This is a genomic window from Dinoroseobacter sp. S124A (genome assembly GCF_049801015.1).
Taxonomy (GTDB): Bacteria; Pseudomonadota; Alphaproteobacteria; order Rhodobacterales; family Rhodobacteraceae; genus Dinoroseobacter.
This window is the reverse complement of record NZ_JBNAGD010000007.1, coordinates 156,538-211,930: the sequence shown is the minus strand read 5'-3', so window position 1 is coordinate 211,930 and position 55,393 is coordinate 156,538. Positions and strand designations below refer to the sequence as shown.

Below are 55,393 nucleotides of genomic sequence, written 5' to 3'. Positions count from 1 at the left end.
GGGGCGCCCCCAACTTGTGGGGCGCGCCACGTCCCGCACAACCCGCCTGCCAAACCCTGCGTGACGCCAAGCAGGTCCGTGGTCTAGGCTGCCGGGACACCCACCCCCAATTGTGAGCCCCCCATGACCGACCCCCACCAGACAGCCATGATGGAAAACCTCTACTGGTGGGGCATCCCGACCATGTTCCGCTGCCCCAACGAACCACCCGAAGGCGCGGATATCGCGCTGGTGGGGGTCCCCCATTCCAGCGGCAACGGCACGACCGAGCGCGACCAGCATCTGGGCCCGCGCGCCGTGCGCAACGTCTCCAGCGTTGCGCGGCGGATGCATGGCGGGTTCAACCTTGACCCCTGGAGCGCCGCTCGGATCGTGGATATCGGCGATGTCCCCCTGCCCCGGGCCAATGACAACGAAGCCTGCATCGCCGACATCACCACCTTCTACAAAGGCATCGACGCGGCCGGCGCGCGCCCGGTCTCGGTGGGCGGCGACCATTCGATCACCGGCGGGATCGTCCAGGCCCTTGGAAACGGACATCTGGCGGGCGGCGAGAAGGTCTGCTTCCTCCATCTGGACGCCCATACGGATGTCTTCACCAAGGTCGATCACTTCCTCGGCGCGAAGAAATCGGCGGCCCATTGGGGGGCCTATCTCGCAGATCAGGGCCAGGTGGACCCGACCCACTCGATGCAGATCGGATTGCGCGGCCATGCCCGCACGCTCGACTGGCTGCAGCCCTCCTACGAGTACGGCTACAACGTGGTCACCATGAAGGAGTTCCGCCGCCGTGGCCTCGCCGAGGTGGTGGCCCAGACCCGCGAGACGCTGGCCGGACGCCCGGTCTATATCACCTTCGATCTCGACTGCCTCGACCCGACCATCGCGCCTGCGGTCTCCAATCTCGAACCGGGCGAGAAGGGTTTTGACATCGACGAGGCCGTGGGCCTTCTCCACGCGGTGCGCGGGCTCAACATCATCGGCGGGGACGTGGTCTGCATGATGCCCACCAAGGACGCCCCGAACCAGATCACGGCCCTGACCGCCTCGGCCATCCTGTTTGAAATGATCTCGATGATCGCGGAAAATACCGCGAAATCTTAACGAATGGCCGTGTTCACCCCCCGATGCAGAGTCGCAACGACGCGGCTATGGGACCAATGGCTTGGTTTTCCTCGTGCAGTTTTTTCTTATGATTAAAGTCAAGAACCGGCCGCCTCAGAAGCCATGAGGCCCGACCGGACGGCAAAAGGACAACAGGCGATGGTGGCAACAGTCTTCAAGACAGCGATGATCGTGGATGATCACCCGTTGTTCTGCGATGCGCTCTCGATGACCCTGAAAACGGTGGCCAGCATCGATGCCATCAACACGGCCGATCATCTGGAAGCGGCCCTGACCCAGCTTGAGGATGTGCACCCGGATGTGATCATCCTCGATCTGAACCTGCCGGATGTGAACGGGCTCGACGGGCTGATCCGTCTGAAATCCGTGGCGCCGGAAACGCCCGTGGTCGTGGTGTCGTCCATGGCGGACAACCGGATGATCTCGTCGACCCTGCGGGTCGGGGCTGCGGGCTTTGTGCCCAAGCATTCCAAGCGCGACGTGTTCCGCGATGCGTTCGAGGCGATCCAGAAGGGCGCGATCTTCACACCTGACAGTTATGTGCCCACCTCGGACCGGGACGGACCGCAGAACAATGCCGAGGAAGCGCTCGCCCGGCTGGGTCTGCTCACGAAGCAGCAGGCGCGAATCCTGCAGCTGATCTGCGCGGGCAAGCTGAACAAACAGATCGCCTATGACCTGTCTATTGCCGAAACGACGGTAAAAGCGCATGTCACCGCGATTATGCGCAAATTGGGCGTCCAAAGCCGCACGCAGGCGGTTTTGATTGCACAAGAGGCAAATTTCGCCAACTTTGTGGCGAACGAGAACAGCTCGATGGCCTGAGCGGCGTACCCGCCGGGCCTTGAGGACAGCTTCCGGGAGGACGGGGGCTGGAAGGGGGGACCGCGGAGATGCTCAGCACGCCCGATGGCGCGCCACAGGCCTTTTTGCAGGCCCATATACGCTGCGATGAACCCGATGCGATGACCCGATTGCGCGATGCCCTGTGCACCGAGCCTTTGGCCCTTGTCATCCTCTTCGTCACCCCGGCCACGGATTTCCGCGATGTGATCGCCCGGGCCGACAAGCTCTTTGGCGACACCCCGGTGCTGGCCTGCACCACCGCCGGAGAGATTTCGGCCTCAGGCTATACCGAGGATGAGATCGTGGCCGTCGGCCTGCCCTCCGCGCTCTTTGCGGTCGAGACCATGCTGATCGACACGCTGGAAAAGATCGACACGCAGGAGCTGATCGGGCGCACGATCCGCAAACGTCAGAAGCTGACGCGCCGCGCCGAGACCTGGGAGAACGAGTTTGCCTTCCTGATGATCGACGGGCTGTCGCTCAAGGAGGACGAGCTGGCCTTTGGTCTGGCCACCGGGCTTGGCCCCATGCCGCTCTTTGGCGGCTCGGCGGGCGACGGCGCGCGGTTCGAGGAAACCTTCGTCTCGCTGAACGGCACCCCGTTTCAGAACGCGGCCATCGTGACCTTTGTGCGGACGCTCTGCCCGGTGAAGGTGTTCAGCCTCGACCACCTGACCCCGACGGACCGGCGTCTCGTGGTGACCGATGCCGATCCCAGCCGCCGCATGGTCCACAGCCTGAACGCCGCCCCGGCGGCCCGGGAATATGCCCGCGTGCTGGGCAAGGACCCCGAGCAGCTCGGCCCCTTCACCTTTGCCGCCCATCCGGTGGTGGTGACCATTGGCGGCACCCATCATGTGCGCGCGATCCAACAGGTCACCGAGGATGGCGATCTGGTGTTTTTCTCGGCCATCGACGAGGGGCTGGTGCTGACCCTTGCCGAGCCCGATGATCTGGTGGCCCATCTCGAACGCGAGTTCGATGCGCTTGCCGAAGGTGGCAAGCCTGCGGGCATCATCGCCTGCGACTGCATCCTGCGCCGGCTGGAGGCCGGGCAGAAGCAGATGATGGGCCGGATCTCGAACACGCTGGCCGAGCATTGCGTTGTCGGTTTTTCAACCTATGGTGAGCAATTGAACGCCATGCATGTCAATCATACGATGACCGGCGTGGCGATCTATCCGCCTGCACCCCAAGGCGACCAACCCGGGAGCGCGAATGACGGACTGGCTGATCGATCCAAGTGACTCGCTGGAGCGGCAGAATGAAAAGCTGCGCCAGATCACGGATGTGCTCATGCGTCGGGTCGAACAGGATACCGACAAGACCGGCGTCGCCTACCGCCAGTTCGAACGCGCCGCCCTGCTCGAAGATCAGGTGCGCCAGCGCACGGCGGATCTCGAACATGCGCTGGATCTGCTCAACGATTCCAACGCCCGGCTTGCCGAGGCCAATCGGGCCGCCGAGAGCGCGCGGGCAGACCTGTCCAGTGCGATCGAGACCATTCAGGAGGGGTTCGCCCTCTTCAATGCACAGGACGAGCTGGTCATGTGCAACAGCCGCTTCGGCATGCATATGCTCGACCTGCAGGCGGAGCTGTCGCCGGGCCTGACCTTCAAACGCTATGTCGAGCTGGTGAGCCACAGCCGGTTCCTCGCCCTGCCCGTGGATCTGTCGCCCGAGGCCTGGGCCGAGCGGCGGCTCAAGCGGCACCAGGACAACCACGTGATGTTCAATGTCCGCATGGTGCGCGACCGCTGGGTACAGGTGTCGGAACACCGCACCCATGATGGCGGAACGGTGATCATGCAGACCGATGTCACCGACATCATGCGGCTGGAGCGGGAAGAGCGCGACAAGCTGCTCGACGGCCAGTCCCGGATGATCCGCGCCACGCTCGACCATCTGAACCAGGGCGTGGTGATCTTCGACCGCAACGCCCGCCTGATGGGCTGGAACAAGCGGGTGGGCACGTTGCTGACCCTGCCGGTCAACCGCTTTCGCCTCGGCACCCAGTTCCAGACCCTGCTCGACCGGTTCGAATCCGAAACCACCTCGGAGGCGGCCGAGAAACGCTCCAGCCTATGGCAATGGGTGATGGAGGATGGCGACCGCAAGCCGATCAGTTTTGAGGTCAAGCGCCGGGACGGGCTGATCCTGGATGTTTTCGCACAGGAAATGCCCGACCGGGGGTTCGTGATCAGCTTCACCGACGTCACCGCCGAGCGCGAGGCGACCCGCACCCTGTTTGAGGTCAACGAGCTTCTTGAACAGCGCGTGATGGAGCGGACGCTGGAGCTGGAGGATGCACTCTCCTCGGCGGAGCGGGCGAATGCCTCCAAGTCGCGCTTCGTGGCGGCGGCGAGCCATGACCTGTTGCAGCCCCTTTCGGCGGCCAAGCTCTATGTCTCGGCGCTGGACGGGCCCGAGACCGGCTCGGCCACGCGCGAGATCGCCCACAAGGCGCACCGGGCGCTGAACTCGGTCGAGAACATCATTGACGCCCTTCTGGACATCTCGAAGCTCGAGGCAGGGATGGCCTCGCTCGAAGTGACCTCCGTGCGGCTCGACACGATCTTCGACACGATCCGCGAGGAATTCACCCCGATTGCCGCGCAAAAGGGGTTGGATTTCAAGGTGCTGACCTGCTCGGCGGTGGTGGAATCCGATACCTCCTACCTGCGCCGGATCGTGGCCAATCTGGTCTCGAACGCGATCCGCTACACGGATACGGGCCGGGTGCTGGTGGGCGCGCGCAGCAACGGGAATTCCTTTCGGATCGAGGTCTGGGACACGGGCCCGGGCATCCCAGAGACCAAGCAGGACATCATCTTTCAGGAGTTCGAGCGTCTGGATGCCAAGGCCAGCGCCTCCGAGGGGCTGGGGCTGGGCCTTGCGATCGTGGAGCGGGCCTGTGCCCGGTTGGGCCACCCGCTGGGCCTGTGGTCCGTGGTGGGCAAGGGCTCGGGCTTTTTCGTGAATGTGACCCTTTCGAACCAGCCGCACCTGACCTTGCCCGGATCGCTCAGCAAGATCACCGGCGGGCAATTGGCGGGCTCGGGCATGATCGTCCTGCTGGTCGAGAATGATCTCGAACTGCGCCGGGCGATGACGCTCCTGCTTGAGAAATGGGACATCTCGGTGCTCGACGTCCATGGCGCGGAAGAGGCGATTGCCCTGCTGGACGAGATCGAGATCGCGCCGGATGCGATGCTGATCGACTACCAACTGGATGACGGCGAGAACGGGCTCGACCTGATCGACCAGATCCACGCGCGCCATGGCAAGCTGCCGACGCGGCTCATCTCGGCCAACCGATCGCCCGAGCTTCGCGCCCAATGCGCGGCCCGGGATGTGGACCTGCTGAACAAGCCGATCGATGCCCGCACGCTGGAACGGTTCCTGACCAGCGCCCTGGAAGCCGTGGCCGAATACTAGGGCGACGCGCGGTCGATCAGGGCCTGCACCTCGGGGCCGAGCGCCTCGACGATCAGCGCCACGCCATCGGCATTCGGATGGATCCCGTCGCTCTGCATGTAATCGCGCACCGCCTGCACCTGATCCACCTGCGCGGTCAGCGCGCCGAGAAAGCTGTCCACATGGAGCGTGCCATAGGTCTCGGCCAACTCCGGGTACATCGCGTCAAAGGATGCCTTGTACTCGGGGCCGTAATTGCCGGGTGCCACCAGTCCGACCAGCAGCACCGGCAGCCCGCGGGCCTGAGCCTTGGCGAGGATCCCGTCGAGATTGGCGCGGCTCACCGATGGGTCGATCCCGCGCAGCAGGTCGTTACCGCCCAGCGCCACGATCATCGCATCCACGTCGGGCGTCAGGGTCCAGTCCACCCGGCTGAGCCCGCCCGCCGTGGTATCGCCCGAGACCCCGGCATTGATCAGCGCGACCTCTTCGCCCTGCGCCTCGAGCCAGCGCTGCAGCTGCGGGACGAACCCGTCCGCCTGCGGCAGGCCATAACCCTGGGTCAGGCTGTCGCCGAGGGCCGCGACCGTCACCGGCTCCGCCATGGCCGGGCTGAGCGCCAGCCAAACCGCGCCCGCCAGCCCGGCAAGCCCTGCCCGCGCCTTGCGAAACGCCCTACGCGCCCCATATGCCCTTGCAACCCCCTTCGCTCGGAGATCCCCGCCCATGTCAGACGCTGTCCTGTCGCTCACCGATGTTTCGCTTCGCCTGGACGGGAATGCGGGGCCGGTGGACATTCTGCATGACATCTCGCTGGAGGTCACAACCGGGGAAACGGTGGGGCTCATCGGGCCGTCGGGGTCGGGCAAATCTTCACTCCTCATGGTGCTCGGGGGGCTCGAACGTGCCACCGGCGGTCAGGTGCTGGCCCTTGGCCATGACCTGACGCGGCTCGACGAGGACGCATTGGCCCGGTTCCGCAGGGATCATATGGGCGTCGTGTTCCAATCCTTCCACCTCATTCCCACCATGACCGCTCTGGAAAACGTGGCAACCCCCCTTGAACTGGCCGGGGCCGCCGATGCGTTCGAGCGTGCCGAGGCCGAGCTCGCCTCGGTCGGGCTGGCGGACCGGTTGCACCATTACCCGTCCCAGATGTCCGGTGGCGAGCAGCAGCGTGTGGCCCTGGCCCGCGCCGCAGCCCCCCGTCCCAAGCTTCTGCTGGCCGATGAGCCCACGGGCAATCTCGACGGCACAACCGGCGAGGCGATCATGGATCTGCTCTTTGGCCTGCGCGACCGCCACGGGGCGACGCTGGTGCTGGTCACCCATGCGCGCGAACTGGCCGCGCGGTGTGACCGGGTCATTCGCCTGCGCGACGGGCGGGTGGACAGCGACACCACCGCCCAGCGTGAGGCGGCGGAATGAGCCTCGCGGTCGCGGGCCGGATCGCCCGACGCGAGCTGCGCGGCGGGATCGCCGGGTTTCGGGTCTTTCTGCTCTGTCTTGCCCTTGGCGTGGCGGCGATTGCCGCCGTGGGCTCTGTCCGCGTGGCAATCCAGCAGGGGCTGGAGCGCGAAGGCGCGGTGATCCTTGGCGGCGATGGCCAGATGGAGTTCACCTATCGCTTCGCCACCGAGAGCGAGCGCGCCTGGATGGACGAGAACGCGCTGGAGGTCTCTGAAATCGTGGAGTTTCGCTCCATGGTGGTGGTGGACGGGCCCGATGGGCCCGAGCGCGGCCTGACCCAGGTGAAGGCGGTCGATGACCTCTACCCGCTGAAGGGCGCGGTGGTGCTCAGCCCGGATATCCCGCTGGTCTCGGCCCTCGGGGGCGAGATCCCCGGGGCGGTGATCCAGCAGATCCTCGTGGACCGGATGGGGCTCCAGATCGGCGATACCTTCCGGCTTGGCACCCAGGAGTTTCGCCTTTCGGCCGTGCTGGAACGGGAACCGGACAGCGCCGGAGGCGGCTTCGGGCTCGGCCCGACGACCATCGTGCGCACCGAGGATCTGGCCGAAAGCGGCTTGATCGGCCCCGGCAGCCTGTTTGAGACCGAGTACCGCCTTTCCCTGCCCGTGGGCACCGACCTGCAGGAGATGGAGGACACCGCCGAGGGCCTGTTCCGCGACAGTGGCATGCGCTGGCGTGACAGCCGCAATGCCGCCCCGGGGGTCGAGCGGTTTGTCGAACGGATCGGCTCGTTCCTCGTGCTGGTCGGCCTTGCGGGGCTGGCCGTGGGCGGGGTCGGGATTTCCGCCGCCGTGCGCGCCTATCTGGACGGCAAGACGCCGGTGATCGCGACGCTCAAGACCCTTGGGGCCGAGGGCAGCACGATCTTTGCCGCCTATCTCATGCAAATCGGCGTTCTGACGGCGCTTGGCGTGACCGCAGGGCTGACCATTGGCGCAGCGATCCCCCTTCTGGCGGCCCCGATCCTGAGCGAGACCCTCCCCATTCCCGCCGCCTTCGGGGTGCATCCCGGTCCGCTGGCCGAGGCGGCACTTTACGGGATCCTGACGGCGCTTGTCTTCACGCTTTGGCCGCTTGCGCGCACCGAACAGGTCCGCGCCGCCGAGCTCTTCCGCGATGCCTCTACGCCCAAGTTTCACTGGCCGCGCGGGAAGTACCTCGCCGCCGTGATCCTCGCCGTGCTCGCGCTGGTGGGCAGTGCGGTGATGTTCTCGGGCATTCCGACGCTGGCCATGGGTTCGGTCGGCGGCATTGCCGGGGCGCTGGTGCTGTTGATCGGGGCTGCGTGGCTCGTGCGGCGGGCCGCGCGCCGGTTGGCCCGGTCCAGGATCGTGCGCGGGCGCACCGCCCTGAGGCTGGCGCTCGGCGCGGTCGGGGGCCCCGGAGGCGAGACGACCTCTGTCGTGCTGTCGCTCGGTCTCGGCCTTGCCGTGCTCGCAGCCGTGGGGCAGATCGACAGCAACCTGCGCACGGTCATCGCCGAAGAGCTGCCGCAGGACGCGCCGAGCTACTTCTTTGTGGATATCCAGACCGACCAGCTGCCGGATTTCCTGTCCCGGACGCGGGGCGATCCGGATGTGCGGCGCGTGGATACCGCGCCGATGCTGCGAGGCGTGATCACCGAGATCAACGGCCAGCCTGCGCGCGAGGTGGCCGGGGATCACTGGGTCGTGCGCGGCGACCGGGGCATCACCTACGCGGCTGCCCTCGGCCCGGACACGCGGATCACCGAGGGGGCCTTCTGGCCCGAGGATTACTCTGGACCGCCCCAGATCAGCTTTGCCGAGGAAGAGGCGCTGGAGCTCGGTCTCGAGCTGGGCGACCGGCTGACCGTGAACATTCTGGGCCGCGATATCGAAGCCGAGATCACCAGTTTCCGCGTCGTGGATTTTTCGACCGCAGGGATCGGTTTCGTGCTGACGATGAACCCCGCTGCTGTGGCTGGCGCGCCCCATACCCATATCGCCACGGTCTATGCCGCCGAAGAGGCCGAGGCGCAGCTTTTGCGCGATGTGGCGGCAGATGCGCCCAACATCACCGCGATCCGGGTGCGCGACGCCATTGACCGGGTGACCGAGGCCCTGTCCGGGCTGGCCGCGGCCACAAGCTATGGCGCGGCGGCCACGCTGATCACCGGCTTCGTCGTTCTGATCGGGGCGGCAGCAGCGGGGGAGCGGGCGCGGGTGTTCGAAGCCGCCGTGCTCAAGACGGTGGGTGCCACCCGGGCGCGGATCCTTGCGAGCTTTGCCTTGCGCTCAGCCTTTCTCGGGCTGGCAGCCGGGCTGGTCGCGATCCTTGCGGGCGGATTGGCCGGTTGGGGCGTGATGACCTTTGTGATGGAGACAAGCTACCGGTTCGAGCCGATTTCGGCTCTGGCGATTGTCACCGGCGGGGCCGCGGCCACATTGTTGGCGGGGCTCGCCTTCGCCCTGCGCCCGCTGGCGACCCGGCCCGCGCGGACCCTGCGCGGGCGAGAGTAACGTATCGCCATTGCGCCGCGCTGACGCGCGTCGCCCGGGGCGAGAGGGGTCAGCCCCTCTCGCGCTCTCCCCGGGATATTTGGAGACTTAAGACATTGCAGCGCGGCGGCACTCTCAGCACTCGGGCAGGTTGACCGCGAGGCCCCCGAGGCTGGTTTCCTTGTATTTGTGAGACATGTCGATCCCGGTCTGGCGCATGGTTTCGATGCAATTGTCCAGCGGCATGAGATGCGTGCCATCCCCGCGCAAGGCGAGCGAGGCCGCGGCCACCGCCTTGATCGCGCCGAGGCCGTTGCGTTCGATGCACGGGACCTGCACCAGCCCGCCCACCGGGTCGCAGGTCATGCCGAGGTGATGCTCCAGCGCGATCTCTGCAGCGTTTTCCACCTGCGCATTCGATCCGCCCAGCGCGGCGCAGAGCCCGGCGGCAGCCATGGCCGCGGCGGAGCCGACCTCACCCTGGCAGCCCACCTCGGCGCCGGAGATCGAGGCATTGTGCTTGATCAACCCACCGATCGCAGCAGCCACCAGCAGGAACTCGCGCTCACCTGCTTCGGTCGCGCCGATGCAGTGGTCGCGGTAGTAGCGCAGCACCGCCGGGATCACCCCGGCTGCCCCATTGGTCGGTGCGGTGACGACCTGCCCCCCGGCGGCGTTTTCCTCGTTCACCGCCATGGCGTAGACGCAGAGCCAGTCATTGACCTCATGGGGCTGCGAGAGGTTGAGCCCCTGCCCCGCCTTCAGTGCCTCGTGGATCCCGTGGGCGCGGCGCTTGACCGAGAGCCCGCCGGGCAGGATGCCGGTCGTGCCTAGCCCCCGATCCATGCAGGCGAACATCACGTCGCGTACCCGGGCGATCGCCGCATCCGGGTCGCCATGGACGCGCTCATTGGCATGCTTCATCTCCGAGATCCGTTTATCCGAAGCCGCGCCCATCTCGAGCATCTCCGCCGCCGAGCCAAAGGGATAGGGATATCCCTGCGCGGCCTTCTCGTCATGAAACGCCTCTGCCCCGCCATGATCCGCCGCCGCGATCTCGGAGCCGCGCAGGACAAAGCCCCCGCCGACCGAGTAAAAGACCTCCTCCATGTAGAGGGCACCGGTCTGGTCATAGGCCCGCAGGACCATGCCATTGGCATGGCCGGGCAGGGTCGTGTCATAGTCAAACAGCACGTCCCGTTCCGGGTGAAACGCAAGCTCCGGCAGGGCGTCGGGGCGTACCTGCCCCTCGGCGCGCATGGCCGCCAGCGCTGCCTCCGCCGCGACAGGATCCAAGGTTTCCGGCACGAAGCCCGCAAGCCCGAGGCAAACCGCCCGATCCGTGGCATGCCCCTTGCCGGTGAAGGCGAGCGAGCCATGCAGCGTGGCCTGCAGGGCGGCCACGGTTCCCGCCCCGGGCTCCTTCTCGCGCCCCCCACGCAAATCGTTGAGGAACATGGCGGCGGCCACCATGGGCCCCATCGTGTGCGAGCTCGACGGGCCGACCCCGATCTTGAAGATATCGAAAATGCTCAGAAACATGGGCGCCCTCCCTCGGTCCTTACCTAGTGCGCCACGGGGCAGATCCACCGCCCCTGTGCGACATGGTTTTCCGGATCCCGACACGCGCGCCCTGGAAACAAGGCGGGTCCGCCCGGTGCGACAGCACCGGGCCACGCCCAACGGGAGGCGCTGCGCCGCATGGCGCGGCAACGACGGGCGGGAGCCCCCCGAACCCTATTCCGCGGGTTCCGCGTAATCCTCCACCGGCGGGCAGGTGCAAACGAGGTTGCGGTCGCCAAAGGCATTATCGACGCGGTTCACAGGGGGCCAGTACTTGTCCACCCGGAACGCACCGGGCGGGTAGCAGGCCTGCTCCCGGCTGTAGGGCCGGTTCCACTCCCCCACCAGATCCTCCACCGTGTGAGGCGCGCGTTTCAGCGGGTTGTTCTTGGCATCGAGGGTCCCGGCGGCAATCGCGTCCGTCTCCTCGCGGATCGTCAGCATCGCGTCACAGAACCGGTCGAGCTCGGCCTTGGGCTCACTCTCGGTCGGCTCCACCATCAGGGTGCCTGCCACGGGCCAGCTCATGGTGGGCGCGTGAAAACCGCAATCCATCAACCGCTTGGCCACATCCTCGACATTGACCCCCGCGATCTTGTCCAGAACCCGCGTGTCCAGAATGCACTCATGGGCCACCCGCCCCTGATCATTGGCATAGAGGATCGGGAAGCCCGCGCTCAGTCGCTTGGCCATGTAATTCGCGTTCAGGATCGCGACCTTGGTGGCCTGTGTCAGCCCGGCCCCGCCCATGAGCAGGCAATAGGCATAGGAGATCGTCAGGATCGACGGGCTGCCATAGGCCGCCGAGGCCACCGCCCCCACATCGCCAAACCCGGCGCCCTCGCGCGTGATATGACTGGGCAGATGCGGCGCCAGATGGGCCTTCACGCCAATCGGGCCCATGCCCGGGCCGCCCCCGCCATGGGGGATGCAAAAGGTCTTGTGCAGGTTGAGATGGCTCACATCCCCGCCCAGATCCCCCGGCGCCGAGAGGCCGACCATGGCATTCATATTGGCCCCGTCGATATAGACCTGCCCGCCATGGGCATGGGTGATCTCGCAGACCTCGCGCACGGTTTCCTCGAACACGCCATGGGTTGAGGGATAGGTGATCATGCAGCCCGCAAGCGCGTCGGAATGCAGTTCGGCCTTGGCGCGGAAATCCTCGAGATCGATATCGCCATTCTCAGCCGATTTCACGACGACGACCTTCCAGCCGACCATCTGGGCGCTGGCCGGGTTCGTGCCATGGGCCGAGGTCGGGATGAGGCAGATATTCCGCTCGGCCTCCCCCCGTGCACGGTGATAGCCGCGGATCGCCAGCAGGCCCGCATACTCGCCCTGCGCGCCCGAATTGGGCTGCATGGACATGGCGTCATAGCCCGTCACATCGCAGAGCATCTGCGACAGCTCGGTGATCATCTCGGCATACCCTGCGGCCTGATCCGCCGGGGCGAACGGGTGCAGATTGGCAAATTCCGGCCATGTCAGCGGCAGCATCTCGACCGTGGCATTGAGCTTCATCGTACAGGAGCCCAGCGGGATCATCGCCCGGTCCAGCGCCAGATCCCGATCCGCGAGCCGCCGCATATAGCGGGTCATCTCCGCCTCGGCGCGGTTCATGTGGAAAATCGGATGGGTCATGTAGCTGCTCTCGCGCAGCATCTCCTGCGGCAGGTGATAGACCATCCGCGTCTTGTCATAGGTCATGTCCACCGCGCCAAAGGCGCGCCAGACGGCCTCCACGGTGCTGCCGAGGGTCAGCTCGTCGAGCGTGATCCCGATCCGGTCGGTCCCGACCTTGCGCAGGTTTACCCCCTCGCGCAGGGCCGCGGCCAGGATCACCCCCTGCATCGCGCCGACCTTGACGGTGATCGTGTCGAAATAGTCCTTGGGCGCGACCTTGAAGCCGAGCTCGGTCAGCCCGTCCGCCAGTCGCGCGGTCTTGCGATGCACGGTCTGGGCGATGGCCTTGAGCCCGTCCGGCCCGTGGAAGACACCGTACATGGACGCCATCACCGCCAGCAGGGCCTGCGCGGTGCAGACATTGGAATTGGCCTTCTCGCGGCGGATATGCTGCTCGCGGGTTTGCAGGGAAAGGCGGTAGGCCTTGTTGCCCCGCGCATCCACCGAAACGCCGATGATCCGCCCGGGCATGGCCCGTTTCAGCGCTTCGGCGCAGGTCATGTAGGCCGCGTGCGGCCCGCCAAAGCCCATGGGCACGCCAAAGCGTTGGGTCGAGCCGATGGCGATATCCGCCCCCATCTCGCCCGGGGATTTCAACAGGGTCAGCGCCAGCGGATCGGCCGCGACGATGGCCAGCGCCTTGACCGCGTGCAGCGCCGCGATCTGTGCGCTGTAGTCGCGCACATGGCCATAGCTGCCGGGGTATTGGAACAGCGCGGCAAAGACCGCCTCGGGGTCCAGCGCGTCCACAGACCCGACAATCACCTCGATCCCGAGCGGTTCGGCCCGGGTGCGGATGACCTCGATGGTCTGGGGATGGCAATCCTCGGCCACGAAGAAGCCTGTTGCCTTGGACTTGGAGGCGCGCTGCGCCATGGCCATGCCCTCGGCCGCCGCCGTGCCCTCATCGAGCAGCGAGGCATTGGCAATCGGCAGGCCGGTCAGATCCGCCATCATGGTCTGGAAATTCAGCAGCGCCTCGAGCCGGCCCTGGCTGATCTCGGGCTGATAGGGGGTATAGGCGGTATACCAGGCCGGGTTTTCGAGGATGTTGCGCAGGATCACCGGCGGCGTATGCGTCCCGCAATAGCCCTGCCCGATCAGAGAGGTCAGCACCGTATTCTTATCCGCCAGCTCCCGCATCCGGTGCAGGGTGTCCCGCTCGCTCAGCGCCGGGCCAAAGGCCAGCGGATCGCGCCGCCGGATCCCCTCGGGCAGGGCCTCGTTGATCAGCGCTTCGAGCGAAGGCACGCCCAGCACCGCAAGCATCTGTGACATCTCCTTGGGGGAGGGTCCGATATGGCGGCGATTGGCGAAATCATAGGGCGCGTAGTCCGTCAGCGAAAAACCCATCTTGGTCTCCTTGCGGTGGGCGGCAGGGCCAGAGGCGGGGTGCGGGACCGCCTCCGGCGGGAGTATTTTCAGAACAATGAGGCGGCGTTACTCGGTCAGCGCGGCATAGGCATCGGCGTCGAGCAGCTCAGAAAGTTCGCCCGCATCGGTCAGCTTGATCTTGTAGAGCCAGGACGCGCCCTCGGGATCCTCGTTGAGATCTGCAGGCGCCTCGACCAGCGCCTCATTGGCCTCGACAATCTCGCCGGTGACGGGGGCGAAGATATCCGAGGCGGCTTTCACGCTCTCGACCACACCGATCTCGTCGCCCTTGGCAAAGGTCTCGCCCACGGGTTGCAGCTCGACGAAGACGACCTCGCCCAATTGCTCGGCGGCATGCTTGGTGATGCCGATCGTGGCCATATCCTCCTCGACCTCGATCCATTCATGGTCATCGGTGAAATAGATGGTGGGCATCGTCTTGGCCTTTCAACGTTTGTAGCGGTGCGGAACAAAGGGAAGCGGGGTGACCGTGGCGGGCTTGGGTTTGCCGCGCAGGATCACGTGAAGCGCGGTGCCCGGGGCGGCATGGTCCGCCGCCACATAGCCCATGGAGATCGGGGCCTGCAGCGTGGGTGAAAACCCACCGCTGGTGACATGACCGAGCGCCGCGCCCCCGGGCGTCGTGATCTCGACCCCGGCGCGCACCGGGGCGCGGCCTTCGGGGCGCAAACCGACGAGTTGGCGGGCCGGGCCGGTTTCGGCCTCGGCGCAGATCCGGGTCGCGCCGGGAAAGCCGCCTTCGGCCCGGCGACGTTTCGGGATCGAGAAGCCCAGGCCGGCCTCCAGCGGCGAGGTGGACTGGTCGATGTCCTGACCGTAAAGCGGCAGGCCTGCCTCCATCCGCAGCGTATCGCGCGCGCCAAGCCCGGTGGGCACCGCCCCGGCAGCGATCAAGGCGCGCGCGAAGGGATCGGCGGCCTCGGCTGGCAGCGAGATCTCGAACCCGTCCTCGCCCGTATAGCCAAGCCGCGAGACACGGAGGATGTGCCCCTCCCACGCATGTTCGCAGGACTGCATGAAGCGCAAGTCACCGGCATTGGGCAGCAGCGGCGCGACGATATCCGCCGCCTCCGGGCCCTGAAGCGCCACCAGCGCGCGGCTTTCGAGCTGGTGGAGCGTGCAATCGGGCAAGCCATGGCGCAGGAGCGCGACGTCCTGATCGGCCATGGCGGCGTTCACCACCACATAGAGCCCGGCTTCGGTCCGGGTCGCGATCAGGTCGTCATAGATCCCGCCCTCTGCCGTGGTGAGCTGGGTATAGCGCGCGCACCCCGGCGCGAGGCTGGTGATGCCCCCGGGGACGAGCCGCTCCAGCGCCGTGGCCGGGTCATCGCCAGTGATCTCGAGCTGGCACATATGGCTGACATCGAAGAGGGCCGCGCCCGTGCGGCAGGCCGCGTGTTCTGCCATGATCCCGGTGGGGTATTGCACGGGCATCTCCCACCCGGCAAAGGGGACCATCTTGGCTCCCAGCTCTAGATGTAGATTGTGCAGGGGCGTCTGCTTCAACATGCGCGCAGTCCGGTCTGAGTCGTGGCCCGGAGGCCTTGCTTGTTTCCTATCGGAAACTTCGCCCGGGATGCAAGGATTTCCGGGGCTTGGGACCTGCGACAGTCTGGGCGCGGGGTGGCTTGCATCCCGGGCGCGTCCGCCGGATCCTCGGGGCTCAATTTGCCCCCCGGAGATCCCCATGACCGCTGTCTCGAAATCCTTCGGCACCACCGCGCAGGGCGCGCCCGTGACGGCCTATACCATCGGGTCAGAGGCGCTGCGCGTGACCGTTCTGAGCTGGGGCGCGGTGCTGCAGGATGTGCGCCTGAACGGGATCGCCCACAGCCTGACCCTGGGGACGGATCAGATCGCCGCCTATGAGGCGGGTATGATCAGTTTCGGCGCGTTGATGGGACCGGTTGCCAACCGGATCCGGAATGCGCGCGCGCCGATTGCCGGGGTGATGCATGCGTTCGAGGCGAACCTGCCGGGGGGGCATACCCTCCATGGCGGGAGCGCGGGCACGCAGGGCAGGGTCTGGGATCTGGTCGCGCAAGGTCCCGATCACGTGACACTGGAGACAGAGCTGCTCGACGGGCTGTCCGGGTTTCCCGGGCACCGCAGGGTGCAGGCGCGCTACCGGGTGACGGGCTGCGATCTGGACCTGGAGATCACCGGGACCAGCGATGCACCGACGCTGATGAACATCGCCAATCACAGCTATTGGAACCTGGATGGCACCGACCGGATCGACGGACACCGCCTGCAGGTGCATGCCGAGCGTTATACGGAGAGCGGGGAGGACCTGATGGTGACCGGCGCGCTCGGGAAGGTTGCGGGCACGCCGCTGGATTTCACCGAACCGCGCCCCTTCGCGCCCGGGCCGGACCGGCGCTATGATCTGAACTACGTGCTGGCCGAGGCGCGCCGCGGGCTCAGCCCGGCCTGCAAACTGACCGGGGCGTCCGGAGTGAGCATGGAGATGTTCACGACCGAGCCGGGGCTTCAGGTCTTCGATCTCGGGACCTTCGACACGGCGCCCTTCCCCGTGCATTCGGGGCGGATCGCGCCGCGGTTTTCCGCCATCGCGCTGGAAGCACAGGTCTGGCCGGATGCGGCGAACCATGCGGGCTTCCCCTCGCTCGAGATGGGCCCGGACGCACCCTACCGGCAACACACGCGCTGGCGCTTTGCGGGACCTTGATGAGATCGGTGGCCGGATCGGCCAAGGCCGATCCGGCGGACGCGCTGCGCACCCACCGAGGGGCGACACCCTGACCGGGTCTCGGACCAGCGCGGGTCCGCGCGCTCCACATGTGGAGCGCGCCCGGCAATCCTAGCGGGCCGCGCGGTACCAGGCCACGATGGCGGCCCGTTCCTGGGGCTCCATATAGCTCAGGTTCGCCGGGGGCATCGCGTGGCTGAGGCCCGATTGCAGGTACACCGCCTTGGCCTGTGTGGCGAGATCTGCCGCGCTTTCCAGCACCACGCCCTTGGGCGGCCAGTAAATCCCGTCCCAGCTCGGCTCTTTCGCGTGGCACATGGAGCACCGCCCGAGCACGATGTCATGCACATCCTCGAAGCCCTCGGCCTCGGCAAAGCGCATGGCCCCCGGGCTCAGCTGCGCCTCCCCCTCGGTCTCGGGCGTGCCAAGCACCGACAACCACACCGCGGCCATGAACAGCGTCACCGTGATCGCCCAGGTCCAGAGCGGCGGCTCGCCCCCCATATGCTTGGTGTTGAAGTAATGCCGGATCGTCACCCCCATCAGGAAGACCAGCCCCGCAATCAGCCAGTTATACTCGCTCGCAAAGGCCAGCGGGTAGTGGTTCGACAGCATCAGGAACAGCACTGGCAGGGTCAGATAGTTGTTATGGGTCGAGCGCTGCTTGGCGATCTTGCCGTATTTCGCATCCGGCTCCCGCCCGGCCTTGAGATCCTCGACCACGATCTTCTGGTTGCGGATGATCACGAAAAACACGTTCCCGCTCATGATCGTGGCGGTGAACGCCCCCAGATGCAGCAGCGCCGCACGACCCGTGAAGACCTGCGTATAGCCCCAGGCCATGATTACCAGCAGCACGAACAAGAGCACCATGAGCCGGGTGTTGTTCTCGCCGAACTTGCTCTTGCAGAGCAGATCATAGGCCATCCAGCCGAAGCCCAGCGAGCCCAGCGAGATCAGCACCGCCCCCCAGACCGGGATATCAGCCACATTCGGATCCACCAGATAGAGCTCGGCCCCCAGGTAATAGACCAGCACCAGCAGCACGAAGCCCGAGATCCAGGTGAAATAGCTTTCCCATTTGTGCCAGGTCAGGTGATCCGGCAACCGTTCCGGCGCGACCAGATACTTGGTCATGTGATAGAACCCGCCGCCATGGACCTGCCATTCCTCCCCATGGGCGAGCTTGGGCATGCCCTCGGCCTTGCGCAGGCCAAGATCCAGCGCGATGAAAAAGAAAGATGAGCCGATCCACGCGATCCCGGTGATCACATGGAGCCAGCGCACGGCAAATTCGGCCCAGGCCTCGAGAACTGCTAGATCATACATCGGGGGTCTCCTTCGGTCCGGGTCACTATACCCATGGCGATCTTTCTGATAATCGGAGAAATAGCCAAAGACCTTCAAACAGGCGCGAAGAATACCAATGATGTCGCTGAAGAACCTCGCCATGTTCGTGCGTGTCTACGAATTGGGCAGTATGTCAGCGGCGGCGCGGGATCAGCGATGCTCGCCCGCCGTGGCCTCCAGCCGGATTTCCGAGCTGGAGAAGTATCTCGGCGTGCGCCTGTTCAACCGCACCACCCGCACCCTGCGGGCCACGGAGCATGGCAAGATCTTCTATCAGGGCGCGCGCAAGGTGACCGAGGCGCTGGCCGAGGCCGAGGCTGCGGTGATGGAAACCAGCCAAAGCCCGCGCGGCTCGATCTTCGTGGCGGCCCCGCTGGGGATCGGACGGCGGCTGGTGGCCGCACAGATCCCGGCCTTCAAGGACCTCTACCCCGAGATCGACGTGCGCCTGCGCCTGTCGGACCGCAAGCTCGACCTGACCGCCGAGGGGCTGGACATGGCGCTCCATATGGGGCCCCTGCCCGACAGCGATCTCAAGGTGCGGATGGTGGCGGAATGTCCCCGGGTGCTGGCGGCCTCGCCCGCCTATCTCAGCCGCCGGGGCACGCCGCTCGACGGGGCGGCGCTGGTGCAGGACCGCCATGACTGCCTGATGCTCCGCTTCCCCGGGGCAACCGAGTTCCAGTGGACCCTGATGACGCAAACCGGGCCGAAACGCTTCGACATTGCGGGGCCGTTCGAATCCGATGACGGGGATGTCCTGACCGATTGGGCGCTGGCCGGGCGCGGCATCATCCTGAAACCCGCCTTCGAGCTGGCCGAGCATCTGCGGGCCGGGCGACTTGTCCCGGTCTGCGAAGACACACCCCCCGCCCCGGTCCCGCTGGCCTGGCTGTTTCCCCACCGGCGGTTCACGGACCCCAAGGTGCGCCTGTTCTCGGACTACATGACAAGGCAATGCCGCGCGGCCATCAGCGGCCCGACCGCCAGCGCCCCGGTCTGACCCGGCATCGGGCACGGCCCTGCCATGCGCAGTCTCAGGAAATCCTCAGACACCCCTCAAGCAGCGGATCCCCGCGCCCCGCTAAGCAGGCCGCGCAGGCGCCATACGGGATGGCGCCCTCCTTGAGGACAACATGTATGAAGATGAATATCGTGTTCGCCGCCTTCCTTGCGACGATCCTGGGGCTCGACCTGGCTCAAGCGGCATCGGTCACCCTCACCAGCACTGCGGGTTTCGGGGCCCAATCGGATCCGTCCCGCCAGAGCTTTGCCGACGGCACCTCCAACGGTCAGACGGACTCGACCGTGACAGACCGAGCAGGCGCGCAGTTCAGCACCTCGCTCGCCACGTTTCAGGCCAATGGCGATGACCTGTTCGCGGCCACACGAGTGGTCCGCCCCGAGACCGGGATCACCGCAAGCCAGACGGCTTCGGGCCGCGGCGAGGCCGAGCGCACGATCCGCGTCGCCACCGCGGGGACCCTGCGGATCGAACTGCGGGTTTCGGGTTTCTACAGCATCACGGCGACGGCTCCCGGGACCGATCCCTTCGCCGCCTTCATGGCGGATCTCGACGTCTCGAAAAACGGCATGCCGGCGGTGTCAGACAGCTTTGGCTTGTCCAGCAATGCCGGCCCCCCGGACCTGACATTCGCGGAACGGCTGAGCACCGAGATCGCGGTCGAGGCCGGGGATGACCTCACGATCTACACCGGGGTCTGGGTCGCCGCGGGCGCGACGCGCCAGATCCCGGCCTTTCTGGATGTGCAGGCCAATATGGACAGCGTCTTCAGCATAACGACCCTTGATGGTGCGACCCTCGGCACGGGCACGGTTGCGCCGGTGCCGCTGCCGCCGAGCCTGGCAATGCTCGGTCTCGGCCTAGCGGGTCTGACCGGATATCGCCGGGCGCGCCGCCAAAGCTGAAACGCAAGAGACGGGCCAGCCCCTGCGGGGTGTGCTCCGAGTGCCAGCGGGTCCGCGTTGGCGGGCCCGGTGGTCAGCTGCCCCGATAGGTCGAAAAGCTGAAGGGCGAGAGCAGCAGGGGCACATGATAATGGGCCGCGCCATCGCTCATGCCGAACCGGATCGGGATCTCGTCGAGAAAGAGCGGCTCCGCCCCGGCCTGCCCGGTCTCGCGCAGGTAGTCGCCCGCGTGAAAGACCAGCTCATAGGTGCCGGTGGCAAAGCTCTCGGCGGGCAGGATCGGCCCATCCGTACGCCCGTCGCTATTGGTATGTTTGGCCGCGATCACCTCGCGCGTGGTCCCGTCCAGCCGATAGAGCACGATGTGCATCCCCTCCGCCGGAACACCCCGCGCAGCGTCGAGCACATGGGTTGTCAAATAGCCTGTTTCTTGCGCCATCACGTTCCCTTTCGTCTGATCCTTTGGCAGGGCTCGGCCAAACCTGCCGAAAAACTGCGCGAATGCCTATGGATTAGGTCTTTCAAAGTTTTATTGAAAAACACGCCGATTGTTTTGCATTAGAAGCAATTCCATCAGCGAGGGGAAACAAAAAACGTGAACCGCTATCCGCGTGACATGCAGGGGTATGGACAGACCCCACCGAACGCCCAATGGCCGGGCGGGGCGAAAATCGCTGTCCAGTTCGTCATCAACTATGAAGAGGGCGGCGAGAACTGCATCCTGCATGGGGATGCGGCCTCCGAGGCCTTCCTGTCCGAGATCGTCGGGGCCGCCGCCTGGCCCGGGCAACGCCATTGGAACATGGAGTCGATCTATGAATACGGCGCGCGCGCCGGGTTCTGGCGACTGCACCGGATGTTCACCGCCGCCAATGTGCCGGTGACCGTCTACGGCGTGGCCACCGCGCTTGCCCGCGCGCCCGCGCAGGTCACCGCGATGCAGGATGCGGGATGGGAGATCGCCTCCCACGGGCTGAAGTGGATCGAATACAAGGACTATGCTCCCGAGGACGAAGCCGCCGACATGGCCGAGGCCATCGCCCTGCACCGCGAGGTGACCGGCGCGCGGCCCACGGGCTGGTACACGGGGCGGTGTTCCGAGAACACCGTGCGGCTCGTGGCCGAGGAAGGCGGGTTCGCCTATGTCTCCGACAGCTATGCGGATGACCTGCCCTACTGGGTCCGCTACGGCGATCAGGATCAGCTGGTCATCCCCTATACGCTCGACGCCAATGACATGCGCTTTGCCACGCCGCAGGGCTTCAATTCCGGCGATCAGTTCTACGCCTATCTCAAGGACAGCTTCGACGCGCTCTATGCCGAGGGGGCCGCGGGGACGCCGCGCATGATGTCCATCGGGCTCCATTGCCGCCTCGTGGGGCGGCCCGGGCGGGCCCAGGCCCTGCAGCGCTTCATCGAGTATGCCCAGTCCCATGCGGATGTCTGGTTCGCCCGGCGCATCGACATTGCCGAGCACTGGCACGCGACCCACCCGGCGCCCGCGCCCTGGGATCGCCCCTCCGACATGGATCGGGAGGCTTTCGTCGCCGCCTACGGCGGGGTATTCGAGCACTCCCCCTGGATCGCCGAGCAGGCCTGGGAGGGCGAGTTGAGCGCCGTCCATGACACCGCAGGCGGGCTGCACAACGCCCTCGCCCGGAAGTTCCGCGCCGCCGATGACACCGCCCGCCTCGGCGTGCTGCGCGCCCATCCGGACCTCGCCGGAAAACTTGCCGCCGCCAAGCGCCTGACGGCAGAGTCCACCGCCGAGCAGGCCGGGGCCGGGCTCGACGCGCTGACCGACGCCGAGCGCGCGACCTTCAGCGATCTCAACACGCGCTACACCGACCGCTTCGGCTTTCCCTTCATCATCGCGGTCAAGGGGCTGAGCAAGGACGACATCCTGAGCGCCTTCCAAAGGCGGATCGAGAACACACGCGACACTGAATTTGAAACCGCATGCCAGCAGGTGGAACGCATCGCGCGCCTGCGCCTGCAAGACATGCTACCGGAGTAACCAAGAATGAGCCCTGAGCAACAGGACCCCAATATCCCCCTTTTCGTACGAACAGGCATCAACCTCGCCTCCGCCGGGTTGGGCGCACGCGCGCTCTATGCCTCTGACGAGTTTTTCGCCCCGCTCAACCGGATGCTGCAGGACCAGCCGGCGATCTTCATCCCCGACAAGTTCGACGCCCATGGCAAGTGGATGGACGGATGGGAAACCCGCCGCCGTCGCGGAGGCGGGCATGACCTGGCGGTGGTCTCGCTCGCGGCGCCGGGCCGGATCCTCGGCTTTGACGTGGACACCTCTCACTTCACCGGCAACTACGCCCCCGCCGTGATGATCGAGGCGGCCAATTGCGACGGCGACCCCACCGACGAGACCCGCTGGATCGAGGTGCTGCCGCACAAGGCCCTCGGCGCTTCAGCGCATCACTATTTCAACTGCAAGAGCTTCGAGAGCTGGACCCATCTGCGCATCCATATCTTCCCCGATGGCGGGGTGGCGCGTCTGCGGGTCTATGGCATCCCCGAGCTCGACCCGACCGAGGACGGGCAGGATATCGAGCTCTCGGCGGCCCTGAACGGCGGCCGGATCCTGAGCTTCTCGGATGCCCACTACGGCGACTACATGCGGCTGCTCGCCCCCGGGCGCGGGGTGAATATGGGCGATGGCTGGGAAACCCGCCGCCGCCGCACCCCGGGCCATGACTGGATGGTCATCGCGCTGGGGGCCAAGGGGCGGGTCAATCGCTGCGAGATCGACACGGCCCATTTCAAGGGCAACTTCCCCGACCGCGCCTCGATCCAGGCGGCGGATCTGGCGGTGTTCGGCGACGGGCTGACCGATGCCATCGTCACGGATTCGATGTTCTGGCACACGCTCCTGCCCGAGGTGAAACTGACCGCCGATACGATCCATGAGTTCACCAGCGAGCTCGCCGATCTGGGCGCGATCACCCATATCCGCTTCAACATCTTCCCCGATGGCGGGGTCAGCCGGTTGCGGCTCTTTGGACGGCCCGAATGGTCGCCGGGCTCGATTTGAGCGGGCGGATCACCGCACAGCCCCTGACGGCGGCGCGGTTCGCGGCCTTTGGCGACGTGCTGGAGGTGGCGGGCGCGCCGGACAAGCTGATCAATCAGGGGCTCTGCGGGCGACATCATGACCGCGCAACGCTCGATTTCGGACCTGAGGGCCGCGCGGGGATCAGCCTGTTTGACGCCGAGCCCCGGGCGCTGCCGCTCAGGCTCGACATGGTGGAGCGGCACCCGGAAGGCTCACAGGCCTTCATCCCCATGGGCGGCGACCCGTTCCTGGTCGTGGTGGCCCCGGATGACGCGGGCCGCCCGGGTCGGCCCGAGGCATTCCTGACCGCCCCCGGTCAGGCCGTGAATTATCACCGAAATACCTGGCACGGGGTGCTCACACCGCTCCACGCGCCCGGGTTGTTCGCCGTGGTCGATCGGATCGGATCCACGCCGAACCTGGAAGAACACTGGTTCGACACACCCTACGAGGTGGTTGCGCCGTAAATCCGCGCGACGGGGACGCCAGAAGCCCCGCCGCTCCATCAGGAAGGAAGAAAGGCCCCTCATGGCAGATACCTCCATTGGAACTCCCGCGCAGTTGCGCGACCCCAATTTCACCCCCCCGCTGGCCAAGGCCATCCCGCTGGGCATCCAGCATGTGCTGGCGATGTTCGTCTCGAACGTGACCCCGGCGATCATCGTCGCGGGCGCGGCGGGCTTCGGCTTCGGCTCGAACTCGCCGGATTTCCCGGAATTGCTCTACCTCATCCAGATGTCGATGCTCTTTGCCGGGCTCGCGACCCTGCTGCAGACCATCACGCTCGGCCCGGTCGGCGCGGCCCTGCCCATCGTGCAGGGGACAAGCTTTGCCTTCCTGCCGATCATGATCCCGCTGGTGGCGGGCAAGGGGGTCGATGCCCTCGGCGCGCTCTTTGGCGGCATCATCATCGGCGGGCTGTTCCATGCGCTGCTCGGGCTTGTGATCGGCAAGATCCGCTTCGCCCTGCCGCCACTGGTGACAGGCCTCGTGGTGACGATGATCGGCCTCGCGCTGGTCAAGGTCGGCATCCAGTACGCGGCGGGCGGCGTCCCGGCGATTGGCACGCCGGAATATGGCAGCCTGCTGAACTGGTCCGCAGCGCTCGTGGTGATCTTCGTGACCCTCGGGCTCAAGTTCTTCACCAAGGGGATGCTGTCGATCTCGGCGGTCCTGATCGGCCTGATCGTGGGCTATGTCTACGCCATCATGGTCGGCATGCTCAGCATCGACGCGATCACCGGCTCCTGGGAGCGGTCCGCCGCCTTCGCCCTGCCGCAGCCCTTCAAATACGGGTTCGAGTTCTCCTTCGCGGCCATCCTCGGCTTCTGCCTGATGGCCTTCATCTCGGCGATTGAAACCGTGGGCGATGTCTCGGGCATCACCAAGGGCGGCGCAGGCCGTGAGGCGACCGAGGACGAGATCAAGGGCGCGACCTATGCCGACGGCTTCGGTTCGGCCCTGGCCGGGATCTTCGGCGGCTTCCCGAACACCTCCTTCAGCCAGAATGTCGGCCTGATTGCGATGACCGGCGTCATGAGCCGCCACGTGGTCACCTGCGGTGCGATCTTCCTGATCATCTGCGGGCTCGTGCCCAAGGTGGGTGGCATCATCCGCACCGTGCCCATCGAAGTGCTCGGCGGCGGCGTGATCGTCATGTTCGGCATGGTCGTGGCCGCGGGCATCTCGATGCTCTCGGATGTGGATTGGAACCGGCGCAATATGGTGATCTTCGCCATCGCGCTCTCCGTGGGCCTCGGCCTGCAACTCGAGCCGGGCGCGGTGCAATACCTGCCCGACACCCTGCGCATCCTGATGACCAGCGGCCTCTTGCCCGCGGCGGCCATCGCCATCGCGCTGAACCTGATCCTGCCCGAAGAGCTTTCCGAGGAATCCACCGAGGAAGTCTCCGGCGGCCTGAAGGGCAACGCGAAGGGCTCCCTGCCCCGCTAACCAAAGGCGGGCGCGTCGATCCCGGCGCGCCCCCTCCCCCTTAAGTCTGCAAATATCCTCGCCGAAGGCGCACAGCCACCACAGGCGATCCCGCCCGCAGCGGGGCTCAAAACTTCGACATCCGGATCGCCACGTCGAGCATCCGGTTCGCGAAGCCCCACTCATTGTCATACCAGCCGAAGACCCGCACCATGCCGCCATCGCTGACCTGGGTCTCGGGCGTGGCCATGACGATGCTCTCGGGCCGCTGCCGCAGATCCGAAGACACCAGCGGCTTGCCGGTCACCCCGATGATCCCGCCCTCGGCCCCGCGCAGCACCGCATTGACCGCCCCACGGTCAGGGCCCTGCCGGGTCATCACGCTCAGATCCACCGCCGAGACGCTGGCCACCGGCACCCGCACCGCCGATCCCTGGATCCGCCCGGCCAGCCCCGGCAGCACCAGATCCGTCAGCGCCTGCGCACTGGTGGTGGTCGGCACCATGGACAGGGCCGCCGCCCGGCTCCGCGCCGGGTTGGCCATGGGCATATCCACCGTGGGCTGCGAGCCGGTATAGCAATGCACCGTGGTCATATGCCCGGTCTCGATCCCGAACGCCCCGTCGAGCAGCTTGACCAGCGGCGCCACGGCGTTCGTCGTGCAGGAGGCGTTCGAGACAATCCGGTGCTCGCGGCTCAAATCCGCGTCATTCGCCCCCAGAACCAGCGTCCAATCCGCCTCCAGTGAGGGCCCCGAGACCAGCACCCGGCGCGCCCCCGCCTCGAGCGCGCGCTCGGCAAAGGCCCGGTCCGAGCCGCGACCGGTGCATTCCATCACCAGATCCACGCCCGACAGATCGCGATCTCGCAGGTTCGCCACGGTGGAAAACGGAATGCGCCGCCCATCCACCACCAGCCCGCCATCCTCGGTCCGCACCTCACCGCGCCAGGGGCCGAAGACACTGTCATACTCAAAGAGATAGGCGCAGGTCTCCAGCGGCGCGATGTCGTTCACGCCGACAATCTGCAGTCCCGGCCAGCCGCCCCCGAGCCAGGCCCGCAAGACAGACCGACCGATCCGGCCAAAGCCGTTGATGATGACACTGTACTGACGCATGGGGGGCCTCCTCGCCCATGACATGACCCAAGCGCCCGCCCCGCGCAAGATCCAGTCCCGCGATCCCGCATGGAGCCAGATGCGGGTCCGAAGCCCACGCCCAGCCAGGCGGACCGCACAGAACAAAGGCATGTGCCCGCCAGCTCCTGCCCTGTATCGGGCGCAAGTTGGCATCAGGCGCAGACATGTCGCGGCTTGCGGACACAAAACCCGTTACAAAAGCCCTGCGCACTGACTTGCAGCGGCCACAGTCGCCAGAGTTAACCGAATTTCATCCACCTGGCCCGCCTCAGGTCTTCCCCATCGCCGAGCGGCGCTCCGTCACAACGCTTGGTCGCATATCGACCCATCAAGGGCCCACAGGGTCCACCATCCACAGGAGCGCCCCCATGTTCGCCTTTTCCCCGCAGCCCTGCACCTCGCTCCGCCTATGCGGCGTCCTCCTGGCGCTCCTCTCCCTCGCGACGCCCTTTTAGGCCACCGCGCAGAATATCTTTATTGGCTCTGGGGAGGTTCTTGAGACCACGGATGGCTTCCTTGCCGATACTCTCTCCATTGAGGGCGAGCTGATCAATAACGGAGGAATTTTGATCCTTCGGAAAACCGACAACTTCGGCGGAACGATCAGGAACAGAGATACGTTCATAGGCCTCGGCGACATCGATAACAGCTCCGGAACGATCACAAACGCGGGCACGTTTCAAAGCGGTGGCGACATCGATAACAGCCGTGGGACGATCACAAACAGTGGTTTGTTTGCAAGCGGCGGCGATATCAACAGCTCTTCTGGAGTGATCCAGAACAGTGGCACCTTCATCACTGGGGACATGGATACTGAGGGCGGAGAAATTGAGAATACCGGGATTTTTCACGTAGACGGCAATGTCACCGGAGTTGATTGAAACTTTCGACAAACCAAAGGTACCCTCATTCTCGAGGGCGACATGGAGCTGAACACCATTCGCATCGAAGGTGGAACGGTTGAGGTCAACGGGGGCTTTCTCAAAGCCGACCTCAGTCTCGCGTTTAACAACACCAGACTGTCGATCGGCAATGGGGACCGATCCTTGCTGATTGCGGGGAACTCTGGCAGCGCCGAGTCTGCCTCTTTCGCACAGGGATCTGTCGTCGACATTCTCCTTGATCCGACCGAGGATGGAGTTGCGCTTGAACTGGACGGAACACTGGCGATCTTGGATACGGTCACGTTTCAGATCGATTTCGTTGACGGCACAAATATCGAAGACGGGGATATCTTTGATCTGCTCACCGCGGACTTTATCTCCGGGTCCTTCGATGTCGCAGACATGTCCAACTTTGCCTTTCCCGACATTTTCGGGATCGACTGGAGCGTGTCCATCGTGAGCGATGGACACGTTACAAATCGCCAGATCCTGCGCGCCACGGCCACCGCCTCCGCCGTCGCCCCGGTCCCGCTGCCCGCGGGGGTCTGGCTGCTGGGCGCAGGTCTGCTGGGTCTTGCGGGCCTCAAGCGCCGCCGCGCGCCAGCCTGACCCCAAGCTCCGCGAAACTGGCGGGGATGTGCACACTTCAAGGATCCCGCCGCACCTGAAACAGGCTTGTCCTGGCGGACCCACCTCCTGCATACTTCGGTCCTGCAATGATCTATGCATTTGGCGCCTATCGTCTGGACACCGATCTGGGCGAGCTCCACGGCCCTCTTGGCGCCGTCGCGCTGGAGCCGAAATGCTTTGCACTCTTGCGCCATCTGGTGGTCAATCGCGCCCGCAGCGTGTCCAAGGACGAGATCTTCGAGGTGATCTGGCCCGGCGTCTTCGTCTCGGACGCGGCCCTGTCGACGGCGATAAAGCAGGTGCGCGCAGCCGTCGGCGATAGCGGGCAAGCGCAGGCGGTGATCAAGACCGTGCGCGGCTTCGGCTATCGGTTCGTTGCCGATGTGGAGCCTTAGGACACAGCCGTGCCGGCCACCCCTGCGCCCGAGCCGGGGGGGCCGACCGCGCCCCTTGACGGGGGACGGCCCACCATCGCCGTGCGGCCTTTTGAGCTTCTGGGCGCGGCCCCCTCGCAGCAGGCCATCGCCGAGGCCATCCCCGCCGAGCTGATCGCCTCGCTCTCGCGCTTGCACTGGCTCAATATCATCGCCCGGGCGCCGAGCTTTCAGATGCCCGAACCGGGCAGCTGGTCTGGACCGAACGGCTGGTCGGCGCGCGGGACGAGATCTATGACCTGCGCGCGCAGCTGGCCCGGGGCCTCGCGATCGCGCTGGAGAGCCGCCTGCCCAGCCACGAGGCCGAGAAACTGCGTCACCATCCCTCCGAGAGCATCGATGCCTGGGGGCACTACCATCTCGGGATCCGGCACATGTTCCGCTACAACCGCGCGGACAACCAGATCGCCGCCGGGCACTTCCAACGCGCCCTGTCGCTGGATCCGCACTGCGCCCGGGCCCATGCGGGACTGTCCTAAACGGAGTTTCAGACCGCGTTTCAGCATCTCGAGGGCGAGAGCGCGGCCCACACGCGCCAGGCCCTGCACCATGCGGCCAACGGGCTGCGCCATGACGAGCACGATCCCTTCTGCAACCTGATCTATGGCCGGGCCAAATGGCTCGAGGGCCACCCGGAGGACGGGCTCATCTGGGTCAAACGCGCTGTGGAGCTCAACCCGAACTCCGCCTTTGGCTACTACAACAGCGCGACCCTGCAGACCGTTCTCTGCGCGGGGAAGGACGCGGACCAGAACGTGGCGCGCGCGCTGTTTCTCAGCCCGATGGACCCGCATCTGCAATCGATGTTCGGCACGCGCGCGCTCGCGGCCTTCGTGACCGACGATCTGGCGGCTGCGATCCGGTACTCGGACCGGGCTGTCGCGGCGCCGAACCCGCATCTCTATGTCTTCATGATCGCGGCGGCGGTGTATAACCGGGCGGGCCATGAGGACAAGGCCCGCGCCTGCGTCGATCGGATCCGTGCACTGAACGCGCCCTTCGGCAAGACCGACTTCCTGACCCATTTCAACCTGCGCGACCCGGATCGGCTCGCCGCCCTGTCCGAGGCGTTCGACAGCCTGGACATCTGAGAGGGCGCGCGGGCCGGGATCAGACGGGCAGTGCGTCGGCGCTGTAGTGCTCGGCGAACCCCGCTGCGGGCGGGATCGGCCGGATCACGTCGATCAGCACACCATTGGGATCCCGCGTGATGAAATGGCGCTGGCCAAAAGCCTCATCCGTCAGGGTCTTGAGGATCGGCAAGCCCGCAGCCTCGGCGCGGGCGAATTCCGCATCCACATCTGCGACCTCGAAATTCAGGATAAGCCCGCCGACAACGCCCCGGCCCTCTTCCGGGATCGTCTCATGATCCGCTTGCAGGATGGCAAGGTTCACAGTCGGATCCTCGCAGGATTGCAGATGGCAGTACCAATCCGCCGCAAAGGCCTCGCGGAAACGGAAATGGTCAAGATAGAACGCCTTGGTCGCGGCGACATCGCGGGTCTGGATGACAGGGTAGTACTGGGTGCATTTCACGTTGCGTCTCCTTTCTTGCAAACATACAGTATGTATGTATCTGAACGATAAACATACAGGCTGTACGTATGCAAGAAGAAAAGCAGACGCGGACCAACAAGGCGCGCACCGAGGCCACGCGCGCCGCGCTGATCGCCGCCGCGCGACAAATGTTTTCCGAGAAAGGCTATGCCGAGACCTCGACCCCCGAAATCGTCCGGGCCGCCGGGGTGACACGCGGCGCGCTCTACCACCATTTCGAGGACAAGACCGCCCTCTTTCGGGCCGTCATCACCGAGGAATATCAGGCTGTCGCGGCCCAGATCACGGCTGAGGCCACCAGCCAGCCCGGTTCCACCATCGACGCCTTGCAACTGGGCAGTCGCGGCTATCTCGCGGCGATGGCCGATCCCGGGCGGGTGCGGATCATGCTGCGTGACGGCCCCGCGGTGCTCGGCCAGGCCGCGCTCGACACGATCGACCGCGAGACCTCGGCGGATGCGCTCCGCGCGGGCCTCGCCGCCGCCATGGAGGCAGGCGAGATCCGCACCCTGCCGCTCGACGCGCTGACCGTGCAACTCTCGGCGCTGTTTGACCGGGCGGCGCTCTCCGTGGCCGAGGGCGGCTCGGCCGAAGCCCATCTGCAGGTGATCGACGCGCTCCTGGCCACGCTCAAATGACCCGCCCCGCCGGAGCGGGACAGCGGGTCGCACCCTCTCTCGCTGGCAACCCTGAGGTGAAAACCTAACTCTGAAACAAGACAAAAAGACCAGGCATATGAACCCCCGAGGAGGTCCCCGATGGACACCCTGATCCTGTCGCGCATCCAGTTCGGCGCGAATATCTCGTTTCACATTCTGTTTCCCACCATCACCATCGCGCTTGGCTGGGTGCTGCTGTTCTTCAAGCTGCGCTTTCAGGCCACGCAGGACGGCAAATGGATGGAAGCCTACCGCTTCTGGGTGAAAGTCTTCGCGCTGACCTTTGCTATGGGCGTCGTGTCGGGCATCACCATGTCCTTCCAATTCGGCACCAACTGGCCGGGTTTCATGGAAAGCGTCGGCAATATCGCGGGGCCACTCCTGGCCTATGAGGTGATGACCGCCTTCTTCCTCGAGGCGGTGTTCCTCGGCATCATGCTCTTCGGTGTCAGCCGCGTGCCGCCCTGGCTGCATACGCTGGCCACCTTCCTCGTGGCCTTCGGCACCACCATGTCGGCCTTCTGGATCCTTGTCCTGAACAGCTGGATGCACACGCCCGCCGGGTACGAGATCCGCGATGGGGTGGTGCATGCCACGAACTGGCTCGAGATCATCTTCAACCCGTCGCTGCCCTACCGGTTCTTCCATGTGCTGCTGGCCTCGGGCCTGACCGCGTCCTTCCTGCTGGCCGGGCTGTCGGCCTTCCGCTGGCTGCGCGGAGACCGCTCGGGCGGCATGCGCGCCGCGATGAAGACCGGTGTGACGGTCGCCGCCTTCCTGATCCCGGTGCAGATCTTCGTGGGCGACCAGCACGGGCTGAACACGCTCGAGCATCAGCCCGCCAAGGTTGCCGCCATGGAGGGGCACTGGGACGGCGACAAGAGCCCGGTGCCGCTGGTGCTCTTTGCCCTGCCAAATGAAGACACGCGCGAGAACGACTTCGAGATCGCGATCCCCTATGTGGGCTCGCTGATCCTGACCCACAGCCTCGATGGCAAGATCCCCGGCCTGAACGACTTCGTCACCGAAGACGGCGAGGTGCTGCACCCGCCGGTGGCCAAGGTCTTCTGGTCCTTCCGGATCATGGTCGCCACCGGCATGGCGATGCTGCTGATGAGCTGGGCGGCCATGTGGTTCATGCGCAAGGGCCGCGGGATGGAGGGTCTGCCGAAACCGATGTTCTATGGCTTCGTCGCCATGGGCTTTTCCGGCTGGATCGCCACGCTGGCGGGTTGGTACACGACCGAGATCGGGCGTCAGCCCTGGCTGGTGGACGGGGTGCTCAAGACCGCTGATGCGGTGGCGGATGTGCCCGCGGGCATGGTGCTCGGCACGCTGATCGCCTATCTCGCGGTCTATGCGGCGCTGATCGTCTGCTATGTCAGCGTGCTGACCTATCTCGCCGCCAAGGCCGCCAAGGGCGAGCCCACCCGCATCTTCGACACGCCGCGCTCCGGCGAGGCCGAAGTGCGCATCATCAACCCGGCGGAGTAGACCCATGTCCGAGATATTCGCCGACCAGACCCAATGGCTCCCCCTGGTCTTTGCGGCCCTGATGGGCCTGTCGATCCTCATCTATGTGGTGCTCGACGGGTTCGACCTGGGCGTGGGGGTGCTCTTTCCCTTTGCCGAGGATGCCGAAAAGGACCGCATGGTCGCCTCGATCGGCCCCTTCTGGGATGCCAACGAGACCTGGCTGGTGCTGGCCATCGGCATCCTTCTGGTGGCCTTCCCCTCGGCCCATGGGGCGATCCTGACGGCGCTCTACTTGCCTGTGGCGATCATGCTGGTGGGGCTGATCCTGCGCGGCGTCTCCTTCGAGTTCCGCGCCAAGGCCCCGGCCAAACAGAAACCCGCCTGGAACATGGCCTTCTTCATCGGCTCGATGATGACCTCGCTCAGCCAGGGGTTCATGCTGGGGCTTTATATCATGGGCCTGCAATGGACGATCCTGACAGTGGGCTTTGCCCTGCTGACGGCGGTGTTCCTCACCGTGGCCTATTCCTTCATCGGCGCCACATGGCTCGTGCTGAAGACCGAAGGCGCGTTGCAGAAGAAAGCCGTCGCCTGGTCGCGCGGCGGGATCTGGGGGCTGGTGCTGGGGCTTGGGGCGGTCTCGCTCGCCTCGCCGCTGGTGAGCCCGCGGATCTTCGACAAATGGTTCTCCTTTCCCGAGATCGTGCTGCTTGCCCCCCTGCCCTTGATGTTCTGCCTGCTGATCGGGCTCCTCTTCGTGGGGCTCAAGCGCCTGCCGACCGCCGATGACAGCTTTGCATGGTTCCCCTTCGCGGCGACCATCGTGCTGTTCATCCTCGCCTTCTTCGGGCTCGCCTACTCGTTCTACCCTTACGTGGTGCCCGAGCAGCTCACGATCTACGAGGCGGCAAGCGCGCCCGAGAGCCTGCTGATCATCCTCTTCGGGACGATCTTCGTGCTTCCGGCGATCCTCGGCTACACGGTGCTGAGCTACGTGATCTTCCGCGGCAAGGCCCGCGCGCTGAGCTACGACTGACCACCGGGCGGCGGCCCCGCCGGGTCGCCGTCAACGCACTCTAGCGGGAAGGCGTCTGTGCTGCGGGGAGGATGCCCCCCCCCGGCCAGCCCGACACACCCGAGGCTCGTGGGACGCCGCGCATCGGCGCGCCCGCGATAGCCGGGCCTTCACCAACCGGCGGATCACACCGTCCTGTGCGCTACATCATCGCCGCAGGCGAGAGCGCGGTGAAGACGCGGATATAGTCGCCGGGCGAAGAGCCCGCCCAATAGACCCAGAGCCGCGCGGGGTTGTCCTCGTCGATCCAGACGTAATCGCCCTGCTCCAGCCCGCGCAGATCGGTGCTGATATAGTTGACCTGGGTATTGGCGAGGAAATCCGTCGCATCCATCGATGCCGGCAGCGCGGCCACCCCGAGGATCGGCGCATCGAACTCGACCCAGCCGTAATGCACACCGTTCACACTGTCGAAAAACACGTAATGGCTGGCCACGACCTCGCCTTCGGGGATCACCCCGTCGATCCCGCCCACATCCACGGCGATCGGAGCCATCAGGCGGATATTCTGATCCTCATCGAAGGCATAGAGGTGATCCGTGTTGAAATTGTCCCGCCCCACATCGAAGGGCCTGTCGGTCTCGAGGATGACGAACTGCCCCTGCCCACTCTGGCGCAGGATCTGACCGTCGAGCACGGTCGCCAAGGCCGGGCCCGCCAGCCCGCCTGCGAGCGCTGAGGCCAGCGCGGCCTTCCATAGTCCCGATCCGATCATCCGCGCCCCTCTTTCCTGTTGCGCAACAGGCTAGGCGCGGGCCCGCCCCCGGGCCAGTCGCAGGCGCGCGCCTCGCAGAAACGTGACCGCCGGGCCTAGCGCAGTTTCGGGCGAAGCTGGCTGACCCGCTCTTCGCCGCCCCCCGCACGCAGGGCCACCGGACCGCCCAGCGGACGGGTCGCGCGGATCTCGATCTCGTAGGTCTCGGCGTAGTGGCGGGCGACTTCATCGACGGGCACCGAGAAGGGCGGGCCGTCGGTCTGGCTCTGGTCATAGGTCAGGGTGACCAGCAATTGCGGCGCGGCCCCGGTGACCTGCACCAAATGCCGGGCATAGCGCGGCCGGGTCTCGGGCGGCAGGGCGATCAGCGCCGCACGATCATAGATCGCCGCCACGGGGCCCAGCATCTCGGCGGTCAGGGCAAAGGCATCGCCCACGAACAGACGCAGACCCGGCGCCTCAAAACACTCGAGCGCCCCCAGCCGCGAAACCTGCGGCGCAAGGCCCAGCCGGTCGAATACCTCGGCGACGGCCATGCGGTTGAACTCCACCCCGGTCACGGCAAAGCCCCGGTCCCGCAGCCAGTCGAGATCGAGGCTCTTGCCACAGAGCGGCACGAAGACCGGCGCGCCCGGGGCCAGGGCCAGCGCGGCCCAGTGATCCGTCAGCAGCGCGTTGGCCTCGGGTTCGTGAAACCCGATCCGGTTCTCGCGCCACCTTTCCTCCCAGAATGCCTCGTCCATCCGCGCCTCATCTCCTCTGTTGCCCCCGAGTGCTGCCTTCCGGCGGGGGGCCGGGTCAAGAGGGCAGCCCGCGACATGGCGAGAAATCCGCGGGCGCGGTCTGCCTGCCCTTGCCAAACAAAGCGCGCTTCGATTGTCTGAACCCAGAGCGTGGAGGCAAGCGATATGGCACTCGAGATTTATCAATACCCCTATGGTCCCGGCGCGAATTACGGCGTGCTGCTGCATGATCCGTCCTCGGGTCAGACCGCGTCCGTGGATGCTGGCGAGGCCGCAGCCCTGATGACCGCGCTGGACAAGACCGGCTGGGGGCTGACCGAGATCTGGGTGACCCATCACCACCATGACCACACCGACGGGATCGAAGAGGTGAAGGCCGCCACGGGCTGCACCGTGATCGGCCCGAAGCCCGTGAGCCAGCCCATCGCAGGGGTGGACACCCGCTACGGCGATGGCGAGAGCTTCGAGTTCTCCGGGCACCGGGTCGAGGTGCTGCACACGCCGGGCCATACCACGGACATGATCAACTTCTACCTGCCCGTCGAGAGGGTGGTCTTCACCGGGGACACCCTGTTCGTGATGGGATGCGGGCGGCTCTTTGAGGGCGACGGGCCGATGATGCATACCAGCCTGCAGAAGCTGACCACCCTGCCGCCCGAGACGGTGATCTATTGCAGCCATGAATATACCGAGGCGAATGCCGGGTTTGCCCTGACCGTGGATCCCGACAACACCGCCCTGCGCGAGAAGGCCGCGACCGTGAAAGCCCTGCGGGCTCAGGGCAAGCCGACAGTGCCGACCACGTTGGCCGAGGAGCTGGCGACCAACCCCTTCCTGCGCGCCGCCGATCCCGCGATCCGGGCCCATCTGGGGATGGAAGGGGCAAGCGATGCCGAGGTATTCACCGAGATCCGCCGCCGCAAAGACAACGCCTGAGCACGGCCCGGTGGCGCCGTCCGTGCCGGACGGCGCGGACCCACATCACCCTTCACGACATGCAGGATGGTGATCCTGCGCTCGCCCGCTCTGCCCCGAGGATCCCGGCGCGGGATCCTCACCCCGCATGACCACGGTCAGGCGCATGATTGCGGAGGGGCGCTTGCCGGAGCTTCCCCGGCGCTGCAGATGCCCCAATGTCCACGTGACCCGCGTGCCCGCCCAAATGGCCTTAGGTCGGTGGCACAGGCCTTTGCCCTGCCCCGCCTGACACCTCTTGCAGGGCCACATGTCCGATGGCGCGCCGGTCAGCGTCACGCCCGCCCATTCAACACGCCGCCACCCGGATCACGGGCCCAACGCGGCCACGGCGGCACACTGAAAAGACAGGGGGATCATAGGTCTCCTCGTCGCCAGTCGACGCTCGGCGGGCGGAACGGGCCCGGGGCTCGCTCTCTCTGCTGCAGGAGGTGGTGGCGTGGGGGAGACTTGAACTCCCGACCTAACGATTATGAGTCGTTCGCTCTAACCAACTGAGCTACCACGCCATCGTGCGCGGCTGGGTATGACACCCGTGTGGGGGCGTCAAGAGCCTTTCGCGCGACTTCGCGACCTGACATGGCCGGGGCGACAGAAAGACCCGCTTCGCGCCCCGCCCGGGGTGCCGCGCCCCTGCCCGGGGTGCCTGTGGCGCGGGCTGCGCGCCGCCGCGCGTGAAATCCTGTGCGTGACGCTGCAATGCGGCAGAGGGCGTGCATACGCAGAAAACCGCGCAAAACAGCTTTGAGAACTGCGCACAAATTAGTCACACCGCGCAAAACGCGAGCAGATGCGCTCAATTCTTGCCGGTTGACGCGCTCTGGTGGCGCTGACAGCGCGATTCTCGGTTCTTCCGACGGGATGGCTGGTCGAAGTTGCCCCCGCGCTCAGTTGCGGTCAGCCGCTCAGGGCGCAGGAGGTGTGCGACGGCGTCGTTCCTGGCAGTTCTCTGCCGCCGCACAATGCAACAAAAAAACGCTGCGTATGGGCATGTATGCAGATCCTGGTCCGGTTTCAATCCATCGGGCCCGTACCTGCCCCCACGCAGTCATGGCTTTGGGAAACAAGCATATGACAAAATTTGGGAAATCCTTGCTGCTGGGCGGCGTCGCCACGGCCCTCATGTCCACCACGGCGCTGGCACAGGACGAGACAATCAAGGTCGGCATCCTGCACTCGCTCTCCGGGACGATGGCGATCTCCGAGACGACGCTCAAGGACGCCATGCTGATGCTCATCGAAGAGCAGAACAAGAAGGGCGGCGTGAACGGCAAGATGCTCGAGGCGGTCGTGGTCGACCCGGCTTCCGACTGGCCGCTCTTTGCCGAGAAGGCGCGCGAGCTGATCGAGGGCAATGGCGTGGACGTGGTGTTCGGCTGCTGGACCTCCGTGTCGCGCAAATCCGTGCTGCCGGTCTTCGAAGAGCTGAACTCCCTGCTGTTCTACCCGGTGCAGTACGAAGGTGAGGAAAGCCAGCGCAACGTGTTCTACACCGGTGCGGCCCCGAACCAGCAGGCGATCCCGGCGGTGGATTACCTGATGAACGAAGAAGGCGTGGAGCGTTGGGTCCTCGCGGGCACCGACTATGTCTATCCCCGCACCACCAACAAGATCCTCGAAGCCTATCTGCAGTCCAAAGGCGTCGCTGCCGAGGACATCATGATCAACTACACGCCCTTCGGTCACTCCGACTGGCAGACGATTGTGTCCGACATCGCCTCCTTCGGCGGCGCGGGCAAGAAAACCGCCGTGGTCTCGACCATCAATGGCGACGCCAACGTGCCGTTCTACAAGGAACTGGGCAACCAGGGCATCTCCGCCGAAGACATCCCCGTGGTGGCCTTCTCCGTGGGTGAGGAAGAGCTCGCCGGCCTCGACACCGAACCGCTCGTCGGTCACCTGGCGGCATGGAACTACTTCATGTCCGTGGACACGCCCGAGAATGACGCGTTCATCGATGCCTGGATCGATTTCATCGGCGACGAAGACCGCGTGACCAACGACCCGATGGAAGCCCATTACATCGGCTTCAACATGTGGGTCGAGGCCGTCGAGGCTGCGGGCACCACGGATCCGGATGCGGTCATCGACAGCATTGTCGGCGTCTCCGTGCCGAACCTGACCGGTGGTTATTCCACCATGCTGCCGAACCACCACATCACCAAGCCGGTGCTGGTGGGCGAGATCCAGGATGACGGTCAGTTCGACGTTGTGTGGGAAACCTCCGGCCTCGTGCGGGGCGATGCGTGGTCCGACCACCTGCCCGAGAGCGCGCCGCTGATCTCCAACTGGCTGCCGCCCATGTCCTGCGGCAACTTCAACACCGAAACCGGCGTCTGCGGCGGCGGCTCCTAAGCCCTGCCCCCTGTCGCGGCCCTTGCCGGGTCGCGACACCGCCTGACTGTCATGGCCCCCTGCTTCTGCGGCGGGGCCGTGATCTTCTCTGACCCCCGAGAGACACCATGACCCTTCTTCGCCTCTGCGTCGCGGCCCTGTTGACTTGTCTTGCCGCCCTGACCGCGCCCGCCGCGTCGGCTCAAACCTTCGAAGAGCTTGTGGCCAAGTTGCCCGATGGCAAGTTTCCCGAACGCGCAGCCGTGGTGACACAGCTGGGCGTGCTGGGGGATCCGCGCGCCGTGCCGGTGCTCGAGGTGCTGCTCGAGGGCAATCTGCATGTGCTGAAAGCCAATGACCGCGTGGTCGAAGTGCGCGAGGTCGCCGATGACGACGTGGCCTATGATGCGCTGACCGGCGAGGAATACGGGATCGTGCCCCGGCGCGGCTCGACAAAGATCCGGGTGAATAACGGGCTGCGCCGGGACATCCGTGCGGCCATCGGCACGCTCACCCTGCGCGCCCCGGATCCGGCCCTGCGCCTGGCGGCTGCCGAGGCGGCCTTCCGCGCCCCGAATGTGGACCAGCTGGAGCTGTTGCGCGCCGCTCGCAACGAAGAAAGCGACGAGGGTGTTGCCGAGGCGCTCGATTTTGCCATTGCCGCAACCGTGCTGGAGGGCGATCTGCCCGAAGCCGAGCAGGTTGCGGCCATCGAGGTGCTGCGCGAGATGGGCAATCAGGAGGCGCTCGGCGTTCTGACCCCGCTCCTGCAGGCCACGAACCCGACGCTCGCGGCGGCAGCGGCGGACGCGGTCAGGGCCATCGAGGACAACCAGCGCCTGTGGAACATGGCGCAGAATGTGTGGTTCGGCCTGTCCCTGGGCTCGGTCCTGCTGCTGGCGGCGATCGGGCTTGCGATCACCTTCGGCGTGATGGGCGTGATCAACATGGCCCATGGCGAGTTGGTGATGATCGGGGCCTATACGACGTTTTTCGTACAAGAGATCATCCGTTCCTCGTTCCCCGGGCTCTTTGACTGGTCGCTGCTGATCGCGGCCCCGCTGGCCTTTGTGATTGCGGGCGGCGTCGGCGTGGCGATCGAGCGCGGCTGCGTGCGGTTTCTTTATGGCCGCCCGCTGGAGACGCTGCTGGCGACTTGGGGGATCAGCCTGATCCTGCAACAGACCGTGCGCTCGATCTTCGGGCCGAACAACCGCGAGGTGGGCAATCCGAGCTGGATGTCCGGCGCGTTCGAGGTCGGGCAGATGACGATCACCTATAACCGGCTGTGGATTTTGCTCTTTGCGCTGGCGGTGTTTGCGATCCTGCTCTTCGTGCTGAAGAAGACGCCGATCGGGCTGCAGATGCGGGCCGTGACCCAGAACCGGGCGATGGCGGCGAATATGGGGATCCGGACCGGCTGGGTCGATGCGATGACCTTTGGTCTGGGCGCCGGGATTGCCGGGCTGGCGGGCGTGGCGCTCAGCCAGATCGACAACGTGTCGCCGAATCTCGGCCAGAGCTACATCGTGGACAGTTTCATGGTGGTCGTCTTCGGCGGGGCCGGGAATATCTGGGGCACGCTGGCCGGGGCGTTTTCGCTGGGCATCGCGAACAAGTTCCTGGAGCCCTATGCAGGGGCGGTGCTGGCCAAGATCCTGGTGCTCGTTTTCATCATCCTCTTCATCCAGAAGCGGCCGCGCGGGCTCTTCGCGGTGAAGGGCCGGGCGGTGGAGAATTGACGATGACCTTAACACATCGTGACCCCGCCGCGCGCCGATGCCCGACACTTGCCCGACACATGCCCGACGCAGGGCCGACGCAGGGCCGACCGGGTCGGACCCAGGGTGTTGAACCTCTCTGGCAGGGGGATTCGTGGCTCTCCCGCCTCCGGCTTTCGGACCGCTTCGCGGTCCCTCATCCGGCGTTGGGCCCAGCCGCGCGCGCATGCGCGCGCGGTGGTCTCGCCCGGACTCCCCAGGGCCTTTTGACGACCACCGCCTGGCCTGAGGCGCGTCCGCCGCGTGCGCCCGCACGCGGCCCGGCCCAACGGGAGGCGCTGCCCGGCAGGGCGGCAACGACGGGCGGGAGCCCCCTTTCCTCACTCACCCCCGGAGGCCTGCTATGAGCCGTCTCATCGACCGTCGCATGGGCATTTTCCTCGCCGGGCTCTTTGTCCTCACGGTCGCCATCCCCGCCGGCAACCTGTGGATGGAGGGCCAGCCAGTCCCGTCCTATGTCGTCAGCCTGCTCGGCAAGTATCTCTGCTACGCGCTTCTCGCCGTCGCGCTCGATCTGGTCTGGGGCTATACGGGCATCCTCTCCCTCGGCCATGGCGCTTTCTTTGCTCTGGGCGGCTATGCCATGGGCATGCACCTGATGCGTGAGATCGGAGACCGGGGCGTCTATGCCAATCCCGACCTGCCGGATTTCATGGTTTTTCTTAATTATCAGGAGCTTCCGTGGTTCTGGTACGGGTTTGATCAGTTCTGGTTCGCCTGCCTGATGGTCCTCCTGGTCCCCGGTGCTCTGGCGTTTGTCTTTGGCTGGTTCGCCTTCCGGTCCCGGGTCACGGGCGTGTATCTGTCAATCATCACTCAGGCCATGACCTATGCTTTGATGCTCGCCTTCTTCCGCAACGAGATGGGGTTCGGCGGCAATAACGGCCTGACGGATTTCAAGGACGTCCTCGGCTTCGACCTGCAATCGGACAGCACTCGGGCCGCCCTCTTCGCGCTCTCGGCGCTGGCCCTGACCGCTGGCCTGCTGATCTCCAAGGCGATCACCACCTCCAAGCTCGGCCAGATCCTCGTCTGCGTCCGGGACGCCGAGAGCCGCACGCGCTTTCTCGGCTACCGGGTCGAGAGCTACAAGCTCTTCGTCTGGACCGTCTCGGCCATGATGGCAGGCGTGGCAGGCGCGCTCTATACGCCCCAGGTTGGCATCATCAACCCGGGCGAGTTCAGCCCCGCGAACTCCATCGAGATCGTGATCTGGGTCGCCCTGGGCGGGCGCGGCACCTTGGTGGGCGCGGCCATCGGCGCGATCCTCGTGGCCCTGTCCAAAACCCTGCTCACGGGCTGGTTCCCCGAGATCTGGCTCTTCGCCCTCGGCGCGCTCTTCATCTTCGTGACGATCTTCATGCCCAAGGGCGTGCTGGGCGTGGTGGAAAACGCCCTGCAGCGAAAACCCAAACCGGGCGCGTCCCCTGAGGAGGCAAAGGCATGAGCATCCAGCTGTCCCTGAACGGCGTGAACCGCAGCTTTGACGGGTTCAAGGCGATCAACGACCTCAGCCTCCATGTGGAAAAGGGTGAGATGCGCGCGATCATCGGCCCCAATGGCGCCGGGAAGACCACGATGATGGACATCATCACCGGCAAGACCCGCCCCGATGAGGGCGAAGTCCTGTGGAACCAGACCGTGGATCTGACCAAGACCGACGAGGCCGACAGCGCCCGCCTCGGCATCGGACGGAAGTTCCAGAAACCCACGGTATTCGAGACCCATACGGTGGCGGACAATATCGCGCTGAGCCTCAAGGCGGACCGCTCGGTCTGGACCACGCTGTTCAACCGCCGGACCGCGGCAGAAGAGACGAAAATCACCGAGCTTCTGGAACTGGTCAAACTTGACGGCGACCGGGACCGGCTGGCCGCAGATCTCAGCCACGGGCAAAAGCAATGGCTGGAGATCGGAATGCTGCTCGCCCAGGATCCGGAGCTTTTGCTGGTGGATGAACCCGCCGCCGGCATGACCGATGCCGAAACCATGCGCACGGCGGAACTGCTGCGGGGCATTGCCGGGCAGCACACGGTGATCGTGGTCGAGCATGACATGGATTTCGTGCGCGCCCTCGACTGCCGCGTCACCGTCCTGCATCAGGGCCATGTGCTGGCCGAGGGATCGCTGGACCATGTCTCGGCGAACCCACAAGTCATCGAAGTCTATCTGGGGCGCTGAGATGCTGACGATCGAAAACATCGACCTCCACTACGGCGCCGCCCAGGCGCTGCGCGGCGTCTCGCTCACGGCGGAAACCGGCAAGGTCACCACCGTGCTGGGGCGCAATGGTGTGGGCAAAACGACCCTTCTGCGGGCCATCACCGGGCGCCAGCCGATCTCGGCGGGCCGCATGGACTGGGAAGGCGCCGACCTGTCGCGCCTGCGCGCTGACAGCCGCGCCCGGGCCGGGATCGCCTCGGTGCCGCAAGGGCGCGAGATCTTCCCCCTGCTCACTGTGCAGGAGAACCTCGAGACCGGCTTCGGCGCCCTGCCCCGCAGCCTGCGCCATGTGCCGGACGAGGTTTTCACCCTATTCCCGGTGCTCAAGGACATGCTCGGACGCCGCGGCGGCGATCTTTCGGGCGGCCAGCAGCAGCAGCTCGCCATCGGACGCGCCCTCGTGATGCGCCCCCGCCTTCTGGTACTGGATGAACCCACCGAAGGCATCCAGCCCTCCATCATCCAGGATATCGGGCGCGCCATCAGCTTCCTGCGCGACAGGGGCGACATGGCCATCCTGCTGGTGGAACAGTATTTCGACTTCGCCCGCGATCTCTGCGACAGCTTCGCGGTGATGGATCGCGGCCAGATCATCAAGTCCGGCACCCGCGCCGAGATGGATGAAACCGAACTGCGCGGACTTCTGACCGTCTGACACGCCCCTTTCATTGTTCCTGAAATACTCCAGGGGTCCGGGGACAGCGCCCCCGGGGTGTGAAGCTGCGCGCGCCCGTCAGCCGCGCATGGGTGTCACGGACAGACGCCTCCGGCGGGAGTATTTTGGGAACAATGAGGCCAGGCGCGCGCCGGAAGGTGACTTGCGCCGCTTCCCTGCGCGGGTCATCCTCGCGCCAGAACGGAGCCTCAGATGACCATCACCACCTGCATTTTCGACGCCTATGGCACCCTGTTTGATGTCAGCGCCGCAGCCCGCGAGGCCGCCGCAGAACCGGGGCGCGAGGCCTTTGCCGACAAATGGCCCGAGATCGCGCAGAACTGGCGGCTCAAACAGCTACAATACACCTGGCTGCGCGCGATCACCGGGCATCATTGCGATTTTTGGCAGGTAACGCAGGACGGGCTCGACTGGGCGCTCGAAGCCTCGGATCAGGCCGACCCGGACCTGCGCGCGCGGCTCTTGCAGCTCTACTGGGAGCTGTCGGCCTATCCGGAGGTGCCCGCCATGCTGCAAGCCCTCAAGGATCAGGGTCTTGCCACGGGGATCCTGTCCAACGGCTCGCCGGACATGCTGGCGGGTGCTGTGAACAGTGCCGGTCTCGGCCCGCTTCTCGACGATGTGCTCAGCGTCGAGTCGGTGTCGATCTTCAAGCCCGCCGCACTGGTCTACGACCTTGTGGGCGCCCGGTTCAACTGCGCCCCGGAGGAGGTTCTGTTTGTCTCGTCCAATGGCTGGGATGCCGCTTCGGCGGCCGCTTACGGCTTCCGCACAGCCTGGGCCAACCGTGCCTCCGAGCCGGTCGACCGGCTGCCCGCCACCCCGGACCGGGTCCTCGCGGATCTGCGTCCCCTCCCCGTCCTTGTGAAAGAGTTCTGATGCCCCAGATCACCGCCCCCGATGGCACCCGCCTGTTCTACAGCGATGAAGGCACGGGTGTGCCGCTTTTGTGCCTGTCGGGCCTGACGCGGACCACCCGCGATTTCGATTACGCCATGCCTCATCTCACGGGCTGCCGGGTGATCCGGATGGATTATCGGGGCCGCGGACAAAGCGACTGGGCCGATCACGCCAGCTACACCTTGCAGCAGGAGGGGACCGACGCGCTGCAACTGCTGGATCATCTCGGCATCGACAAGGCCGCGATCCTCGGGACCTCGCGCGGCGGGCTGATCGCCATGGGGCTTGCGGCGGTGGTCAAGGACCGGCTCCTGGGCGTGTGCCTGAACGATATCGGGCCCGAACTCGACCCCAAGGGGATCGACGTGATCAAGGGCTATCTGGGACATAACCCCTCCTTCAAAACCCATGCGGAAATGGCCGCCGAACTGCCCAAGCTGATGCGCGGCTTTGCCAATGTGCCCGCCAGCCGCTGGATGGAGGAAGTGACCAAGCATTATACCGAGACCGAGCGTGGGCTGCAGATCACCTATGATCCGAAGCTGCGCGACGCGGTGCTGGAATCCGGCGCGACCCCGGCCCCTGATCTCTGGCCGTTTTTCGATGCCTTCGAGGGGCTGCCTCTGGCGATCATTCGCGGGGCCAATTCCGATCTTCTGAGCGCCGAGACGGTGGCCGAGATGACGCGCCGCCGCCCGGACATGATCGTGGCCGAGGTGCCGGACCGGGCCCATATCCCCTATCTTGACGAGCCGGAAAGCATCGCTGCGCTGCGTGCTTTCATCTCAGCACTCGGCGCATGACCGCACCGGACCCCGGGATGATCCGCGCGGCTGCCGCGCGGCTTGCGGGCCATATCCGGCGCACGCCCCTGCTGCACGCGCCCGCGCTCGACGCAGTTGCCGGGCGCAGGGTCTGGGTGAAGGCCGAAGCGCTGCAGCATACGGGCTCTTTCAAGGCGCGGGGAGGCTGGGCGGCGGTGTCCGCCCTGACGGAGACCGGGCAGAGGCGCGGTGTGGTCGCCTATTCCAGCGGGAACCATGCCCAGGGGGTGGCGCGCGCCGCCAAGGCCTTTGGCGTGCCTGCGCTGATCATCATGCCCCGCGACGCCCCCGCGATCAAAGCGGAGACGACCCGGGCGATGGGGGCGGAGCTGGTCTTTTACGATCGCGCCACGGAAAACCGGGAGGAGATCGGCGCGGCGCTCATGGAGGCGCGCGGTCTGACCCTGATCCCGCCCTATGACCATCCGCAGGTGATGGCCGGTCAGGCCACAACCGGGCTGGAGATTGCCGAACAGGCGGCCGAGGTCGGGATCCACACAGCAGATGTGCTGGTCTGTTGCGGGGGCGGCGGTCTCAGTGCCGGCACGGCGCTGGCACTGGCGGACACCGCGCCGGATCTGCGGGTGCGCACCGTGGAGCCGGAGGGGTTCGACGACATGGCCCGCTCCCTCGCGGCGGGGACGCGGGTGACCAATACGCAGCGCAGCGGTTCGATCTGCGATGCGATCCTGACACCGACCCCGGGGCAGCTGACCTTTCCCGTCCTGCAGGCGCGGGCCGGGCCCGGGCTGGTGGTCAGCGAAGATGACGCGCTGCGGGCCATGGCCCTGGCCGCGCAGCATCTGAAACTGGTGTTGGAGCCCGGCGGCGCCGTGGCCCTGGCCGCCGCGCTGTTCCAGCCCGGGGCGTGCGCAGGTCCGGATGTGATCGCCATCGCCACGGGCGGAAATGTCGAACCCGGGATGCTGGCCCGCGCCTTGGCACGCGGGCCTGGGCACAGCCCAGCGCCCACCGAGTCCTGAGATGCCGCGTCAGGCGGCCTCGACCCGCGCGGCGAGCCCGTTCACCAGATAGGCGAGCGACGCGCGCTTGCCCCGGGGCACCCGGCTGGAGATCAGGAAGGCCACGCTGGCGCTGTCACAGGCAATCGACCGTTCGACCAGACGCAGCAGCCATGTCTCGTCAAAGGTGATGCTGCCCGCCTCGGGCCCATGCCATTCGGGTGCGCGTTCCAGCGCCTGCCCCAGCGTGCGCGCCACCGCATCGGCGAAATCATAGGCCGAGGCCTCTTCCCGGAGGGACAGGACGGCACAGGCCTTGAAGAGATCAAGTCGCGCGGCACTGCGCGATGCATCCGCGCGCTGGCGGATCAAGGTGAGGACGTGCTGTGTCTGATCGTCGTTTGGGACGTCTCGCAACGCCTCTGCCGGTAGATACGTCATGTCAGGCCTCAAAATACTCGCGGCACGGAAAACTTGGTAAACCTAGTCTGACAGAGATTGAGATTTCCCAAAGAGACCGCTCGCCGCAGCGCAGCGATCCGTCGCATGCTGTGGCGAAAACCGGCCAGAATCCGTCAGACTTGCACAGTAAGCCAGCTAAAGAAGTCCTTGGGTGCGCGCGCGCGCAATCTCTCGGCGACCTCAGTGCCCATTTTCGCGGCATCCTCAATTGGTGCGGTTTCCGCATCGATCAGAACATCCGAGCCGTCGGGGCGCAGAATCTCCGCCCGCAGATGGACGGTGCCGTCCTTCAGCTCCGCCAGCCCCGCGATGGGTGTTTCGCAGGACCCGTCCAGCGCCGCGAGATAGGCGCGCTCGCAGGCCAGTCGCTGCCCCGAGGGGCCGTCGTGAATTGCCGCCAACATCTCGGCGGCGCGCATATCGTCGGCGCGGCGCTCGATCCCGATGCAGCCCTGGGCGACCGCGGGCAGCATGTCCTCGGGCGAGATCGCCGTGCGCGGCACCTCGTCCATGCCCAGACGGTTGAGCCCGGCCATGGCGAGGAAAGTCGCCTCGGCCACCCCGTCGCCAAGCTTCTTCATCCGGGTCTGCACATTGCCGCGAAACTCGACCAGTTTCAGGTCGGGACGCCGATGGGCAAGCTGCGCCCGGCGCCGCAGGGAGCTCGACCCCACCACCGCGCCCTCGGGCAGATCCGCAAGCGTGCCCCCATCCAGGGTCACAAAGGCATCGCGCACATCCTCGCGCGGCAGATAGGTATCCAGAAGCAGGCCCGCGGGCTGCTCCACCGGCATGTCTTTCATGGAATGCACGGCGATATCGATCTTGCCGGACAGCATGTCCTCTTCGATTTCGCGGGTGAACAGGCCCTTGCCGCCGATCTCCTTCAGGGGGCGGTCAAGCACCCTGTCCCCGGTCGTCTTGATCACCACGATCTCGAACGCCGCCTCGGGCAGATCAAAGGCCGCCATGAGCCGCGACCGCGTCTCATGGGCCTGCGCCAAAGCCAGCGGAGAGCCACGTGTGCCGATTTTGAGAGGTGAAGCGGGGGACGGAAGTGTGATAGCCATAGGTCATTCTCTATATGTGTCAACTTGACTTGACAACCGATTACCGGTGTAACGTTGACAGCACGAGGGGGACTCGTCGTCCCACACACTAAGGAATGACCTCCATGACTGACAGAAAAAAACTTCTCCGCGCGCTGGACGGAGAGACGCAAAAGGTCCCACCCATCTGGATGATGCGGCAAGCCGGGCGGTATTTGCCCGAGTATCGCGCGACACGGGCCGAAGCGGGTGATTTTCTGTCCCTGTGCTACAACTCGGATCTGGCAGCCGAAGTCACGTTGCAGCCGATCCGGCGCTACGGGTTCGATGCGGCGATTCTCTTTGCCGATATCCTTCTGATTCCCGACGCGCTGGGAGCGGACCTGTGGTTTGTGACGGGCGAAGGACCGCGCCTGTCGACGATCACGGACATGGCCGGTTTCAACGCGTTGAAACCGGCGGACGCGATCCACGATCATCTGGCACCGATCTATGAAACCGTGCGGATCCTGTCGCGCGAGCTGCCGTCCGAGACCGCACTGATCGGCTTCGCCGGCGCGCCCTGGACTGTGGCGACCTACATGATCGCCGGGCGCGGCACCCCAGACCAGGGCCCCGCGCACAAGCTGATGGCCGAGGCGCCCGAGGTGTTCGACGCCCTGATGGACCGGCTGACCGAGGCGACCATTGCCTATCTGTCCATGCAGATCGAAGCGGGCGCCGAGACGGTCAAGATCTTTGACAGCTGGGCCGGATCGCTCAAGGGCGAAGCGTTTACCAAATACGCGCTGGAGCCCACCAAGAAGATCATCGCTGCGCTCAAGGCCAAGCACCCGAACGTGCCGATCATCGCCTTCCCGCGCGAGGCGGGGGACGGCTATATCGGCTTTGCCAAGGCGACCGGCGCCGATTGCGTGGCACTGGACAATTCCGTCTCCGCCGCCTGGGCGGCCGAGCATGTGCAGGTCGATGGCTGCGTGCAGGGCAACCTCGCCTCTTCGCATATGGTGACCGGGGGCCAGGCCCTGATCGACGAAACGCGCGAGATCGTGCAGGCCTTCTCGAAAGGGCCGCATATCTTCAACCTCGGGCACGGGATCACCCCGGATGCGGATCCCGAGAACGTGCAGCTCATGATCGACACGGTGCGCGCCCAGTAATCCCGGGCCCTGCCGCCAAGTTCGGCGGGGCACCCAAGACGCGGCGAGGTCCGCTGCCCCATGCGCCTGCTCATCACATTTGCGGCCCTGTTCGCGTCCGTGGCCCTGTTGCAGGTCTCTTCCGGGGCGGTGGGGCCGCTGGACGCGATTTCGGGCTCAGCACTGGGGTTCAGCACCGCCGAGATCGGCTTTCTCGGCTCGGCCCATTTCATCGGGTTTTTCTTCGGCTGCTGGAGCGCGCCGCGCATCCTCGGCTCGGTCGGGCACGCGCGGGCCTTTGCCGTGTTCACGGCAGCGGGGGCGATCGGGCTTCTGGCGCATATGATGCTGGTCCATCCCATCGCCTGGGCCGGGCTGCGGATTGCGACGGGAATGTGCATCGCGGGCTGCTACACAGTGGTGGAAAGCTGGCTGCAGGCGCGCCTGACCAACGAGACACGCGGGCGGGCCATGGGGCTTTATCGCTTCGTGGATCTGGGCGCGGCCCTGGTGGCGCAGCTAATGATCGGCGTGCTGCCGCCCGCAGCCTATCTGTCGTATAACCTGCTGGCGATCCTGTGCTGCGCGGCCCTCCTCCCGCTTGCCCTGACGCAGACCACCGCGCCCGAGGTCCCCAAGGCCCCGCGCCTGCGCCCGGGCCTCGCCTTCGCGCGCTCGCCCCTCGCCGCGGCGGCGGTGGTGGTGGCCGGTCTGACAGCCGCGGCCTTTCGCATGGTGGGACCGATCTATGGGCAGGAGGTCGGCCTGCGCCCCGACCAGATCGGGCTGTTCCTGGCCGCTTTCATTCTGGGCGGCGCATTGGCGCAATTCCCGGCCGGATGGCTCGCGGACCGGTTCGACCGCCGCTACGTGATGATCGGCTTCTCGCTCGCCGCGATCCTGAGCTGCGGTGTGACCATCTACACCCAGAGCAGCGGCACCCTCGCCGTATTCGGGGCCGCATTGTTCTTTGGCCTAACGACCTTCCCGATCTTCTCGGTGGCCGCCGCACACGCCCATGACTTCGCCGAAGACCACGAGCGGGTCGAACTGTCGGCGGCGCTGATGTTCTTCTTTGCCAGCGGAGCGATTGCGAGCCCGCTCGTCTCGTCCCTGCTGATCGATGCGTTCGGGCCCATGGCGCTCTTCGTGTTTCTGGCCATGGGGCATCTGATGCTGGTGGGGTTCAGCCTGGCGCGGATGCGGGTGCGCGCCGCCCCGACAGAGCGGACCGATTACGTCTATACGCCACGCACCAGCTTCACCATCGGGCGGCTCCTGGGCCGCAAGCGCTAGACCTCTGCGCGCGGCTGCGTTAGGCCATGCGGGCACTTCAGAAGGTCCCGCGCCATGGCTCGCATCCTCATCACCTCCGCGATTCCCTATATCAACGGGATCAAGCATCTGGGCAATCTCGTCGGCAGTCAGCTTCCGGCGGATCTCTATGCGCGCTACTGCCGCGCGCGGGGCAACGAGGTCATGTTCATCTGCGCCACCGATGAGCACGGCACCCCGGCCGAACTGGCTGCGGCCAAGGCCGGAAAACCCGTGGCCGAGTATTGCGCCGAGATGCATGCGGTGCAGTCGGATATCGCGGATCGCTTCGGTCTGAGCTTTGACCATTTCGGACGCTCTTCGTCCGAGCGGAACAAGGCCCTGACCCAGTATTTCGCCGGACAGCTCGCTGAGAATGGGCTGATCGAGGAAGTCGAGGAAAGCCAGGTCTATTCCCATGCGGATGGGCGGTTCCTGCCGGATCGCTATATCGAGGGCACCTGCCCCAATTGCGGCTATGACAAGGCCCGTGGGGATCAGTGCGAGAATTGCACCAAGCAGCTGGATCCGACGGACCTGATAGAGCCGCGCAGCGCGATCTCGGGCTCGACAGATCTCGAGGTGCGGGCGACCAAGCATCTCTACCTGCGCCAATCCGCGCTGAAGGATCAGCTGGATGCCTGGATCGACAGCAAGACCGACTGGCCCGTGCTGACTACGTCGATTGCCAAGAAATGGCTCCATGACGGCGACGGGTTGCAGGATCGGGGCATCACCCGGGATCTGGACTGGGGCGTGCCGGTCAAAAAGGGCACCGAGGATTGGCCGGGGATGGAGGGCAAGGTCTTCTATGTCTGGTTCGACGCCCCCATCGAATACATCGCGGGCACGGCGGAATGGGCCGATGCAAATGGTCTGGACGATGCTGCGTGGGAGCGGTGGTGGCGCACCGACAAGGGGGCCGAGGATGTCCGCTATGTCCAGTTCATGGGCAAGGATAACGTCCCCTTCCACACCCTGAGTTTCCCGGCCACGATCATGGGGTCCGGCGCGCCGTGGAAGCTGGTGGATTACATCAAGTCCTTCAACTACCTGACCTATGATGGTGGCCAGTTTTCGACGAGCCAGGGGCGCGGGGTCTTCATGGATCAGGCGCTGGAGATCCTGCCGGCGGATTACTGGCGCTGGTGGCTTCTGAGCCATGCGCCGGAGAACTCCGATGCGGAATTCACATGGGAGAATTTCCAGGCCTCGGTGAACAAGGATCTGGCCGATGTGCTGGGCAATTTCGCGAGCCGCGTGACGAAGTTCTGCCGGTCGAAATACGGCGAGGCGGTTCCGGGCGGCGGCGCCTATGGCCCCGCCGAGGACGCGCTGATCGCGGATCTGACAGAGAAGCTGCGCGCCTATGAACGGCATATGGATGCCATGGATGTGCGCAAGGCCGCGGCCGAGCTGCGGGGTATCTGGGTGGCCGGCAACGAGTACCTGCAGGCCGCCGCCCCCTGGACCGTGTTCAAGACCGATCCGGACGCGGCCGCCGCGATCATCCGGCTGGGCCTGAACCTCGTACGGTTCTACGCGGTGCTCTCGGCGCCCTTCATTCCCACGGCCAGTGCGGATCTGCTGCGTGCCATGCGCGCCGAGGATGCCCAGTGGCCCGAGGATGTGGCCGAAGCCCTTTCAGCGCTGCCGCCGGAGCATGCCTTTGACGTCCCCGAAGTGACCTTCGCCAAGATCACCGACAGCGACCGCGAGGACTGGGCCGAACGTTTTTCCGGAATTCGCAGCTGAACGCATTGCATTTGCAAATTGCAAAGCTACCTTCTTTGTCAGGGGAGTGCCTCTTTGGGATGGTCATACGTCTATCTCAAATGTAGGTTTGGACCTGATCTAGGGACTTGGCGCAATGCCTGAGACGACACTAAACGGCCTGCAGTCACATGTGATGAACCCCTTCTCGGAGTTCTTTGCCAAAGCACCGATGATGATGCATTCGGTGGATCGGGACGGTGTGATCGTCGCAATCAGCGCCTACTGGGCCTCGCGACTGGGTTATGACCCGACCGAGATGGTCGGCCGGGACCTGACAGATTTCATGACACCGCAATCGGCCAATCGGGTCCGCACCGAGTTCATTCCGACCCTGATCCGCACCTCGTCGGTCGAGCGCGTGAGCAATGTCTTTCTGCGCAAGGATGGCAGCCTGTTTCCCGTGCTGGTCTCCGCCGTGGCCCTGCGCGACAAGGACGGGTTGTTCGAACGCTCTCTCTCGATCGTGACGGCGGATGATGGCACGGACGGGCTGCACCAGGACCTGCAGAGCGCCCTGATGAAGGCCGAGGATGCCAGCCGCGCCAAGAGCCGGTTCCTCGCCGCCATGAGCCATGAGATCCGCACACCGATGAACGCGATCCTCGGCTTTGCGCAACTGCTCAAGCTGTCGGATCTGGACGCCAAGCGGCGCGGCCATGTGAATGCGATCATCTCGGCGGGCGGGCAGCTGATGAACCTGCTGACCGATCTGCTGGATCTCAGCCATATGGAAACTGGCCAGATGCGGGTCGAGACCCGGCCCACCCTTCTCCAGCCCATGCTCGATCAGGTGGCGGACTGGTGGTACAGTTCGGTCTCCGAAAAAGGCATCACGCTGAAGGTGCTGATCGACGAGGATCTGCCCGACTGCGTTCTGTCCGACAAGGTGCGCCTGCAACAGGTCCTCAACAATTTCCTCGCCAACGCCCTGCGCTACACGGATGAGGGCGCTATCACGCTCAAGGTCACGGAAGTCTCGCGCCGGGCCGGGATCTGCCGGATGCGCATGGAAGTCACCGATACCGGGATCGGCATCTCCGAAGAACAACAGGCCCTTCTCTTCCGTCCCTTCGTCCAGATCGAGAGCGATTTCGGCAAGGATCGGGGCGGCTGGGGGCTTGGCCTGTCGATCTGCCACAACATCGCCAGCGCCATGGGGGCCGAGATCGGTGTGACCTCTACCCCGGGCGCTGGTTCGACCTTTCATTTCGAGCTGAGCGCCCCGGTGGAAGAGAAAACCGCACGCTCCGCCCCGCCGATCCGCGCGGCGGACCTCGCCGCAACCTCCGAGAGCCTGAATGTCCTCATCGCCGAGGACAATGAGCTGAACCAGAAGGTGATGGAGGCGATGCTCCGCGATCTGGGACACAACCCGATCGTGGTGTCCAACGGGTTCGAGGCGGTGGAGGCGATCATCTCGGACAGCTTTGATCTGGTGCTGATGGACATCACCATGCCCGGGCTCGACGGGCTGGGCGCAACCGAGCAGATCCGGACCAGCGCCCCCGACAAGAGCGGCGTACCGATCATCGCCTGCTCGGCCCATGTGGGCGGCGATGTGCAGGCGCGTTACCGCAATGCCGGGATCGATGATTTCCTGCCCAAGCCGGTGGACCCGTTCGAGCTGCAATCGGCGATTGACCGGGCGGTGAAACGCTCCGGCCCCTCAGCCTGAGGCCTCGGATCACGCCGCGCGGAATGTCAGCGCCACACCGTTCAGGCAATGACGTTTGCCCGTCGGCTTCGGCCCATCGTTGAACACATGGCCCAGATGCCCGCCACAGCGGCGGCAATGCACCTCGGTGCGCACCCGCAAGAGCTTGCGGTCAGGCTTGGTGCCGATGGCATTGTCCAGCGGCTCCCAGAAGGACGGCCAGCCGGTGCCGCTGTCATACTTGGTGCGCGACGGATAAAGCGGCAGGTCGCAGCCAGCGCAATGATAGGTCCCGTCCCGCTTCTCGTCGTTCAGCGGGCTGGTGAAGGGGCGCTCGGTGCTTTCCTTGCGCAGGACCTTGAACTGCGCCGGGGTCAGGCGCTCGCGCCATTCCGCCTCGCTCATGGTGATCTCGAAAGTGCCCTCTGACGCAATCAGGGTCTGCGGCAGCACGGCCACGCTGGCCAGAAATCCGGTCGTGGCAGCAAGGAAGTGACGGCGGTTCATGGGGCATCCTTTCGATCGTGTGAGAGGTATATAAGCGCAGCGTCCGGTCCCTGTCCCGATTACGACAGGCGCGTCACGCGCTTGTGTGCGCCCGTGAGGGCTTGCCTCTGCCGCCCGGCTGGGCCATCCCGCGCCCATGGCCACTCCGCAAGACAGTTACACCACCGTGATCCTCGGCGCTGGCGCCGCGGGCATGATGTGCGCCGCCCATGCGGGTCCGGGCGTGCTCGTGCTCGATCACGCGGCGAACCCGGGGGAAAAGATCCGGATCTCGGGTGGCGGGCGCTGCAATTTCACGAACATGTATGCTGGCCCCGAGAATTTCATCTCGGCCAACCCGCATTTCGCGAAATCCGCGCTGAGCCGCTATACCCAGTGGGATTTCATCGATCTCGTGGCGCGGCACGGGATCCCGTATCATGAAAAGACCCTGGGCCAGCTCTTTTGCGATACATCCTCCAAGGACATCATCCGGCTGCTGCGCGACGAGATGGACCGGGCAGGCGCTGCTCTGTGGCTCAGGACCACACTCGACGAGGTCACCCATGATGGGGCGCGGTTCCGCCTGCGTGTGACGCGAGAGGGTCAGAGCCGGGAGGTGACCGCGCAGCATCTGGTCGTGGCCTGTGGCGGCAAGTCGATCCCCAAGATCGGGGCGAGCGATCAGGGCTACCGCCTCGCGCGGCAATTCGGCCATGCCCTGACCGAGACACGCCCCGCCCTCGTGCCCCTGACTTTTGGCGCCGAGGCTGCCTTTGCGGATCTGGCTGGCGTGGCGAGCCCCGCCCGCATCGCAGCGAATGGCACCAGTTTCGACGAAGCGCTCCTGTTCACCCATCGTGGGTTGTCGGGCCCGGCGATCCTGCAGGTTTCCTCCTATTGGCGCGAGGGTGACGGGATCACGGTGCAACTTTGTCCCGAGGTCCCGTTCTTCGAGGAATTGCGCACCCGGCGCAGCACGTCCGGACGTCGTGATCTGGCGACGGTCCTGACCGAGTGGCTGCCCAAGCGTCTCGCCCAGAGCATCGCCGCCCGGGTCGCCCCAGAGCTTGCCGGGCGCGGCAATCTCGCCGATCTCAGCGATGCGCATCTGCGGGCGGTGACGGACGCGCTGACGGAGTGGCATCTCAAGCCCACGGGGACCGAGGGCTACCGCAAGGCCGAGGTGACCCTGGGCGGGGTCGAGACCGACGGGCTGTCCTCCCGCAGTCTCGAAAGCCGCACCCAGCCCGGGCTCTACTTCATCGGCGAGGTCGTGGATGTGACCGGCTGGCTCGGCGGGTACAATTTTCAGTGGGCCTGGTCTTCGGGCTGGGCGGCGGGACAGGATATCGCGGCGAAAACCCGGGCGGGCTGAGCGGATCGGGCGAGAAAACCCCGCCCTGACAGGCTGGACCCCCCTTTCCCTCGGCGCGCCCTACGATATGTTGCGCAGAAATACCCCCCGGGTCTGGCCCGGGCGACTCAACAGATTCGGGGACACGAATGGCGGACGGCAGCTTGGATATTGGCAAACCCACGGAAGAGATCTCGGTCCGCGAAGTGTTTGGCATCGATACGGAGATGAAGGTGAAGGGGTTCGCCGATGGCTCGGACCGCGTTCCGGATATCGACAGCACCTACAAGTTCGACCCGGACACGACGCTGGCGATCCTCGCCGGGTTCTCTCACAATCGCCGCGTGATGATCCAGGGCTATCACGGGACAGGCAAGTCGACCCATATCGAACAGGTCGCGGCCCGGCTGAACTGGCCCTGCGTACGGGTCAATCTCGACAGCCATATCAGCCGGATCGACCTGATCGGCAAGGACGCGATCAAGCTCAAGGACGGGGTGCAGGTCACCGAGTTCCACGAGGGGATCCTGCCTTGGGCGCTGCGCAATCCGACTGCGATTGTGTTCGACGAATACGATGCGGGCCGCGCGGATGTGATGTTCGTGATCCAGCGGGTTCTGGAAGTGGACGGCAAGCTGACCCTGCTGGACCAGAACGAAGTGATCACGCCGAACCCGTATTTCCGGATCTTCGCGACCTCGAACACCGTGGGCCTGGGGGATACGACGGGCCTCTATCACGGCACGCAGCAGATCAACCAGGGCCAGATGGACCGCTGGAGCCTTGTTGCGACGCTCAACTATCTCAGCCATGACGCAGAGGCGGCGATCGTGCTGGCCAAGAACCCCCATTACAACACCGAGGCCGGGCGCAAGACCGTGGGCCATATGGTGACCGTGGCGGAACTGACCCGGACCGCCTTCATGAATGGTGATCTCTCGACAGTGATGAGCCCACGGACCGTGATCGCCTGGGCGCAGAATGCGGAGATCTTCCGCAATGTGGGCTATGCCTTCCGGCTGACCTTCCTCAACAAGTGCGACGAACTGGAACGGGAGACCGTGGCCGAGTTCTATCAGCGTTGCTTTGACGAGGAACTGCCCGAGAGCGCCGCGTCCAACGCGCTGGGGTAACGGCCCGGTGGCGCGCGCCGCCTGCGGGGCGCGGGGGCCCCCGCCGCGCCGCCGCATCGCCCCACAAACCCAC

General features: G+C 65.6%; 50 protein-coding genes and 1 tRNA gene. 34 read left to right on the top strand and 17 right to left on the bottom strand.

Features of this window, described 5'->3' with window-relative positions; genetic code table 11:
- The first annotated feature begins 123 nt into the window (after positions 1-123).
- The 4 genes from ACP15I_RS17665 (at position 124) to ACP15I_RS17650 (ending at position 5,409) form a co-directional block, all read left to right on the top strand.
- Entirely contained in the window at positions 124-1,104 is a 981-nt protein-coding gene (locus ACP15I_RS17665) for an arginase family protein (RefSeq protein ID WP_424976098.1), read from the top strand.
- 159 nt (positions 1,105-1,263) lie between these two features.
- Positions 1,264-1,950 (top strand): response regulator, encoded by a 687-nt coding sequence (locus ACP15I_RS17660; RefSeq protein ID WP_424976097.1) that lies wholly within the window; start codon positions 1,264-1,266, stop codon positions 1,948-1,950.
- A gap of 68 nt (positions 1,951-2,018) precedes the next feature.
- Positions 2,019-3,218 carry an FIST N-terminal domain-containing protein gene (locus ACP15I_RS17655; RefSeq protein WP_424965626.1) on the top strand — a complete coding sequence of 400 codons (1,200 nt, stop codon included), beginning with the start codon at positions 2,019-2,021 and terminating at the stop codon, positions 3,216-3,218.
- Entirely contained in the window at positions 3,190-5,409 is a 2,220-nt protein-coding gene (locus ACP15I_RS17650; protein WP_424976096.1) for a PAS-domain containing protein, read from the top strand. Before ACP15I_RS17655 ends, ACP15I_RS17650 begins: the two co-directional genes overlap by 29 nt.
- Here ACP15I_RS17650 and ACP15I_RS17645 read toward each other — a convergent pair.
- Positions 5,406-6,116, bottom strand: a complete 711-nt coding sequence (locus ACP15I_RS17645) for an arylesterase (RefSeq protein ID WP_424976095.1) — start codon at positions 6,114-6,116, stop codon at positions 5,406-5,408. The two genes, ACP15I_RS17650 and ACP15I_RS17645, sit on opposite strands and share 4 nt — an antisense overlap.
- On the opposite strand from ACP15I_RS17645, the gene ACP15I_RS17640 reads away from it, so the two are divergent.
- Together ACP15I_RS17640 and ACP15I_RS17635 are read left to right on the top strand one after the other, a co-directional pair.
- Positions 6,115-6,816 carry an ABC transporter ATP-binding protein gene (locus ACP15I_RS17640; protein WP_424976094.1) on the top strand — a complete coding sequence of 234 codons (702 nt, stop codon included), beginning with the start codon at positions 6,115-6,117 and terminating at the stop codon, positions 6,814-6,816. The two genes, ACP15I_RS17645 and ACP15I_RS17640, sit on opposite strands and share 2 nt — an antisense overlap.
- Positions 6,813-9,341 (top strand): ABC transporter permease, encoded by a 2,529-nt coding sequence (locus tag ACP15I_RS17635; RefSeq protein WP_424976093.1) that lies wholly within the window; start codon positions 6,813-6,815, stop codon positions 9,339-9,341. Before ACP15I_RS17640 ends, ACP15I_RS17635 begins: the two co-directional genes overlap by 4 nt.
- 114 nt (positions 9,342-9,455) lie before the next feature.
- Here the strand turns inward: ACP15I_RS17635 and ACP15I_RS17630 are convergent, their stop codons facing one another.
- From ACP15I_RS17630 to gcvT, 4 genes are all read right to left on the bottom strand, one after another.
- Complete coding sequence (locus tag ACP15I_RS17630; protein WP_424976092.1) at positions 9,456-10,862, bottom strand: L-serine ammonia-lyase; 1,407 nt, start codon at positions 10,860-10,862, stop codon at positions 9,456-9,458.
- 195 nt (positions 10,863-11,057) lie between these two features.
- A complete protein-coding gene (gene gcvP, locus ACP15I_RS17625; protein ID WP_424976091.1) occupies positions 11,058-13,922 on the bottom strand; it encodes an aminomethyl-transferring glycine dehydrogenase in 2,865 nt (954 codons plus the stop codon).
- Between the two features lie 87 nt (positions 13,923-14,009).
- Positions 14,010-14,378, bottom strand: a complete 369-nt coding sequence (gcvH, locus tag ACP15I_RS17620; protein WP_424976090.1) for a glycine cleavage system protein GcvH — start codon at positions 14,376-14,378, stop codon at positions 14,010-14,012.
- Positions 14,379-14,390: 12 nt separating this feature from the next.
- On the bottom strand, positions 14,391-15,476 hold the full coding sequence (gene gcvT / locus ACP15I_RS17615) for a glycine cleavage system aminomethyltransferase GcvT (protein WP_424976089.1): 1,086 nt from the start codon (positions 15,474-15,476) through the stop codon (positions 14,391-14,393).
- Between the two features lie 178 nt (positions 15,477-15,654).
- Between gcvT and ACP15I_RS17610 the strand changes: the two genes are divergently transcribed.
- Positions 15,655-16,659, top strand: a complete 1,005-nt coding sequence (locus tag ACP15I_RS17610; RefSeq protein ID WP_424976088.1) for an aldose epimerase family protein — start codon at positions 15,655-15,657, stop codon at positions 16,657-16,659.
- A 132-nt stretch (positions 16,660-16,791) separates the two neighbouring features.
- Here the strand turns inward: ACP15I_RS17610 and ACP15I_RS17605 are convergent, their stop codons facing one another.
- A complete protein-coding gene (locus ACP15I_RS17605; protein ID WP_424976087.1) occupies positions 16,792-18,009 on the bottom strand; it encodes a urate hydroxylase PuuD in 1,218 nt (405 codons plus the stop codon).
- Between the two features lie 97 nt (positions 18,010-18,106).
- On the opposite strand from ACP15I_RS17605, the gene ACP15I_RS17600 reads away from it, so the two are divergent.
- Together ACP15I_RS17600 and ACP15I_RS17595 are read left to right on the top strand one after the other, a co-directional pair.
- A complete protein-coding gene (locus ACP15I_RS17600) occupies positions 18,107-19,033 on the top strand; it encodes a LysR substrate-binding domain-containing protein (RefSeq protein ID WP_424965615.1) in 927 nt (308 codons plus the stop codon).
- Between the two features lie 137 nt (positions 19,034-19,170).
- A complete protein-coding gene (locus ACP15I_RS17595) occupies positions 19,171-19,959 on the top strand; it encodes a hypothetical protein (RefSeq protein ID WP_424976086.1) in 789 nt (262 codons plus the stop codon).
- Positions 19,960-20,032: 73 nt separating this feature from the next.
- Here the strand turns inward: ACP15I_RS17595 and uraH are convergent, their stop codons facing one another.
- Complete coding sequence (gene uraH, locus ACP15I_RS17590; RefSeq protein WP_424976085.1) at positions 20,033-20,398, bottom strand: hydroxyisourate hydrolase; 366 nt, start codon at positions 20,396-20,398, stop codon at positions 20,033-20,035.
- 156 nt (positions 20,399-20,554) lie between these two features.
- Between uraH and puuE the strand changes: the two genes are divergently transcribed.
- From puuE to ACP15I_RS17570, 4 genes are all read left to right on the top strand, one after another.
- Entirely contained in the window at positions 20,555-21,976 is a 1,422-nt protein-coding gene (puuE, locus tag ACP15I_RS17585) for an allantoinase PuuE (protein WP_424976084.1), read from the top strand.
- Positions 21,977-21,982: 6 nt separating this feature from the next.
- Entirely contained in the window at positions 21,983-23,011 is a 1,029-nt protein-coding gene (alc, locus tag ACP15I_RS17580) for an allantoicase (protein ID WP_424976083.1), read from the top strand.
- The gene (locus tag ACP15I_RS17575) at positions 22,990-23,499 is read left to right on the top strand and encodes an ureidoglycolate lyase (RefSeq protein WP_424976082.1); all 510 of its coding nucleotides are present in this window, start codon (positions 22,990-22,992) and stop codon (positions 23,497-23,499) included. Before alc ends, ACP15I_RS17575 begins: the two co-directional genes overlap by 22 nt.
- 61 nt (positions 23,500-23,560) lie before the next feature.
- Entirely contained in the window at positions 23,561-24,985 is a 1,425-nt protein-coding gene (locus ACP15I_RS17570; protein WP_424976081.1) for a nucleobase:cation symporter-2 family protein, read from the top strand.
- Between the two features lie 106 nt (positions 24,986-25,091).
- On the opposite strand, the gene ACP15I_RS17565 is transcribed toward ACP15I_RS17570, so the two are convergent.
- A complete protein-coding gene (locus tag ACP15I_RS17565; protein WP_424976080.1) occupies positions 25,092-26,081 on the bottom strand; it encodes a type I glyceraldehyde-3-phosphate dehydrogenase in 990 nt (329 codons plus the stop codon).
- A gap of 428 nt (positions 26,082-26,509) precedes the next feature.
- Complete coding sequence (locus ACP15I_RS17560) at positions 26,510-26,995, bottom strand: hypothetical protein (RefSeq protein ID WP_424976078.1); 486 nt, start codon at positions 26,993-26,995, stop codon at positions 26,510-26,512.
- 30 nt (positions 26,996-27,025) lie between these two features.
- Between ACP15I_RS17560 and ACP15I_RS17555 the strand changes: the two genes are divergently transcribed.
- Together ACP15I_RS17555 and ACP15I_RS17550 are read left to right on the top strand one after the other, a co-directional pair.
- Entirely contained in the window at positions 27,026-27,595 is a 570-nt protein-coding gene (locus ACP15I_RS17555) for a VPLPA-CTERM sorting domain-containing protein (protein ID WP_424976077.1), read from the top strand.
- A gap of 107 nt (positions 27,596-27,702) precedes the next feature.
- A complete protein-coding gene (locus ACP15I_RS17550) occupies positions 27,703-28,011 on the top strand; it encodes a winged helix-turn-helix domain-containing protein (protein ID WP_424976076.1) in 309 nt (102 codons plus the stop codon).
- Positions 28,012-28,220: 209 nt separating this feature from the next.
- Here the strand turns inward: ACP15I_RS17550 and ACP15I_RS17545 are convergent, their stop codons facing one another.
- Positions 28,221-28,682 (bottom strand): hypothetical protein, encoded by a 462-nt coding sequence (locus ACP15I_RS17545; RefSeq protein WP_424976075.1) that lies wholly within the window; start codon positions 28,680-28,682, stop codon positions 28,221-28,223.
- Positions 28,683-28,715: 33 nt separating this feature from the next.
- Between ACP15I_RS17545 and ACP15I_RS17540 the strand changes: the two genes are divergently transcribed.
- A complete protein-coding gene (locus tag ACP15I_RS17540) occupies positions 28,716-29,141 on the top strand; it encodes a hypothetical protein (protein ID WP_424976074.1) in 426 nt (141 codons plus the stop codon).
- Positions 29,142-29,160: 19 nt separating this feature from the next.
- Here ACP15I_RS17540 and ACP15I_RS17535 read toward each other — a convergent pair whose 3' ends face one another.
- Positions 29,161-29,586 carry a VOC family protein gene (locus ACP15I_RS17535; protein WP_424976073.1) on the bottom strand — a complete coding sequence of 142 codons (426 nt, stop codon included), beginning with the start codon at positions 29,584-29,586 and terminating at the stop codon, positions 29,161-29,163.
- Positions 29,587-29,654: 68 nt separating this feature from the next.
- Here ACP15I_RS17535 and ACP15I_RS17530 point away from each other — a divergent pair, with 68 nt between their 5' ends.
- From ACP15I_RS17530 to ACP15I_RS17520, 3 genes are all read left to right on the top strand, one after another.
- Positions 29,655-30,245, top strand: a complete 591-nt coding sequence (locus tag ACP15I_RS17530) for a TetR/AcrR family transcriptional regulator (protein ID WP_424976072.1) — start codon at positions 29,655-29,657, stop codon at positions 30,243-30,245.
- 120 nt (positions 30,246-30,365) lie between these two features.
- Positions 30,366-31,760: a cytochrome ubiquinol oxidase subunit I gene (locus tag ACP15I_RS17525; RefSeq protein WP_424976071.1), complete on the top strand. Its 1,395-nt coding sequence runs from the start codon at positions 30,366-30,368 to the stop codon at positions 31,758-31,760.
- Between the two features lie 4 nt (positions 31,761-31,764).
- The gene (locus ACP15I_RS17520) at positions 31,765-32,778 is read left to right on the top strand and encodes a cytochrome d ubiquinol oxidase subunit II (protein WP_424965600.1); all 1,014 of its coding nucleotides are present in this window, start codon (positions 31,765-31,767) and stop codon (positions 32,776-32,778) included.
- Between the two features lie 181 nt (positions 32,779-32,959).
- Here the strand turns inward: ACP15I_RS17520 and ACP15I_RS17515 are convergent, their stop codons facing one another.
- Together ACP15I_RS17515 and tmpT are read right to left on the bottom strand one after the other, a co-directional pair.
- The gene (locus tag ACP15I_RS17515; RefSeq protein ID WP_424965599.1) at positions 32,960-33,532 is read right to left on the bottom strand and encodes a hypothetical protein; all 573 of its coding nucleotides are present in this window, start codon (positions 33,530-33,532) and stop codon (positions 32,960-32,962) included.
- A 95-nt stretch (positions 33,533-33,627) separates the two neighbouring features.
- A complete protein-coding gene (gene tmpT, locus ACP15I_RS17510) occupies positions 33,628-34,275 on the bottom strand; it encodes a thiopurine S-methyltransferase (RefSeq protein WP_424965598.1) in 648 nt (215 codons plus the stop codon).
- Positions 34,276-34,440: 165 nt separating this feature from the next.
- On the opposite strand from tmpT, the gene gloB reads away from it, so the two are divergent.
- Entirely contained in the window at positions 34,441-35,211 is a 771-nt protein-coding gene (gloB, locus tag ACP15I_RS17505) for a hydroxyacylglutathione hydrolase (protein WP_424965597.1), read from the top strand.
- Between the two features lie 471 nt (positions 35,212-35,682).
- On the opposite strand, the gene ACP15I_RS17500 is transcribed toward gloB, so the two are convergent.
- Positions 35,683-35,759 (bottom strand) — tRNA-Met (locus ACP15I_RS17500).
- Positions 35,760-36,321: 562 nt separating this feature from the next.
- Between ACP15I_RS17500 and urtA the strand changes: the two genes are divergently transcribed.
- From urtA to ACP15I_RS17460, 8 genes are all read left to right on the top strand, one after another.
- Positions 36,322-37,605 carry an urea ABC transporter substrate-binding protein gene (urtA, locus tag ACP15I_RS17495; protein WP_424976070.1) on the top strand — a complete coding sequence of 428 codons (1,284 nt, stop codon included), beginning with the start codon at positions 36,322-36,324 and terminating at the stop codon, positions 37,603-37,605.
- A 107-nt stretch (positions 37,606-37,712) separates the two neighbouring features.
- Complete coding sequence (urtB, locus tag ACP15I_RS17490) at positions 37,713-39,326, top strand: urea ABC transporter permease subunit UrtB (RefSeq protein WP_424976069.1); 1,614 nt, start codon at positions 37,713-37,715, stop codon at positions 39,324-39,326.
- 382 nt (positions 39,327-39,708) lie between these two features.
- Entirely contained in the window at positions 39,709-40,812 is a 1,104-nt protein-coding gene (gene urtC, locus ACP15I_RS17485; protein WP_424976068.1) for an urea ABC transporter permease subunit UrtC, read from the top strand.
- On the top strand, positions 40,809-41,546 hold the full coding sequence (gene urtD / locus ACP15I_RS17480; protein ID WP_424976067.1) for an urea ABC transporter ATP-binding protein UrtD: 738 nt from the start codon (positions 40,809-40,811) through the stop codon (positions 41,544-41,546). The genes urtC and urtD overlap by 4 nt, the downstream gene beginning before the upstream one ends.
- 1 nt (position 41,547) lies before the next feature.
- Positions 41,548-42,243, top strand: a complete 696-nt coding sequence (gene urtE, locus ACP15I_RS17475) for an urea ABC transporter ATP-binding subunit UrtE (protein WP_424976066.1) — start codon at positions 41,548-41,550, stop codon at positions 42,241-42,243.
- Positions 42,244-42,456: 213 nt separating this feature from the next.
- Positions 42,457-43,143: a haloacid dehalogenase type II gene (locus ACP15I_RS17470; RefSeq protein WP_424976065.1), complete on the top strand. Its 687-nt coding sequence runs from the start codon at positions 42,457-42,459 to the stop codon at positions 43,141-43,143.
- Positions 43,143-43,967, top strand: coding sequence for an alpha/beta fold hydrolase (locus tag ACP15I_RS17465; RefSeq protein ID WP_424976064.1), 825 nt, complete (start codon positions 43,143-43,145; stop codon positions 43,965-43,967). Before ACP15I_RS17470 ends, ACP15I_RS17465 begins: the two co-directional genes overlap by 1 nt.
- Entirely contained in the window at positions 43,964-44,971 is a 1,008-nt protein-coding gene (locus tag ACP15I_RS17460) for a threonine ammonia-lyase (protein WP_424976063.1), read from the top strand. Before ACP15I_RS17465 ends, ACP15I_RS17460 begins: the two co-directional genes overlap by 4 nt.
- Before the next feature lie 9 nt (positions 44,972-44,980).
- On the opposite strand, the gene ACP15I_RS17455 is transcribed toward ACP15I_RS17460, so the two are convergent.
- Positions 44,981-45,391 carry a hypothetical protein gene (locus ACP15I_RS17455; protein ID WP_424976062.1) on the bottom strand — a complete coding sequence of 137 codons (411 nt, stop codon included), beginning with the start codon at positions 45,389-45,391 and terminating at the stop codon, positions 44,981-44,983.
- A gap of 134 nt (positions 45,392-45,525) precedes the next feature.
- Positions 45,526-46,482 (bottom strand): hydroxymethylbilane synthase, encoded by a 957-nt coding sequence (hemC, locus tag ACP15I_RS17450; RefSeq protein WP_424976061.1) that lies wholly within the window; start codon positions 46,480-46,482, stop codon positions 45,526-45,528.
- A gap of 104 nt (positions 46,483-46,586) precedes the next feature.
- On the opposite strand from hemC, the gene hemE reads away from it, so the two are divergent.
- From hemE to ACP15I_RS17430, 4 genes are all read left to right on the top strand, one after another.
- Positions 46,587-47,621, top strand: a complete 1,035-nt coding sequence (gene hemE / locus ACP15I_RS17445; RefSeq protein WP_424976060.1) for a uroporphyrinogen decarboxylase — start codon at positions 46,587-46,589, stop codon at positions 47,619-47,621.
- 60 nt (positions 47,622-47,681) lie between these two features.
- A complete protein-coding gene (locus ACP15I_RS17440; RefSeq protein ID WP_424976059.1) occupies positions 47,682-48,896 on the top strand; it encodes an MFS transporter in 1,215 nt (404 codons plus the stop codon).
- A 54-nt stretch (positions 48,897-48,950) separates the two neighbouring features.
- On the top strand, positions 48,951-50,669 hold the full coding sequence (gene metG, locus ACP15I_RS17435; RefSeq protein ID WP_424976058.1) for a methionine--tRNA ligase: 1,719 nt from the start codon (positions 48,951-48,953) through the stop codon (positions 50,667-50,669).
- Positions 50,670-50,823: 154 nt separating this feature from the next.
- On the top strand, positions 50,824-52,365 hold the full coding sequence (locus tag ACP15I_RS17430) for an ATP-binding protein (protein WP_424976057.1): 1,542 nt from the start codon (positions 50,824-50,826) through the stop codon (positions 52,363-52,365).
- 9 nt (positions 52,366-52,374) lie between these two features.
- Here the strand turns inward: ACP15I_RS17430 and msrB are convergent, their stop codons facing one another.
- Positions 52,375-52,851: a peptide-methionine (R)-S-oxide reductase MsrB gene (gene msrB / locus ACP15I_RS17425; RefSeq protein WP_424976056.1), complete on the bottom strand. Its 477-nt coding sequence runs from the start codon at positions 52,849-52,851 to the stop codon at positions 52,375-52,377.
- A 136-nt stretch (positions 52,852-52,987) separates the two neighbouring features.
- Here msrB and ACP15I_RS17420 point away from each other — a divergent pair, with 136 nt between their 5' ends.
- Together ACP15I_RS17420 and cobS are read left to right on the top strand one after the other, a co-directional pair.
- Positions 52,988-54,208: an NAD(P)/FAD-dependent oxidoreductase gene (locus ACP15I_RS17420; RefSeq protein ID WP_424976055.1), complete on the top strand. Its 1,221-nt coding sequence runs from the start codon at positions 52,988-52,990 to the stop codon at positions 54,206-54,208.
- Between the two features lie 128 nt (positions 54,209-54,336).
- Entirely contained in the window at positions 54,337-55,320 is a 984-nt protein-coding gene (cobS, locus tag ACP15I_RS17415) for a cobaltochelatase subunit CobS (protein WP_424965580.1), read from the top strand.
- Positions 55,321-55,393: the final 73 nt, after the last annotated feature.

Coding starts and splice junctions, on each gene's coding strand:
- ACP15I_RS17550 (WP_424976076.1), top strand. CDS start 27,703: ATGATCTATGCATTTGGCGCCTATCGTCTGGACACCGATCTGGGCGAG.
- ACP15I_RS17520 (WP_424965600.1), top strand. CDS start 31,765: ATGTCCGAGATATTCGCCGACCAGACCCAATGGCTCCCCCTGGTCTTT.
- msrB (WP_424976056.1), bottom strand. CDS start 52,851: ATGAACCGCCGTCACTTCCTTGCTGCCACGACCGGATTTCTGGCCAGC.
- hemE (WP_424976060.1), top strand. CDS start 46,587: ATGACTGACAGAAAAAAACTTCTCCGCGCGCTGGACGGAGAGACGCAA.
- ACP15I_RS17645 (WP_424976095.1), bottom strand. CDS start 6,116: ATGGGCGGGGATCTCCGAGCGAAGGGGGTTGCAAGGGCATATGGGGCG.
- ACP15I_RS17665 (WP_424976098.1), top strand. CDS start 124: ATGACCGACCCCCACCAGACAGCCATGATGGAAAACCTCTACTGGTGG.
- ACP15I_RS17655 (WP_424965626.1), top strand. CDS start 2,019: ATGCTCAGCACGCCCGATGGCGCGCCACAGGCCTTTTTGCAGGCCCAT.
- hemC (WP_424976061.1), bottom strand. CDS start 46,482: ATGGCTATCACACTTCCGTCCCCCGCTTCACCTCTCAAAATCGGCACA.
- ACP15I_RS17530 (WP_424976072.1), top strand. CDS start 29,655: ATGCAAGAAGAAAAGCAGACGCGGACCAACAAGGCGCGCACCGAGGCC.
- ACP15I_RS17595 (WP_424976086.1), top strand. CDS start 19,171: ATGAAGATGAATATCGTGTTCGCCGCCTTCCTTGCGACGATCCTGGGG.
- urtC (WP_424976068.1), top strand. CDS start 39,709: ATGAGCCGTCTCATCGACCGTCGCATGGGCATTTTCCTCGCCGGGCTC.
- ACP15I_RS17565 (WP_424976080.1), bottom strand. CDS start 26,081: ATGCGTCAGTACAGTGTCATCATCAACGGCTTTGGCCGGATCGGTCGG.
- ACP15I_RS17430 (WP_424976057.1), top strand. CDS start 50,824: ATGAACCCCTTCTCGGAGTTCTTTGCCAAAGCACCGATGATGATGCAT.
- ACP15I_RS17635 (WP_424976093.1), top strand. CDS start 6,813: ATGAGCCTCGCGGTCGCGGGCCGGATCGCCCGACGCGAGCTGCGCGGC.
- ACP15I_RS17555 (WP_424976077.1), top strand. CDS start 27,026: ATGGAGCTGAACACCATTCGCATCGAAGGTGGAACGGTTGAGGTCAAC.
- alc (WP_424976083.1), top strand. CDS start 21,983: ATGAGCCCTGAGCAACAGGACCCCAATATCCCCCTTTTCGTACGAACA.
- urtA (WP_424976070.1), top strand. CDS start 36,322: ATGACAAAATTTGGGAAATCCTTGCTGCTGGGCGGCGTCGCCACGGCC.
- cobS (WP_424965580.1), top strand. CDS start 54,337: ATGGCGGACGGCAGCTTGGATATTGGCAAACCCACGGAAGAGATCTCG.
- ACP15I_RS17660 (WP_424976097.1), top strand. CDS start 1,264: ATGGTGGCAACAGTCTTCAAGACAGCGATGATCGTGGATGATCACCCG.
- ACP15I_RS17605 (WP_424976087.1), bottom strand. CDS start 18,009: ATGTATGATCTAGCAGTTCTCGAGGCCTGGGCCGAATTTGCCGTGCGC.
- uraH (WP_424976085.1), bottom strand. CDS start 20,398: ATGGCGCAAGAAACAGGCTATTTGACAACCCATGTGCTCGACGCTGCG.
- ACP15I_RS17575 (WP_424976082.1), top strand. CDS start 22,990: ATGGTCGCCGGGCTCGATTTGAGCGGGCGGATCACCGCACAGCCCCTG.
- ACP15I_RS17570 (WP_424976081.1), top strand. CDS start 23,561: ATGGCAGATACCTCCATTGGAACTCCCGCGCAGTTGCGCGACCCCAAT.
- ACP15I_RS17525 (WP_424976071.1), top strand. CDS start 30,366: ATGGACACCCTGATCCTGTCGCGCATCCAGTTCGGCGCGAATATCTCG.
- ACP15I_RS17460 (WP_424976063.1), top strand. CDS start 43,964: ATGACCGCACCGGACCCCGGGATGATCCGCGCGGCTGCCGCGCGGCTT.
- ACP15I_RS17465 (WP_424976064.1), top strand. CDS start 43,143: ATGCCCCAGATCACCGCCCCCGATGGCACCCGCCTGTTCTACAGCGAT.
- gcvH (WP_424976090.1), bottom strand. CDS start 14,378: ATGCCCACCATCTATTTCACCGATGACCATGAATGGATCGAGGTCGAG.
- metG (WP_424976058.1), top strand. CDS start 48,951: ATGGCTCGCATCCTCATCACCTCCGCGATTCCCTATATCAACGGGATC.
- urtE (WP_424976066.1), top strand. CDS start 41,548: ATGCTGACGATCGAAAACATCGACCTCCACTACGGCGCCGCCCAGGCG.
- ACP15I_RS17440 (WP_424976059.1), top strand. CDS start 47,682: ATGCGCCTGCTCATCACATTTGCGGCCCTGTTCGCGTCCGTGGCCCTG.
- ACP15I_RS17630 (WP_424976092.1), bottom strand. CDS start 10,862: ATGTTTCTGAGCATTTTCGATATCTTCAAGATCGGGGTCGGCCCGTCG.
- ACP15I_RS17640 (WP_424976094.1), top strand. CDS start 6,115: ATGTCAGACGCTGTCCTGTCGCTCACCGATGTTTCGCTTCGCCTGGAC.
- ACP15I_RS17455 (WP_424976062.1), bottom strand. CDS start 45,391: ATGACGTATCTACCGGCAGAGGCGTTGCGAGACGTCCCAAACGACGAT.
- gloB (WP_424965597.1), top strand. CDS start 34,441: ATGGCACTCGAGATTTATCAATACCCCTATGGTCCCGGCGCGAATTAC.
- gcvP (WP_424976091.1), bottom strand. CDS start 13,922: ATGGGTTTTTCGCTGACGGACTACGCGCCCTATGATTTCGCCAATCGC.
- ACP15I_RS17610 (WP_424976088.1), top strand. CDS start 15,655: ATGACCGCTGTCTCGAAATCCTTCGGCACCACCGCGCAGGGCGCGCCC.
- ACP15I_RS17470 (WP_424976065.1), top strand. CDS start 42,457: ATGACCATCACCACCTGCATTTTCGACGCCTATGGCACCCTGTTTGAT.
- ACP15I_RS17650 (WP_424976096.1), top strand. CDS start 3,190: ATGACGGACTGGCTGATCGATCCAAGTGACTCGCTGGAGCGGCAGAAT.
- ACP15I_RS17420 (WP_424976055.1), top strand. CDS start 52,988: ATGGCCACTCCGCAAGACAGTTACACCACCGTGATCCTCGGCGCTGGC.
- ACP15I_RS17600 (WP_424965615.1), top strand. CDS start 18,107: ATGATGTCGCTGAAGAACCTCGCCATGTTCGTGCGTGTCTACGAATTG.
- urtD (WP_424976067.1), top strand. CDS start 40,809: ATGAGCATCCAGCTGTCCCTGAACGGCGTGAACCGCAGCTTTGACGGG.
- urtB (WP_424976069.1), top strand. CDS start 37,713: ATGACCCTTCTTCGCCTCTGCGTCGCGGCCCTGTTGACTTGTCTTGCC.
- ACP15I_RS17515 (WP_424965599.1), bottom strand. CDS start 33,532: ATGATCGGATCGGGACTATGGAAGGCCGCGCTGGCCTCAGCGCTCGCA.
- tmpT (WP_424965598.1), bottom strand. CDS start 34,275: ATGGACGAGGCATTCTGGGAGGAAAGGTGGCGCGAGAACCGGATCGGG.
- gcvT (WP_424976089.1), bottom strand. CDS start 15,476: ATGTTGAAGCAGACGCCCCTGCACAATCTACATCTAGAGCTGGGAGCC.